This window comes from Vibrio sp. D431a (assembly GCF_030248655.1).
Lineage (GTDB): Bacteria > Pseudomonadota > Gammaproteobacteria > Enterobacterales > Vibrionaceae > Vibrio > Vibrio alginolyticus.
Window position 1 is genome coordinate 1 of sequence record NZ_JAHGAP010000064.1, and the last position, 48,225, is coordinate 48,225.

Sequence of the window (48,225 nt, forward strand, 5' to 3'; positions counted from 1 at the left end):
GTTATGTTATAACATTTTTCTACCCCAAATGAGCTGAAATCAATTTCGAAGTGGATAATAGATTCGTCGCGAACGCTACCATCTTGGTCGTAGAGTATTGGTTACCGAAACCATTAACTCATGTTAGTGAAAGGAAATTCCTGAACCCTATAGTGCTTCTTTCACCAATCTTCTGTTTGGCCCATTATTTCTAACATCCAGACGCGAAATAGCATAAGATACACGGCCTTTACTAGCACTGAGCCACTCATCGTAATGATAGATAAAACACAGCAAGCGACATTTGCCGATCTTGGCCTGATTCCAACATTAGTCGAGCGACTAGAAGCGTTGGAATACAGCCAACCGACGCCCATTCAATCCCGTTCTATTCCTGATATCCTTGAAGGGAAAGATATTATTGGTGGTGCCAATACGGGGTCTGGTAAAACCGCTGCTTTTTCGCTGCCAATCTTGCAAAAAATTGTTCAGCAAGACGAATCAAACAATCGCCGTGGCAACTTCGTTTCCCACCTGATTTTAGTACCAACTCGTGAGTTGGCATCACAGGTGGCATATAACGTCAAATCTTACTCATACCATCTCAGAGATAAGATCAAAACGGTTGCCGTATTTGGTGGTGTATCGGTGAACCCACAAATGCTGGCGCTTCGTGGTGGCTGTGACATCATTGTTGCAACGCCGGGTCGATTACTTGATCTGGTATCCAGTAACGCGATTAAGTTGGACCAAGTAAAAACGCTTGTTCTTGACGAAGCCGACCGAATGTTGAGCCTCGGATTTACCGAAGAACTGAATAAGATTCTTGCGTTACTGCCAGAGAAGAAACAGACGCTGTTATTTTCTGCAACTTTCCCTGATAAAGTCACGACGCTGGCTCAGCAGTTGCTCCGCGCCCCTGTTGAAGTTCAGTTGCAGAGCGCAGAAGCCAGCACTTTGGTGCAGCGCGTGTTTAGCGTAAATAAAGGTGAGAAGACGGCGGTACTCGCGCACTTAATCAAACAGCATCAGTGGCGACAGACTCTGATTTTTGTGAACGCTAAGAATGCCTGTAACCATTTAGCTCAAAAGTTGTCAAAACGCGGTATTACCGCTGAAGTTTTCCATGGTGATAAAGGGCAGGGCGCTCGTACTCGTGTCCTTGACGGTTTTAAGTCTGGCGAGATTCAAGTTCTTATTGCCACCGATATCGCAGCACGCGGCCTTGATATTGAAAAACTTCCAGTGGTGATTAACTTCGATCTTCCGCGTAGCCCTGCTGATTATATGCATCGAATCGGTCGTAGTGGTCGTGCTGGTGAAGTAGGTTTAGGATTATCTCTTATCGATTACGACGACTACCACCATTTCAAAGTGATAGAAAAGAAAAATAAGTTCCAACTTGAACGCGAGCAGGTAGTCGGTTTTGAAGTGGAAGACGATCAGAGTGAAGCCTACTTTTTACCAATGAAGCCGCGAGCGAAGCCGGCAGGTACGGGTAAAAAGAAGAAAAAGCGTAATCAATAGAAAACGTAAACTACATGTGAGTTTACTTACGGGAGTTGTTAGAGAAAGGGAATGCTCACTAGCTTGAGTCTTCGCTTCTAGCCATTCCTTTAAAGAACAATAGAGCCCTGCTGGAGCTACCAGTAGGGCTCTATTGCTTTTCAAGATAGTGTTATTGGCGACGAGCAGGGCGTCCGCGAGGTGAACGCTTTTTAAATGCAGACGCTGCTTTGGCTTGTGACTTAAGAATAGAGTCAACGGTTAGCGGCATTGGCTCTTTAGGTTCAAGGCCATGAGGGAAGGTACGAGCTCTTGGTGGTAAGTTGTATTCTTCTTCGCTCGCGCGTGGCATGCGCTTAAAGCGATAAAGGTAAAAGTTTTCTAATTTTTCTCTCGCCCATTCGGTTTTCTTTAAATACTTCACGCTACTTGCAATCGAAGGCTTAGTGTTAAAGCAATTAAAACGCATTGCTGTATCTAGAATGTCCCAGCCGTAAAAATCCACTAACTCTTGCAACATAGTCTCTAGCTTTAATCCGTGCAGTGGATTGTTCTGTTGCAGCTCGATTCTCTCTTCGTCAGTCATCATTTTTAAGGGCCTTACTCATTAAAGGGCGGAGTTTAACAAAGTATACAATGCAGAGATATCTATAGTTACTTTGCGATGGATGCGAGCACAGTGATCTCTACCTTGAAAGTATAAATCGGAATTGGCCGTTCTACTTGGCTCTCTGCTCAAAAATGACTCATAAAAGTTCAAGCGTCCTAGTTCGATGTTAAATTATTGTGTAATAAGTGAGATTTTTGTTGTTCTTTTACTAATGTCTAATATTCCTACCCATAGCAACACATGCTTAATAAGCTCAAAATCAAAATTGGTTCATGCCGCTTTCTTAGTATGGCCTAGAAGTTTGATGTGGGTGTTGTCTCGTATTGGTCGAAGGCCTGTCTACCAAGCGAAACTCTAGTTGACGTAGTTCAACGTTGAAACATAAAAGGATGACTCAATGTCTGACAAAAGTAAGACTTTTTACAGGGATGTGCGCAAAAAACCGCATGAATTTGAAAACCGAGAAGACTTTCTAAATCATGATTTAACCGTCATGAGTTTCCGTCGCTGGGGAATTCATTTGCCCTCACGTGATTACAGTATTGAAATCGAAGACTGGGTACCGGCATTAGCAGCAACCATTGGTAAAGTGGTTATGGTCACTGCCATGGTTTCCGCTTTTTCTGCTCAGTTTGGTTTATCTCCGGAATTCATTGCAGAAAACGTGCGTTACGAATTACTTATCGCTGGAGCCCTGTTCGTCATCCTGTTTTCTGCCATCCTAAACCCGAATGCAAACTTAGCGGGAACCCATGGCCCAATGATACCGCTGATTCCTATGATTGCAGCTGCAGGAGGGCACCCTCTCGCGCTAGGTTTGATGGTATGTGTTTTTGGGTTAATTCTCGCCTTAACCAAAGGTGGCTCTAAACTCATGACTCTTACTGGTATCGGGGTTCGAGGAGGGTTGTTGATCTACCTTGGTGCCGTTGGGTTGCTCGGGCAAATTAATAAGACGGAAGCGTGGGCTGCAAGTACGGACCAAGGTTACATTTCGTTTGTGGTCATAGGCCTAACCGTTATGGTTTACGCTTACTTAGCCAAGATCAATAAACGTTGGCTCGCTATCCCATTGTGCTCTGCACTCGCGGGTATTGTTGCTTATTTGATGGGCGCTGAGTTTGCTTTTACCACAGAACCGGGCCTACCTAATTTCAGTCCATTCTACTGGTGGGGGGAAGATACAGGCTGGCAGCTAGGCTGGCCAACCCTAGAGCACTTTATTGCCGTGACTCCATTTGCTCTACTGGCAGTCGCTATGTGGTCCCCTGATTATCTCGGCCATCGTGTGTTTCAAGAACTTAACTACCCAAAAGAAGCGAAAGGTGTACTCATGGATGTCGACGACACGATGGTCGGAGCATCTGTTCGTCAGGGGGTTGGTTCACTCTTAGGGGGCGGAAACCTAGCTTCTTCTTGGGGAACGTACATGATTCCTGCCGCAATTGCCAAGCGTCCTATTCCAGGTGGCGCTCTGTTGACGGGTTTCATGTGTATTGCGGCGGCGGTAATTGGCTACCCAATGGATCTAGCAATGTGGGAACCTGTTCTGCGCGTTGCTTTGATTGTGGGTGTATTCTTACCACTCCTTGAAGCGGGTATGCAGATGATCCATAAGCATAAAGATTCACTCAGTGCAGGTATCTGTATTTTTGCCTGTGCATTCGTTAATCCAGTCTTCGGTTGGGCAATCACGATGCTGTTGGATAACCTCGGGCTTATCGGCGACCATGAGCGTGCTAACGAACTATCGCGCAAAGATAAATATCTGATTCCTGGCACTGCGTTTATCGTATGTGCAGGCTCCCTTGCTATTGTTGGTCAGCTTCCAGGCATTCCAGCTCTTATCGGTTAATCGAATTATGCTCTAAAGGTATAGTGAGAGCAGTGAGTAAAGGGACTTGCTTCTTAAAATAGTAGACAAAAACAAAAAGCTACCTAGTACCAGGTAGCTTTTTGCATGTAGGGTTAGGCTACGGAGTTAGGCTATATGAGTGATTCAATGCCGTATTTTGCGCCGTAGTGTTCAACGACAAAATCAATGTCTTTGTCACCACGGCCTGATAAGTTGATCAAAATCGAGCCGGTTTCTCCTTGCTGTGCGAGTTTAATTGCGTAAGCGACAGCGTGTGAGGATTCAATAGCAGGGATTATTCCCTCTTCACGAGACAGCTCAAAGAAGGCATCAATCGCTTCGTCATCACTGATTGAGCCGTAATTGACACGGCCAATGTCTTTTAAGTAACTATGCTGAGGCCCAACCGATGGGTAATCCAAGCCACTTGCTACAGAGTACACTTCCTGAGGTTCGCCTTGCGCATCTTTAAGCATGTAAGACTTAAATCCGTGCATGATACCTGGCTCACCGAGTGTGAGTGTTGCAGCATGCTCGCCAACCTTTTGCAAAGAGCGGCCCGCAGGTTCAACGCCGTGAATGGCGACTTGTTCATTCTCTAAGAAAGCAGTAAATAGCCCCATCGCGTTAGAACCACCTCCAACGCATGCGACGAGATTATTGGGTAACTTGCCGGTCATTTCTTTGAATTGAACTCGTGCTTCGTTACCGATAATTGATTGGAAATCTCTCACCATTTTAGGGAATGGGTGAGGGCCAACGACAGAGCCTATCGCATAAAGTTGTGTATCAGGATCTTTCAGATAAGCTTCGAATGCAGAATCTACCGCTTCTTTGAGGGTTTTGCGCCCATGAGTGGCAGGAATGACATTAGCACCAAGGATTCTCATGCGGACGACATTCGGATGCTCTTTGGCGATATCAACTTCACCCATGTAAATGTCGCATTTCAAGCCAACCAATGCCGCGGCTGTAGCAAGCGCAACACCGTGTTGCCCTGCGCCAGTTTCTGCAATTAGTTTCTTCTTACCCATCTTTTTAGCGAGAATGGCTTCCCCTAAGCAGTGGTTAATTTTATGTGCGCCTGTATGGTTTAAGTCTTCGCGCTTTAGGTAGATGTCTGCTCCGTATTTTTTAGACAAGTTTTCCGCATGGAAGATTGGGCTAGGTCGTCCAACAAAGTGCTTATACAGGCGAGCGAGTTCCGCTTTAAATTCAGGATCTTTGCTGCATTCCTCATAAGCTGCGTTGATGTCATGCATGATTTGTTCAAGCTCAGGTGGAACAAAACTACCACCGTATTCACCAAAGTATCCTTCTTCGTTGGGCATAGTGAGATCAAACGAGTTTTTCATTATTTACATCCTAGTTAGCGAAAGTATTGATACTTTTATACCCAAAATTTAGAAGTGGTTGTGTGATCAGTTGCTTAAATCAGAGTTCGCGATCTAGTGCACTAGTTAAAAAGTACAGCTTGTGTAGGGGATAATAGTTGTGATGTAGAATCAGGTGGTTTGAATAGGTGCAAAAAAGCCTCGAGAGATCCTAGGCTGTCATAAGAACCTCTCGAGGCAAACAGAGTGCTGGAAATACACTCTGCGATGGTGTCTGGAAACAAAAATTAGATTCGTTTCCTTTGTCAGATATTAGGGTTTTAGAATGAGTCGATGTCAGCGAAATGTCACAAGTTAATTGCGGTATTAAAAGCTTATTTTTTATTTTTGATTAATGGATTAGAAAGTAACCTAAAACAGACTAACCTACCGTGTGTTCTGCATCTTTTAAATTGAACATGATCTTTCTTTGTTTCGAATCGACGTTTTTAACCAATACGTGCACTTTAGTCCCTAAAGTAAACGTGGTGCTCTGGCTAGAAATTTTTTGTTTGACTGCATCAAATTCGAACTCACCATTTTGGAAACTTGATAAAGGAATGAGACCTTCGATTCGGTTTTCCTCTAACTCAACAAATGCTCCGAAGTGTGTGAATCCAGACGCTGTCCCTATAAAGTGTTGTCCGATAAATGGCTTCATGTAATGGCATTTCAGTGCAAACTCAATCTCTCAGCTAGGGATAATGTGCTCGTAATTATTAGAATTTATTGATTGAGCAGATATATTTAATTTCATTTTTTCTCTTATATTCGCCAATCGCTTTTATTTTATAAACTTTATTTTTATGAGCAAAGCATGAGGCGAAGTGATTCAGATATGAATGAGATTAATTTAGTTCCAAACTGGAATTGCAAGGTAGGCGGTGTGATTACCTAAAGATGTATACCAAAGTGACTTTATTGAAAGTGATTAATGATGGTGTGGGAGAGGTAAGTGATTTGGGTATATAAACTTAGATAGAGAATAGTAAGGGCAGTAATAAGTGGAAGGGGATTGTGGCACCAACAACATTGATGCCACACAAAGAATTACAGTGCAGTTACTTCAGCTGCTTGTAAACCTTTGTTACCTTGTTCAACAACGAACGATACTTTTTGGCCCTCAGTAAGAGTTTTGAAGCCTTCAGAAACAATAGAACGGAAGTGAACGAATACGTCATCACCGCCATTGTCTTGAGAAATAAAACCAAAACCTTTAGTTTCGTTGAACCATTTTACTGAACCAGTTAATTTATTAGACATAGATACCTCTATATTTGATTGTTTTAAATATTGAATTTTTAGCTAATATCAAGTGCTACTATATGATTTTAGAGATAACTATTTTGTCGCAGGAACGTAAACGAGGAATTCGATGTGGAACTGAGAGAAACTTTGATCTTTAATTACATTAATAGCTCTTTCCGTAAGAGCTGATGTGCAGTATACCGACAAAATTAATAAAGGCTAGCCTTTTCTTTTTTATTTTTTGAGTACACCAAGCGCATTGCTTTCAAAGCATACGCTTGGTGTATAAGACGGCGTGATGTTATAGGTGGCGTCGAGCGCTTAGTGTTTTCTGGTTGGGCCGTTACGAACGATGTCTTTACCATTGTCATATACGTGCTGCGAAACCCAGCGACCGAGGAGCAATTGGTGCTTTTCTCCTAATACGGCAACAAATGGACGGCCATCGGTATTAGAGGTGGCTAGCGCAACGCCAGTGACACCTTCAAGACCCAGAGCGCCGCTTTCTACTAAATGCAGAAATGCCTCTAACTCTTCAATCGTTTCGATTACATGGTTATCAATATTCATTGTATTCAATCTCTTCGAATTGCATTGCGGTCGCGTACTCTACCTAAGTTAAGCGTGGAAACCAAGCTTCTACGTGCGTCATGTAATGAGAGAACCTTGCCCTGCCACTAATCATCAATAAGTTAGTCTCGATAGTCCGGAACTTGCCTAGATTCAATGAGGCAGAAAACACTCTCTGGTTAGACATGAGTCACATAATGTTGTCTGGTTTATCTCATCAATACTTTTGCTATTGGATGGGGTGAAGGGGAGTGCAATAATTTGTGAAACTCTTTTCCTAAAGGCTGTTATGAAGAAAGTCCTGATTACCGGTTTTGAACCTTTTGGTGGTGACGCCATTAACCCCGCCTTAGAAGCGGTCAAGCAATTAGAGGCCGCGGCCATAAAAGGAGGTGTGATAGTTACTTGCCCAGTCCCCGTAGTTCGATATGACTCGGTGAAAGTCGTTATTGAAGCAATAGAAGCGCACCAGCCAGACTGTGTGATTACTGTAGGGCAAGCGGCCGGGCGTAGCGCGATAACCCCAGAGCGTGTCGCAATCAATGTCGATGATTTTCGTATTCCAGATAACGCTGGTCATCAACCGATTGATGAACCCGTGGTGGCTGATGGTCCTGATGCTTACTTCTCGACACTACCGATGAAGCGTGTTGTGCAAACATTGCAAACGCAGGGTATACCTAGCCAGATTTCCAACAGTGCTGGAACATTTGTATGTAACCACCTTTTTTATGGCATCCAACATTACTTGAAAGACAATCCGATTCGTCACGGGTTTGTTCATATTCCATTATTGCCAGAACAAGCAGCAGATGGCAGTCAGCCTTCTATGTCTCTGGAGATGATAGTCGAAGGGCTAAGGCTGGTGGCGCAAGTTTGTATTGCCAATGAAAACGACATATTGGTCAGCGGCGGGTCGATTTGCTAGTAAGTGTTTTAAAATCCAGTAAGTATATGAAAGATAATAATAAGCTCGTCGTTTGATGTTGTAGTAAATGTTAGCTTTGTCAAATTTCACAAGTAGCGAAAGGAGTAGCATTGAATAGTCAGGTTGGATGTTGTTCAAACTGGCACTCCCCTAATACAGGAGGTATTAGGGGCTACCCTTACGAAAGGCGAGTTATCATGAAAAGCAACAAAAGTAAGTCTATCGCACTTATCTCTGTCGTTGTTTTCGCATTGGCTATCGCTGCGCTTAAATTCGAAAACACACTCGGAGTTCTTCCCATTGTAGTCGCTATTATCGCGTTTTTTACTTGCGTTATTTATACCAGTAGATACCTGTCTGATATGAAGCGTTCGGAGTTGATAAGTCAACCCAAACAAGCTCGAAAAATGTGTTCCAACGCATCACGCAATGAGCTTGATGCGTGCGATAAAAAGCGTTGAAGCGAGTCACATTCTCCGTATACTTTGCTGGAGCATTAATGCACTAACGTGTCGGAGATAAGCATGTCAAATCGAGTACCAACCAACATACTGACCGGATTTTTGGGTGTCGGTAAAACGACCACGATTTTAAATCTACTGAAGAACAAACCGGAAAACGAAAACTGGGCGGTTTTGGTCAATGAATTTGGTGAGATTGGCATCGACGGTGCATTGATGACCGACCAAGGTGCGCTGATTAAAGAAGTGCCGGGTGGCTGTATGTGTTGTACGGCGGGCGTGCCAATGTCGGTCGGTATTACCGCGTTACTGCGCCAAAAACCGGACCGTTTATTGATTGAGCCGACAGGCCTTGGTCATCCAAAACAGGTTATCGCGACGCTTACCTCACAGCAGTATGAACCTTACGTTGATCTAAAAGCGACGATCGCTCTGGTTGATCCGCGTAACTTAAGTGATGAAAAATACCTTTCTAACCAAAATTTCGTGGACCAGTTAGACAGCGCAGATGTGGTTATAGGCAGTAAGGTTGACCTTTGTACCAGTCACGACATTGATGTGTTTAATGACTGGGTGACGGACCAATCTCCCTCAAAAGTATTCAGTAAGCTTATTCATGATGGTGAGTTACCGATAGAAGTCTTGGATATCGAACGGGTTTACGGCAGCGCTTCTTCCCATATCGAGTCACATCATCATGACCATGCTCACCAAGAGCCTCAATTCCAGTTGCCGCCAGGTGAAGCCTTTGTGCGTAAAGAGAACAAAGGGCAAGGGTATTTTAGTTGCGGGTGGTTGTTTGGGGCAGAGTACACGTTTGATTTTGATAAACTCTTCTCAATGCTTTCGGACTTAACGGCTGAACGTGTTAAAGCGGTGGTCAACACGGATCAGGGGTGTTACGCGTTTAATGTTGCCAACCGAGTCGTGTCGGTGAATGAAATCAGCTTAGAAGGGTTTGAATCACGATTAGAAGTGATAGATTCTCAGCTGTTGCCATGGGATGAACTTGAGCAAATTCTCCTTCAGTTGTCTGGCATCAAGCGTTAAATCGAACAAATGTTAAACGGAAACGGTGAGCCAGCAATCTGTCTGTGTTCGCCGTTTTTGCTTTTGTAGCGTTTCAATGAGAAAAGTGAGATAAATCACTCAAATTCGGGTATAGTGCACGGCTAAATTTTTAAAGCTATTTTTAGTGGTTTGTTTAAGGAATACGCTCAATGTCATTTTCATCTCAAGGTTTTGCGCCAGAAGTGGTTAAAGCACTGGCAGAATGCGGTTATGAAAAGTTAACGCCAATTCAACAGAAGGCGATTCCAATGGCTCGCAAAGGCCATGATATTTTCGCTACAGCACAAACAGGTACTGGTAAAACGGCTGCGTTTTCTCTGCCTATGATTCAGCAGTTGTTAGACAGTAACCGTAGCGCTTCTCGTAAGACTGCTCGTGCACTTATCTTGGCTCCAACTCGCGAGCTTGCTGAACAAATTGCTGACAACATCAAAGCTTACACGAAGTACACCAATCTGTCGGTGGCGGCGATTTTCGGTGGCCGTAAAATGTCTTCTCAGGTTGCGGCACTGGAAAATGGTGTTGATATCCTTGTGGCTACACCTGGTCGATTGGAAGAACACATCGAACAAGGTAATGTCTCGGTGGCACACTTAGAGTTTTTGGTGTTTGATGAAGCAGACCGTATCTTGGATATGGGCTTTATTCATGCAGTTCGTAAGATCATGCTAGATGTGGATACTGATCCGCAAATTATGATGTTTTCTGCAACGACTTCGAGCCAACTAAATCTGCTAGCAAAAGATATCCTGCGTAAGCCTAAGCGTATTGAAGTTGAGCGAGCGAATACGACAGCACAGACAGTTGCTCACGTGTTATATCCAGTTGATCAAGAGCGAAAAACGGAACTGCTTTCGGAACTGATTGGTCGTAAGAACTGGAAACAAGTGTTGGTATTTGTGAACTACAAAGAGACCGCAAACGACGTTGTAAAAGAGCTGAAACTTGATGGTATCAAAGCGGTGGTTTGTCATGGTGACCGTGCTCAAAGCGCTCGTCGTCGTGCGCTAGAAGAGTTTAAGTCCGGTAAAGCACGTGTCATGGTGGCTACCGATGTCGCTGCTCGAGGTCTAGATATTGAAGATTTACCTCACGTTGTGAACTATGACATGCCTTTCCTAGCGGAAGATTACGTTCACCGAATTGGTCGTACAGGCCGTGCAGGTAAACAAGGTCATGCCGTTTCATTTGTAAATCGAGATGAAGAACTCACGGTTGTTCAGGTTGAAAATCTAATCCAGCAGCGAATTCGCCGTATTGAGCTTGCTGGCTATGAACCAAAACAGCGTGAATCTTACATTGAAAAGCTGCACTCAAAACCAGCATTCAAGAATCGTCAAGGTCGTCGTAATAACCCGAACCAGTCGGCAACAGACCAAGGGTCGGCAGAGCGTCGTCTTGCTATGGTGAAGCGCCTGAAAGCGCGTCGTGGCGCAAAGTAAATTACACAGTCTGTGTGAAAAGAGCCCCTCAATTGAGGGGCTTTTTTTGTTTTGTCGTTTCGCGTTAATTTAGGCCAAGCATATTTGGCTCACCACGATAAATAATGCGATCGTTTCCTCGGTGAATACCAAACGTAACTGTAACAGGTGGATTTTCCTCTTCACTTGTCGTGTTATCCCAATCGTATTTCAGCCAAGGGATGCGATTACCTGAGCCGTCTAAATCCAGGTGGAATTGTATTTGCTCGCGTGCTGAGTCAATTTGGCTTGCAACGATATCGGTCATTCTGCCAATACTCATCGTTCCAACGCCAGAAAGCAGGGCGTTGTTTGCTAGCGCATGAGACCAAATTGGCGTGCTGAAGTAATATTCACCACTCGCCGTTGTTGAGCTGTCATCGAAGTTAGTCGTAAATCGACCGTTTTGCCAAATTTCCACATCAAGTGGCACTTTGATCACCATGCCTTGGTTGCCACCTACATCTTGAAAGTTCAAACGACCGAATCGAATGTCTGGTTGTTTTGTGAGCACTTCGCTATCGTCGAAGAAGTTTACCTCATCAACGGCTTTAGTCGTGACTAAACCTATTTGGCTGCTGTCACTGTTAGTCCCTTTATTAAATGGGCCATCAGGGTATTGTTTATCTGTCGTGTTCTTTTTCCAACATGGGCTATTGTTACAAGTCGCATTGGTCGAGGGCTTCTCGATCACAAACGTTCCAACACTCGCGCTACCCAGTAGTTTCCAGTCTACCTTCTTAGGCTTAGGCGGCAAAAACCGATCGGAGTATGAGCTTAGCTCGCCTAAGTCGAAATGTTGTTGAAGGTTAGATGAAAAGTGGACGTAGTTCTTCACGTTTTCCTTATTCGCATTGAGTGCGACAACATCGTAAGTGACTTTCTCAAAAGGTTGATTCATGTAAGCAAAAGTTTGGCCATGTGGGTAGTGCCATTCTTGGTCTTGCACTTGAAAATATTTTGGGTAAAAACGACCGATGTAACGATAGCTTTCGTTAACAGTCATACCTAGATATTTACTTTCTAGGTTTGCTTTTACTCTCAAGCTCCCGACTTCTTCCCAATATAATCCATTAAAGACGAATTGATCATTCTTGGCTGAATTATGCGCCTGAGCCAGTGAGTCACTACTTTTTAGCAATTTTGAGGTTTGGTTCGCTGTCTCTGATGGCGTATGTTGCTCACTCGACAAGACAACCGATGCTGCTGGAGCGTCATCAAGCATAAAATTACGGGTGATAGAGGCATCACAATAACGTGCTGATTCAACAGAACCACTTACAGAGCCGTCAGTTTGCCAAATGATCGGCTTCACTGTTAGAGAGAAAAGTTCTCCGGCGGCAATAAACCCATCTCCTTGTTCAGAGGTGCCAGAAGGCAAAGCACGTTGGTTGTCACAGATAGCGAATGTCCATGGTCGCGAGTGCACATTAAATGTCCCTTTCACTTCCACTTTGCCTTCTTCAGGGCACTCTTCAAATCCCTCACATTCAAAATGATCGGACAATGTCACTTCAAATATGCCGGACTCGTTCGTGACAAGACCATGTTCAGACAAGCCGTCTTTAAATTCCGCTGAATAGCTAAAGTTTCCTTCACTTCCTCCTAATGGTTGAACCAATGGATGAAAAACCTTAGGAGTACCATTGTAGTTGCTTGCGACTACAGGTTCGCCGGTGGAAGCACAAGCAAGCAATCGCGTATGCACGTTTTCTGGTTTACCTGCAATAACGCGTATTTCATTTAAAGTGGCGCTTTTCGTCTTTGAGTAGGCCTCAAACATAAATGGCGTAAACATAAAGCTAACCGTTTGATGCTTGCTGGTGTCTTCTGCCATAGTGAAAGTCAGCGTGTAGTTAGTACCTAACGCGATGGTATCAATATCGTTCGGGACCATTCGAACAACGAGCTCACCATTGTCGTCAGACATAAATTGGTTTGCTTTTAATGTCTGCTGACCTTTGATCACCTCTAAAGTGAACAAGTCAGGGTGTGATAGGGCTGCACTGACTTCTGCGCTTACAACTTCTCCATTATTGGTTGTCATTGCTGTAAATTGCGGAAGATCGTCGCCGCACATCAGTGCCATGTCGTCCGATGGTGTGACGCTGAGGTCGAAGTCGTTCTCTGATGGAGGCGTAATTTTACATTCAGGGATATAAGAAGGAATAGGGCAAGTTGTTGGTGTTTGATTTGCGTAACTACAATTGGGTTCATCAATGCCACAATAGTGGTTGAAATTTGAACTTGATTCTAGGGTGGCTGTCACACTACCACAAATAGAAGTATTGGAGTTATTAATTGAAAAATGCATTGCCGAAATAGCTTGCTTATTCGCATATATTTTGGTCGTGCCAAAACCTGTATCTACAGTATGTCCCTGAGATGTCAAAGAACCAAAAACTGTCGTATTATTAAGATTTATCCCCGATAGAGCATTAATGTTGCCCACAACTATTGGTGTATTAGAAAGCGACGATTCCAGTTGATTAATTTCTACTTTTGTTCCTTTTGATTTGATATCACCGCAGAACATACCAGATTCGATGTACACGTCACTTTGAGCAATGATGTTGCCATTAAGGACGTTGTGCTCTCCGTAAAACTCGACAGAACGGCCATTTCCACCAACACCATTGGTTTCTATATCTCCTTCGATTTCACTATCAGTTATTTTTATAGAACCTAAAGCAGAGACATTACCTAGTACGTAGCTATTACCATTAATTTTTAACCAAGTTCCTTTAGCTTTGATGTTTATAGGGCTTTCCTTTGAGCCTATGACATTCTGCCCACGGAGTGTTATGGAACCATGAGCGGTTAAAGACGATGAGCTTTGACTACTATTTATAATTTGATCGCCTTTCGGGAGAACAATATTTGTAGTGCAATCGTAAGTAGAACCCGTTACATGAATGGTTCCGTTTTTACAAAAGGCAACATTAGTGTTTGACTTGATATCTGCTAAGTCATAAGTGGTGGCGTGTGAGGTTAGCGGTAAAAAAAGAACCGCAGTGAAAATACTGCAAAGACGCATCATCAAATGTCCTAATGAGTGGAACAAGATGGCATCAAGCGAGCGTGAGCAAATGCTCACTGAAATTGGAATAGCTGCGGTACTTTTTGTTTTGAAGCCGCTTAGTTATTGAACTTTGGTTATTTTTTATTTCGTATGTCATACCAAAGTTTAGCGGCCTTATTACAACGTAAGTGTCAGGTTAGTTCAAGAGGTAAGTGTGATGTGTGTCGATTTATATGTGTAACTATTTGTTAGTTAAGGATAATAAGTAAGCATGTTGGTTCAGAATCAGGAAGGACGCGATCCTGATTCTGAATGTTTATAACGCTAGGCAGCGTGAACGATGAGTGGGGCCATCTGATATAACTCTTCGAGTATGGCTTTCGTTTGTCTCGAATACACCAGACAATCTCGATCGCCAACGAGCTGAATTGCTCGCACTTTACCTGCAACCAAACATTGCCTAATCGTGCGTAGAACCATTTGGATATCAATTTCTGACGCGCCATCAAGGCTGTTTTTGGTTTTTAGAGATCCAAGGTCGATACTAATGATTATTTGGTCGCAGTGGTCTAGGTAATTGCCGATCTGTTGCTTAACATTATTGCGATGACGAAAAGAAAACTCTTTATCGGTTACCCAGTCACAACCTTGATCCTCCGCGTATTCCCACGTTTCTTGCTTTGTATCTTGTTCGCTAACACCAGCAAAAAATAATCGCACGTTTTGATAGCGAGAAAGAGCAAAATGAAATGCCGAGCCTAAACGTGGTTCAAGTGTTGGTTTCAAGTTCATGTCATGTCCAATATTTACCACACCCACTTCGTCTCGATAGGACACGACCACAGGTAACATGGACAAGATTGCCTCGGTACAGTTAGTTACTAAAACAGGAATTGAGTGGCGAGAAAGCGAAAGGCTTAATGCTTCCTGAAACTCGCCATTTTCCAGCTTGTCGTGGTTGAAGTGACCAAAGTTTTCAGCGGTTTCATGATCATGCTGTTGGTATAGCCAATCGCTAGCATTTTCCAAACTTTGATCAGCTAATTCAAACGCACCCTTCGACATAGGAGGCAAATACTCACACACTGTCATAAAAGAAAAAGGGTAATGCTGCGGCTGTTTCACTGTGTGATGGAGTTTATAGCGTTTGAAAAAGCTTAACATGATGAATTACCTTTCTGGTGGTAGTGCCCTTGCCGCTTGCAGTACATGTAAAATAATGCGCTGCTTATCCTTTTCGACTCGGTGGGCCGGAGCCATCACCGAGACTGCGCCAATCAGTTTGCTTCCTTTCATTACCGGTGCGCTAATACCTGAAACACCAGGGTCAATCTCAGAAGTACTGACGGCATATCCGTGTTTACGGATGGTTGTGAGCTCTTTTTCCCACTCGTCGCGTCGGTGATCTTGATTAAAGTATCTCAAGATTTTCTCGCATCGACTTTGAGGCATAAAAGCGAGCATCACTTTAGATGAGGCACCGCGCAGCAGAGGTTGACTTTGACCCTGGACGAAGCTGCAACGCAGCGCCTGCATACTTTCTTTCTGTCTGACACAAAGCGCACGATAACCCGCTGGTACCATATAAGCGGCCATTTCCCCGGTTTGTTGTACCAACCTAGCCAGTATGGTTTCGACCATGTCGAGCCCATGTTGCGCGGTCTCATAGCTGTGCATGAGTAATAATGCCGCCGGACCAACGACAAATGTCTTGTCGTGAACGCTTTCTTCGATCAAGTTCCACTCTTTAAGCAGTTTTAAGTGTCGGTAAAGGCTGCTTAAAGGAACGTTCAATTGCTCGCTTAGCGTTTTCGCAGAAACTGGGAACGGACTAACTGCAACTTGCATTAACAACTGCAGTGATTTTTCGTTTACCTGGTTAGCATTAGCTTTGTTTGTCGTCATGAGAGTGTTGTAACGTGTTGTAGGAGTTACGACAAATATAATTCTTAATCACTGAGAAAAGAAAAATAATTTTAATGGGTAATTCTTACATGATGAGAAACAGACAGGTAAAGACTTTCGCAAGTACCGATAGACATAACATGGTGTCGAATTAAAGTCTCAGGTTTGAGGCGCTTGATACTAAATTGGAACAGGAGTGATTAAGACATTGTTTAGTTTGCGGTATTACTCAGCGTTTCGCATACTGAGTTAATCCAAACAAATAATGTTAAAAACGTGAGTTGCTAGCGGGTATCGGAATCGAGGTACCATCTCAGTAAATCGGTTTTATAAAAGGTTACTTTTATATGCTGAATAAGGCGATTTTTAAAAAAGCCATCATTTTTCTTCTGCCTATTCCTTTGGTTATTGGAGAGGTTTTGTATTTAGCTCGTGAAAGCGTGCAAAACAACCTCAATCATTTATTAGAAAAAAATGTGCAAATTGCAGATGAAATTTTATTCCAAATAGAGACAGAAAACCGCACGGCGCTGCTACACCCTGAACGATGTGAAGAGCTCCAGCAAAGCTTAATGTTTGAACGAGATATTGAAGAAATGCTCATTGTGAAAGAGGGAGTCATTACTTGTTCTTCGAAATTGGGAAGTATCTCTAAACCGTTAGCTGAGCACATCACCTTTCCCAAGGGACAAACGCTAGCGCTTGGTAGTGTTGATAGCTTGTACGATCAGTTTTTGCTAGTGGTAACGGAAGGAGAGTGCGGTTATCAAGCCGTAACGATTATCGATCATGACTACTTTAATGCGACAATAGGGTTTAACAACGATTTACGCCTAAAACGTTCTGCGCTGTTTATCCATGAGCAAGTTTCACCTGAAGGAGCATTAAGAGCGGGAAGTAATCCTATCGGTATCAAATCGTCGCAAATGTTTGAGTATGAAGCTTTGAGCGAAGCCAGCGATCTTTTCGTCAAACAGAGAACACTTTCCTATTTTTTGTACTCAATTCCAATTATTTTCGTGATCTACCTTTGCTTGTATGCGTTGAATAAGTTTATTGATCCTCATCGCAATTTGATACTGGATCTTAAAAGAGCGATAAAAAGAGGAGAGTTGACCCTGTATTACCAACCGCAAGTTAACGTTGATACCGGCCAGTTATTCGGGTTTGAAGCGCTAGTGCGATGGGAGCATCAAAGTAAGGGGTTCATTTCTCCGGATGAGTTTGTCCCTGCGGCAGAGCAAAGTGGATTGGTTTTTTTACTTACTGATTTCGTTCTGGATAAAGCGGCAGAGGACTTCAGTAAATTAGGCTTTGATCAGCCTGTCCACCTTGGTATTAACGTGCCGCCTGGTTATTTAGTCGGACCAAACGCGATCAGAAAAATTCAATTGCTCGACAGACAGTTGAGCCGAAACAAAGTCTCATTAGGGGTAGAGATAACGGAGCGTCAGCTCATTGATTCAGAGGCGAGAAAATGCATTGCAGCGCTGCGAGTGCATGGTATTGATGTGCTGATCGATGATTTTGGAACTGGCCAAACCTCGTTAGCATTTCTACAGCACATGCGCATAGATTACTTAAAAATCGATAAGTGCTTTGTCGAAACCATTGGTATTCCTAGCCTTAGTGCTTCTGTCTTAAAAGCGATGGTTCACTTCGCGGAAGAATTACAAGTACAATTGATCGCTGAAGGCGTGGAAACCATAGCGCAAGCTGAACACTTAAAGCAGATGGGAGTGAGATATCATCAGGGATACCTGTACTCCAAACCATTACCTTATGAGCAGCTTGCGCAGCGAAGTCATTATGATTGGTAGACGTTAGCTCTATAACACTGAGCATTTTCATCAAACACAAACTCTAACTCATTTTTGATGCTATCTAAGCGGTCTTCTTGGTAGTGAGACACATACAATAGTTGGCTTAAATTCTCTCTAGCGATGAGTTCAAGTGTGTTCTTAACTAACCGTCTACCCAAAAAATCTAACCCTTGATACGGCTCGTCCAAAATCAATAATGTGGGTTGTTTCACGATGGCTCTTGCAATCAGTAATAGTCGCTGCTGACCGTACTCTAATTGCTTGAATGAGGTTTTTTTGTACTGGCTCATATGTAAGATATCGAGCCACTCGTTTGCAATATTCATCTCTTTGCGAGTTGGCTGGTTATACAACCCAATCGAATCGTAAAATCCTGACAAAATGACTTCTAATGCGCTGCAATTGACTCGATATTGGAGGTGTAGCGCTGAAGACACCATGCCGATATGCTGCTTAATTTCCCAGATTGTCTCGCCAGTACCACGCTTTTTACCAAAAATATCAATGTCATTGCTGTAGCATTGCGGATGATCGCCAAAGATCAATCCAAGTAAGGTACTCTTTCCACAACCATTTGGGCCTTTGACCTGCCAATGTTGGCCCTTGTCTATGCGCCAGTTCAAGTCAGTAAAAATCTTCTTATCGGTGTATTCGACAGCCCCATTCTTTAGTTCAAATATTGGGTTGTTGAATGGCGTCGAGTGCTGATGCTGACGTATCAAGCTCATCATTTCTTCACTCTGTTGCTTTGACTGAGATTTAATTTGTCCAATGATTGGATGATTATCCCAACTGGACTTATCCATTGTACTATCAAGCTTTCCTGCACTGAAAAGCGCGATGCTATTGATCCACTCAGGCATGTCAGATTCGCGAGAGAAGGTGACCAGTAGCTGTACGGTTTGAGAAAGCGAGTGTAAATAGCGAGCGAGAGCAGCTCGGTGCTCAATATCTAAGCCAGTAAATGGATTATCGAGTAATACTAAGTCAGGTTGTGTGGCTAAAGCTCGGGCGAGCATTACTCTTTTGGTTTCTCCGGTAGAGAGAACGCGGAAGCCACTATCTTTAAGATGACTTAGGTCGAGATCATTAATTAGCTGTTCAGTTAAGTTAGTGTCTTGGCTCTGCTCTAGGATTAATGAATAAACAGTGCTTCCTTGGTCGATACGATCAAGAAAATCCGTATCATCCTTTTTTAATTCTCTTTCCAGTAATCGCTGTTGCTCTGATAACGACACTTGCGCAACGGACAGCCCATTTAGCTCAATTTCCCCACTATCTGGTGACATTTCATCACAAATAAGGTCTCCAAACAGAGAGCCAATATCTCCATCCGCGCTGAATATCCCCCAAGACTGCTGAGTGTTAATTTTCCAATCGTCAATAAACAAGTGTGTCGTGTTTCTCTTAGCTGCAAGCTGACGAAAGTGAATAGTCATTGTGTTTGTCTTCCTTGTTTTCGCTTTAGTGGATTACTTATAACAATTTACGAACTCAGTACGGAAGGGCTTTTGTGTATTAATTTTGAACAGTGCTCAGTCTTGTACATATTAACGAAGCCTTGTATTAGAGGATAAAAATGCGACTAGAGTCATTAAGTAACAAGTAAGCTTGTCAATAATTTTGTTTTATTTTTGAATCAACCTATCATTATGCATGTAAATGTTATGCTGACAAATTCATATTTGCCGTTTGTTAATTGATCAATGTAAGGACACATGTTTATGAGTGAAACGGAATACGATTACCCCTCGAGTTACAGCCTAGTTTCCATTACCGATACCTCCAGTTACATCAAATATGCCAGTGAAAACTTTAATGAAGTAGCGGGGTTTGATGAAGGGGAGCTTATCGGTAAACCCCACAATGTTGTGCGTCATCCTGATATGCCAAAACAGGCTTTTAAAGATTTATGGACTCACCTGAAAACTGGCAAACACTGGATGGGAATGGTCAAAAATCGACGTAAAAACGGCGGCTATTATTGGGTTGACGCGTTTGCTTCTCCTATAAAATCTAATGGTGAAGTTGTGGAATACCAATCAGTGAGATTTAAACCTGAGCGTATACACATCCAGCGAGCGGAAAAAGCGTATTCGAAGCTTCGAAATAATCGTAAGCCGTGGAAAATGTATCTTCCTCGTACACGTTTGTGGATGAGATCGGCCTTCTTCCTTTTAATTTCAAACCTTCTTGGCTTACTCATTCTACAAATGAATCAATCACCAGTGATAGCGTTTGGCGTTGTTGCGTTACTTTCCGTTTTCTCAATTTATGTATTAACAAGGCCAGTTGAGAAGCTTGCTAGACAGGCTAGGCAAGACTTCAACAATCCGCTAATGGAGTATATTTATTGCGGAAAAATTAACGATCTGGCTGAAATTGAGCTGGGTATGAAGATGCGTAAGCAATTTGCAGATGCGCTATTAGGGCGAGTCGGGGTGTCTGTAAAAGACTCTTGCGAAGAAACGCGTGCAAGTGCCAACAGTGCTGCGACTAATAGCCAGCAAGTGACGGAAAACTTGAGTGCACAGAAAGTAGAGATCGACTCGGTCGCTACAGCGGTCAACGAGATGCAAGCCTCTTCATCTGAGATATCAAATAATGCTCAAGCGACGGCCGATGCTACGCTAGAAGCGCAGAACACGATGACAGATAGCCGTAGCGTTATCGATAATGTTAACCACTCGGTACTAGAGCTGGTGGATGAGCTCGGCGAAATCTCTAAAGTGGTCATGCGTTTGAACCAACAAACCGAGCAAATAGGAACCGTTGTTGAAGTGATCAATGATATTGCTGAACAAACCAACTTATTAGCGTTGAATGCAGCAATTGAAGCGGCGAGGGCAGGCGAGCAAGGGAGAGGGTTTGCAGTCGTTGCGGATGAAGTGAGAACCCTTGCTAAAAGAACACAGGAATCGACAACAGAAATTAAAGCGGCCATTGAAGGAATTCAAAAGGGCAGCAAATCAGCGGTTTCTGCGCTAGAGAAAGGCAATGAAATGTCGACTGGAACGGTAACATTATTAGGCACGGCTTTAGAAAGCATCCAACAGCTACAATCTCTCGTTCAGGATGTAGTCGAGCGAAATCAACAAATTGCGGTAGCGATAGAGGAACAGGTTTACGTAACGGATGAGATTAACGAAAACATCCAGTCGCTTAACCTAAAGTACAGTGAATCGTATGATCTGATGATAGAAACGAATCAGATGAACTCTAAAGTGCAAAGTTGTACCAATGACCTGTCTGAAATGATTAAGAAGTTTGCTTAAACTTTAGAAAATCGAAGTTAAAAGCCCGCTAAACATTAGCGGGCTTTTAACTGGAATATAGTGAAGTGCCGGATTCGTTTACGAGCGAGGATTTCTAAATCTCGTTTTTTAAGAGCTAAAACGACGAAAGCTCGCAATAAATGCGAGCTCTCTAAATAAGTGGCGGAGAGATAGGGATTTGAAAGCTATGTCCGCAAGATTAAAATGCTTATTTTACAGTGACTTATGCTTATGGTTCAAAAGCCGAATTTGCCATATGTCTGGTACAGATAAAAACATGTTTTTTTCTATAAATCAACTAAAACGCTTCTCTTACCCATTTTGCCACTAAACGATCAATGAATACTGGTGATGAGCTCTCTGTGGGTTTGAGCCAATGGTTTTTCTCGTCACTTGGAAGCACTTGAGCGGCCATTATAATGGCCCTCTTATCCCACTCACCAAAACTATAAAGAGAATCCTTCTTATCTCTAACCCAAGACAAGTTTTTAGTAGAAATGGCCGCCTGAGCTTGATTACAGATGTTATTACCATTCATAACAAAGCTGTTCAGTTCTGGTACTTTCAAAAGGTTAACGTTATTCGATATGTACCACTCATACCACGTGCGGACTAACTCTCTTTGCATAACATCCATTTGACTAACAGCGACTAGGTTGTCTTTCCATTCGGTAACGAAGTCGTTGTCTGATACAGCGCTCAGGTACAAACATACATCGTTAACTATTGGAGCAAAGAATTCGAAATTTTCAAAAATAATCAGAGCTAATTCTTTGATCTTGAAAGTTTTAGCTTTACGAACTAATGCTCTGGACAAGCCTAAATCTAAATACTTTCTTTCAAGCACCCTATCAGCAAGAATAGTGATCTGCTCAGAAGCGATAATTTTTTCATCGTCAATTGGAATTTCTACCTCTTCAGATTCCCCCGAATATGGATTAAAAATCTCAAGAGTTTCAAACAGCTCCACTCGCTCCAACTCGTAGTGGTTGTGTAATATCTCAGATACATACTTGTCAGACTCAATTATCTTGGTCTTTTCTGTTGATAACGTAAGCCTATGAACCTTATACAAATATAGTGTAAGCTCTTCCAACACAGTAAGCAGGGTTTCTTTTGAATTTGAAAACACCCTGAAGTCATCAACATATCGAGTATGGTAAACTCCCTTATTGATTAAAAAGCTATCTATATCCATCATCACGGCTTCTGCCATGACTATGCTTGCGGCTGGGCCAACTGGAACGCCTTGAGATGTTTTACCGTTTATATTGGATATAAATCTTTCTATATCATCAGCCAAAGGTTTAAGTGCAGCATCTGCGTACTCTATAGCATTGTTTAGTCTGTGGAGATAAATCTGGTTGTAGAAGTCAGTTATATCGGTCGCCAAAACATATTTATAATTGTCAGCCAAGTGCTCAGATTGATTTGTGAACTCCCCAAACCCATTACCACTTGAGAAAAAGCTCCCATCTTTAACGCTAAATCGATATGAACATGCGACATGCTGAGCAGTGGGAATTCTCGCCTGTTCGACTTGTGTAGCTATCGAATACCCTAATGCTGTGTACACTAGTGTATCAATAGGGTCTAGTTGTTGAACTACGCGAAAGCCTCCACGGGGCTTTAAGGAAACAGAAGTTTTTGGGTTGGTCACCCAAAACTTGTTTATATTTTTTGAAAGAAGCTCTTTTTTTACATCTTCCCAGGAGTGCCACAACGCGCCAAACTCCATTGCTCTAGGGAAAAAGTCGGAGTCATAAAATTTCTCTATATGCTCACGAGCAAATTCCAATGAATCCTCCGTCAGTTTAGTCATGCTTACTTGCTCCATCCATTATATAAATACTCCTATTAGGCGAGCTTAGTCTTCAAGCCAGTCTAGTGGTACAAGCTTGATTCCATCACGCCATTGTTCAACAAGGTGGCCATTTGAGATTGTTTTGACCAAAGTTGAAGGGGCATGATCGAGTACAATTACTTGAAGATTTGTACCTGTTTTATCTATTGCACTACTAAATACTTCGAATATTTTTTTTACTTGTACAATATCTTCATCTTGTTCAATCAAAGCTAATTCATCAGCATCACGCTCCTCATCGGAGTTCGCTTGGTGTTTTAGTTTACTTGGGAAGTACACCTGACTTGGTTGGTCATAAATTATGTAGTTCGGCACAGGTGAGTCCTCTAGCGAAGAAAAGTGTTGGTGTAACGCTAAAGTCATCGCTACATGATAGGACAACCAGTTCGCTCCACTTCCAATTTCCCAAAGATAGTCCTCTCGGCCATTGTGATTAACTTTTATTGTGAGCTCTTTTTCATGCAAAGAAATGGGAGCATCTGGATTTTCTGTGTCTAGTTGAGGAAGCCACTCAGTCGCGAGTTTATTGACTTTTGCAAGTTGTAGTTTTGTCTTACGGTCAAATTCTCGAGGGTCAATTTTGAGCCGCAATGCATTGAGCTCTCCTTTCAGACGCTTGTATTCTTTAGAAAGCTCGCTTTCATCTTCAGACTCACCCATCAAATTCAGTGATTTTTCAACTTGACCGACAAACTTACCTACAGAAAATGAGTCGTAGCCTAACTTTCGTTTATCACCTCGTAAAATCTTTAGTTGCGCATTCACATCCTTCATTTCTGAGGTCAATCTTGATAGTTCTTCTTCTAGATAAACTTTCTCCCTACTCAAGGCACCTTGAACACGCTCTGGCACTTTCAGTTCGGGTTCAATACTTGAAAAAGCATTGGCGAGAGGCTCTAGCACCAACGTTCTTATTTCATTAGGTTCAGAAAACAAAGATGGATGCATCTCACCTTGATTGAGAAGCCATTTACTAATGGATAAGCGCTCTCTTTTTAAGCGCGAAGCGTTTGAGTGACGATTGGCTACGTCATTCATTGAGTTGATATTGTTCAACCGACTTTTTACTCTGGCTAAGTCGTTTGAGATACCTCGTGAACGCTTGCTCATTAAGGCTTCCTGTTGTGAGGAAAACTTTATGTTTGCTGCGTTAGTAGAATAATCAATTTCTTTGTTGGCAACGTTTTTTAGTTGTTTTAATAGTTGCTCTGGCTTGAGTTTATATACATCTTTATCTGTACTAATTAGCCCTAGCTCAATAGCTCTTATTACATATGCTTGAGCACTAGATAACCAGTCCTGATTTTGGCGCTTGAGCTTCGAGTACCTTCTTTCAACCTTTCGAAAGTTCTCTTCTAAGTTTCTTATTCTGTGCTGGTTTTCGATATCGACGTTACTCAACGCACCGAGCACATAAGGAAGCACAGTAACTAACTTGCTTTTATGCTCAAAAGAATCTGTTTTGTAGAACAATGCATTTGGGTTAGCAACGATATTCTGAGGTTGATAGTTAAAGGCAGCTAAATCTCTTGTACTCGTTCTCTTTTTATCTAACCTGCCAGTATCGTAGAAATCAAAACTAATGTTTGATACACCACTAATCTCGTTAAGCCTAGTTTTCACAGTGTCGATATTTACGTTATGCTTTTCGATAACTGATGGTAGTTCAATGTCATCTGCCTCAACAAAGAAAGCATTTGATGTTGATTGTTGACTGCCAGGGTCTCTTCTTGCAATAAGCAGTCTCGATCTCGCCGTTTTAATCTGCACCCCATACCATGAAGTTGTATCACGAATTGTGTTAACTGGTATTGAGCACTTAGATGACCCTAAGCAATAGTCAATGATGGGTATTAGCGAAGACTTACCTGATTTTGAGGAACCAGTGATAAGGTTGACCTTATTTAACGCAAACTCTATAACACGTGGTTTATGATTGGTCTTTCTTGGCCAAAGAATTACCTTTTCAATTTGAAAAAACATCTAAAAAATCACCTTTAGTTCTCTAGTTAAGTCTTGAGCTGTCATTCCTGAAAACCAGACACCGAGTTTCTTCGAGCAACTGACAAGCTCTTTCATCGCATCCGTGAGTTCGCTATTGGGTAGGGGTTTTATCGAAAGATTTGGTGTAATTAGACCTGTAGAACTATCAATGAGTAGTAATCCCGAGTCAAAAGCTACAATAAGAGCATCTAAGGTTTTGGCTTTTTGAATACCTACTCGATTATGAATGGATAATGGAATATCTGCCGCAATAGCTTTCGAGCTTGAAAACTTAGCTAAGTATGATTGCAGAGAGCCTTTTGAACTAGCAAGTACACTTCTAGTATCCCCATACAAAATAAATGGAAAGAGGCAGAACAATTTGCTTGGATGAATAGGTTCTTTTGTTTTCTGATAGTGGGCTAAGGCGTTGACCCAAAGCATATAGCTACACATTGCAGGATTATTTATCTCCCACGCTTCTCTTTCTAGAGCACTTTGGGGTCTAAGCATCAGTATCTCCAAGTTCCGTATCAAACTGAGGATGCCAGCCAATAGTGAGGTCATCAGCCATTGTATGCAGAGTTCCGTGAGCAAAAAAATCGTCTACTTTTTTATACTCAAGATCGTAGCGATTTACGCTATCCAGACACTCGTAATATAACCTTTCTCCAATTTCTGTTTTAGGGTGACCCTTACAGTCAATATGAATTTTCTGTCTCTGGATACGCCAGTGGCGACTGAGTGATCTTTGATATGTCTTATAACTCGAATCTTGAACTTCACCATTTAGAGTCCATTCGACCACCGCATCTTTTGCTTCTAAATTAGCTATCACAGCTTCCTCTAATTCAACACTGTCAACGTCGATCAGGTTCAGTTGTTTTATATAATTGGGTTCCGAACTCAGAGTGCTTCTTACGTCTGCGCTATCGCTAGTCCTAGTACAAAAATAAGTCAGGATAGTTTTCTGCCTATATCTACTTTCGATTGCCCCTAGCCTTTCACCGAAAGCTTTAGCACAAATAACAGTTTGCTCCTTACGCTCTGCTGCTAAGGTCAAAACATCACTTGTCCAGCCGATAATTTCAAACATTATTTCGTCTATGTACTCTTCTATTGCTCCTAACCGATTCAAAGTGTACGAAGCTCGTAAATCATATGGTGCAGAACCCGAACCATGGCTGTAGGCGAGGTTAATGATTAGTGCGCAGGCATGTTGCTTCGAAGCTGCAAAGTTATTCACATAAGGCTCAATTGAAGAGGATGGGGTGTGGACTATTGATAAAATTTGATCGAATGCTATGGCTGCTTCATCTTTAGTTTTAGCGTTCAACAGCAACTCAAGCACATCACTTGTACACTTCTTATTCGTGAACAAAAGAAAAGTCGTTTTTTCTGCATCAACCACATCATTTTTGATAAGGTCAATCCAATTGGATATTGTTTTCCACAAATCTTTACTTTGGTTGCTAACGATATTTCTTTTAGTAGTTGAAACTTTGTCTTGCTCAAGAGTGGAAGTTGTGCCGTTATGCTCTTCCAGGTCATCAAGTATCTCAAACCCTACACAACTGCCATTTTTTGTCTCTATAAGCCGTTGCACGAGCCGATACTCTTGCGTTTTATAGCCGAGCCAAGAAGAAATAGCACTAGTATTATTCTTTTTCATTCAACCTCTTATGTAGCCAACACACTAGTAGCACTATACTAATTGAGGTCTTTTGGGACAAAAATCAACCAAAACATAAAAGTGCATATGATTTTAATGCGTCTCGTCACATATTTGGCTGACAATATAACTATAAGTGCTGGAAAAACTCTAACCGAACTTTACAAGCCGATCCTCTAACACATTTGCGTATTATCATGTTAGAGCAACCTGTTAGATCAAGCCTCATTCTAGTTTGGAAACTGATGATTACCCGCTAACGAATCCGCGTTAGCATTACAATCATCTTAACTAATCTCTGAATCACGTTTCCTTTCTGGCGCATGTAATGCGTCCTGATAGGCAGTTAGCTTTGCTCTTGCCTCAGCTAACTGATCTTTTGCTTCATCATACCCAACCGCAAGCTCAGCAAGGCGTGATTGAAGGCTTTCGTTTTCGTTTATCGCGAACTTCAGTTTCACTGTTACAGCTGTATGATCGTTTTGTAGCGCTGAAAGCTGTCCATTCAGGTCTTGGTGTGTGCCTTGAAGCGTCTCGTATTTCTCTGCCGCTGCGCTCAAGTTATTCGTAAGATGAAGGTTGTGCTGTAGTAACTCAGAATTACTTTGTTTTGACTCAGCCAGCTCACATTCTAGTTCTTCAATTTTCTCCTCAAGCTGTTCTTTTTCCTCAACTTGCTTCTTAAGGCGTTCTTCAATATCAGAATAGTCAGCTTCAGCTTGCTCCTTGGCTCGATACGTTAGGTTATATTTTGCGTCGAGATCTCTGACACGAATAGCCATTATGGTTTCATAGTGCTCGTGCGCTTTGTTGTTCAAAGCGCTTGTCATCTCTCGCATTACTTTGCAAAGATCCTCTTCCCGTTTAGCTAAAAGCTCTTGTAGTTCAGCAGGAAGGTCATACGACAGAAAGGCAAGAGTCGCTTCATCGTCTTTTGTATCTGGCGCTTTTCGCACTTCGACGGAGATATGCCCGTCTTGTATCAACCGATCTAAATCCGCTTGAATAGTAGAAATTCTTCCTCTCCCAAGCGCTTCCTTGATGTACCAGCCAGAGGGCTTCTTTCCTTTGCTGATCAATTGAGTCGCAATGTTGATGACATCGTCATCCGTATATGATCTTGGTCTAGCCATTGTCTTACCTATGTTTTAGTTATTATGTTTAGGTTAGTTAGTTAACTTACTAACTTACTAACTTACTAACTTACTTATCCAGTGAAGCTTCCGCTCCAATATTAATGTTGGCTTCCTTTATGGTCTTGATTTCCTTAGAAACGCCTTGTGCTACTGAAGGAGGAAGCTCAAGTGCAGCACTAAAAGCGGAATCAAGATACTCAGCTTGCTTTATAGCCATCTTTTTGTCGCGAGCATTGATAGCAAGTAGCACTTTCTTGAACACACTTACCAACCTCGGAACGATAGCGTCGGTTAGCTCTAGAGCCAGTTGGGATAACCGTGATTGTTGATCTTTAAGCTCTGTTATCTCAGTGGTTACTGTGTCTTTTTCAATTTGAAGCTCACTAAGGTTGACCTGCGCCTGAGCTACGTCATCGAGTAACTTGTCAAAGTTATCTTTTAACGAATGAGTGTTTTCTACTAGCTCATTGTACTGCTGCTCTGCTGAATGAACCTTTGCTTGAACCAACTCAAGTTGGTGCGTGTAGTAGTTATGGCTTCGAGCAGACTTAGGCAGGTTCGATTCCTTATCTATCTTCTTGCGCAGCGCCGATTTTTGCTCTGTTTCGGGAGCAAATTCAGCTTTCAAACTCTTGCTCTTAAATAGTTGCTCATTGGCAAAATCAAGCATCATACGTTGATGGTAATGACCAAACTTTTGACTGAGCTTCCTGGTAAGCTTGCCATTCTCTGGAAGCGACTTTTCACTAGGGTAGTTTTCACGGATATACTCGTTGACGACGTTAATCTGAGTTTTCCTCAAGTCATATTCACCAGTTTGGTTGTTCCTACCCGAGATAAAGTAGTGAGTATGTGCTCCAGTATTGACATCAACACTTCGCTCATCGTCATGTCCAATGATTGCCTGAATGTCGTAAGCAGGATAATGGTGCTTCAAAAACTCACGCGTAAATAAAATGTATTCTTCAAGCGTTATGGTGTCGCTGCCAACGTTCCATTGATGTGGAACTTTAAAGATGCCTTCTTGCATGAATACGTTGTTCGCTGCTGGTCGATGCTGCAACTGGTTATAAGCGTTCAGATACGTTTCTAGCATCTTGATACGTTGCTTTTTCCGCTGCATTTTCAGCTTTTTAAATTGCTCGATACGTGAATAGGGCACATGCCCTTTGGCGTTTAAGACTGCTTGCAAAAACTCCGCAGCCTCTGTATTTCCTTTTGTTGTTTCACTCTTAATGGCGTTGTTCATTTTGAGGCGATACTGCCGCTGCTGAGTTTGCAATTTCGATTGATTGCGAACTTTGGGTTGTGGTGCCAACTGATACAACAGCTCTAAACGTTCATCTTTAGGCAGCGATTGCAAGGGTAAAACCTTCGAATCGAGCCAAATTAAGTTGGTATCTACCAGCTCCTCATTCCATTCTAACCGCTTAGACACATTAACAGCGGTGGGTGGTGCAATACGCAATGAGTGAGCTAGAGAGTGTTCGCATTTAACTCGATCAACTGGTTTTGATGTGAAGTTAAAGCGTCGATGAAAGAATCGAATTTCCTTCATACTCACCCCCGAAGGGGTGAGTATGGTAGAGAGTCAAGAGAGCCATCTCTTGCCCGCAGTTCACGTTCATCTTTTTGGAACAAAAAGTGTGACGGGAGCGCAGCGGGTTGCTTAGTCATCTCACTTTTTAAGTGAATGACTTTGGCACCAATGGTGCCATTCTTGGCAGTGAAACTGCCAAGGCTGACACCACAAATGCCAATCGTTGAGGAAGCTATCATGACTGGCTCCCAACAAGCATTTTGACCGCAGCGAGAAGCTCAGGTTTAGTTTGTAGCACTTGAATCAAAGCTACGAACTCAGATGAAATTTCTGTCACAGGCACGGACTCAGAGACTTCCATATCAAACGTACTAGACAGGTTCCTTGCCGAGGCACTTGCGTAGTCGGGGGAGTCTACAGCTATCCATTTGCCATAATGTTTGTCTATCATTGCCGTATCGCTATGGCCCATCTGACGCGCAATCCACTCTTTAGAAATACCTGCCGTCAGGTTTTGACTCGCAAAAGTATGTCGAAGTTGACTTGCGCCACGGTGCTCCACTCCAGCCTTTTCTAGAAATGGCTTGAAAAAGGTTTTATTAAACTGCGCTGCGTGAATGAAAGGGGCATCAGTTTGACTGTTGTAAAAGACAAACTGTAAGTGTTCTTTGATACGACTTTTGTTATCACTTTGCAGCACCGAGATTTCACGAGTCGCCTTGTCACCTGTCAGCTTAAGCTGTTTTAGCAACACTTGAATAGCCAACTCATTGAGCTCGACTTTCCTTATTGACTCTTCAGTTTTTGGAGTCTTGTAATCACTGAGCACCTTGGCCCGACGAACAAACATTTCCTTGCGTTTAAAGTCGATATCTTCCCAAGTTAGTGCAATCAGTTCACTAATCCGAACACCAATAAGCACATTCAACATGAGCGCATGCTTGCCATGTAGACACCCATGAGTACTGTGAAGGCTGTTCAGTTCCGCTTTAGAGAAAGGTTTGGGTTCAACTTTGCACGCTTTAAAGTTCTTGACGTCTAACATTGGGCTAACACCAATAGCACCATCACTGGCAGCGTGCTTGAAAGTACCTCGCAATACGGTCATGAACTCATTGATTGTTTTGTTCGCATAACGCTCGTGGAGGTCGTCAAATAAATCTAGAATGTCGCTATGACAAATGTCGGAGATTAATGTCTCACCGAAGTAGCGCTTCAAGGCGCTCGCTTTGCACTTGTTGTTAACAAGAGTTGATGGAGCAACTCTGAATTTTCGGCTTTTGATGAATTTATCTGCGTAATCTTTAAATTTTTTGGGGTTCCTGTTTTCCATTTTCTCAACTTAGGCAGCTATGGCTGCTCTTCTATTTGAGAGCATCATATCTAGGCAAAATCAGGAAGTCCAAACTGAAAATGCTAATATTATTAGTTACTTATTATAAAATCAGAGCACTTTCGTTCTTAATCAATCAGTTAAGAGTTAGCATTTTTTTTCAAAAAAAATGGAAGGCGGTACTGCCTTCCAGTGGTTGAACTTCAAGAGGTGTAACGGCTGATCTCTTTGAGGGTAAACCGACCGATTAAACTTTTCTTGCTGCTTTACTGACATGTTCTGCAAACTTCTCAGCCTCTTGTACTGAGTAGTATTTACGCTTTCGTCGATGCTTCATTTTGCTATCTCCTCGCTCAATTTTTGTTTGGCTATTGAGTTCTACAGACGATGACTTTCTAACGAACTCATCAGGTTGATTTTTTGTTTCACTCATGTCTTTGCTTCAGTTAGATAGCAGCGCTTTCAAAAGCGCTTTCAAAAGCGCTGCGAATACGGGTGATTAAAGTTCTGCTCATAAGTAACTCCATCGGATTACCATGAGTGAGCAACGACATTGATTTTGTAAATCTGTCGCTGCAACAATGGCTATTTAATTCACTTCTGGGATTAAACTAAGTAGAAAATTGCTAGGATTGCCATGAGTAAGCAAACGGACTCCTCGTGTTAATTGATGATGCAAACTGCCTACTGAGTTCTTCACGGCATCATTCACTGCATAAGTCAGCGTAACGTCATCACACAGCTCTTTATTTTGTTGATTTACCAAACCCGTTTCAAACAGGTATTGCATTATCAGCAGATACAGCTCATCGACGTAATCGTTCCTGGTTGGTATGTGGTTCTTATAAGCAAACTCCTCATACTCTTCTTCAACGATATTCCACAAACTGTAGAGCGAGAAATTAATCGCTTGAAGCTCAGAAAACCAACTAATATCGTCACCAATACCTGATTCTCCTTTTTTTTCAAAACGGCACTCGTTTTCATAGTGATCAACAATACTCTGCGTCATTATCTCTGCAAGTCGATAATGCTCATGTACAAACAAGAGCAAAAGATGACAGTCACGCAATTGATGAAGTTCGTTATAAAGGGAAGAGTACTGACTATTCAGTTTAGGTGCATGCCGATAAGCATCAATTAGAACCTCGTTACATGAAAGTGACATGATCTTATAGCTCTGTTCATCAAAAGCAGAATAACGCTCTTTGACACTGCTGGGAGTGTAAAGGCGCTTATTATCTAGTCCCGTCCATGAGTTGGGAACGATCATGTTATCTCGTGAAGGAAGATGCCATTTTAAAAGATAATGACCTGTGGATGCTTTTGTTTCGTTTTCATCCGTTACTAAAACAAATTCGATACCGAGTGCACTTTGAAAGCTCATAGATATTAAAGATGGCTCTAAATCTAACAGAGCTGGTTTGATAGTGCTTGCGACTAACTCGATCAACTGCTCTTCCGATAAGCTGTAATCGCAGAAAGCCCTGGTGACACGTTGCCAAATGGTGTTTTGAAAGCGAGCCTCTAAAACGGAGTCACTTTCTTGCTTCCAATCCACCAATACATCTTTATTTCGACTTAACCTTTGGTGGACTTCATTAGGGCTGAGATTAAACAAAATGTACGCAAGCATATTATCCCTCTGACGAAAAGGAATACTTAGCTCTAGATTGCGTCTTAGATGTTCATTGAAAGCGTTGGTTAACTTAGTGTAAGTCGATTTGTTGCGTAAACGCATAGCTGTCTCTCCGACATGCAATAGCAAGCTGCGGCTGGCGTTTACAAAAGCTTACTAATGCACTGGGTTTCAGCACAAAGACTTTAAATTAAGTTAAATTGAGTACGGACAGAGGTAGGTATCGCCAGCGACCAGTGTATGTCATCCGCACTCATTGTAATCGGTTCTAAATTTTCAATGCAAGAGATTTAGAACCGATTAAGCGTAAATGCATTAACAGCATGCACCAGCTTCTCTGCTGGAAGTTGCTTGCCGTAGTGTCCGTAGGTCATGCTGGTATTTTTATGCCCTACGATTTGAGCTACCACATGTTCTTCAATATTAGCTTGCTTTAGTTCATCGACGAATGTGTGTCGGAAAGAGTACGCAGTGGGGCGACTACCTGCTTTAAACCCACAAGCAGTCAGAACGTCACCCATGCTGTCTCTGAAATCCTTTGACCAATCGGAATCCTTACCCCGAGGGGTAAAATCAAAGAGCTGCATTTGTTTTTTATCTTGCCGAGATTTCACATATTCGAGAAAGCCCATTTTTATTAACCCTTTATGGATGGGAACTTTCCGTTTAGAAGATGCATTTTTCAGGTGTTGCTGCTCTCCGTTGTCGGTAAAAGAGATGGTTGGTATCGGGCCATCTATGTGGATATCAGCTACTCGAAGTTGGCAAGCTTCCGAAGGACGGCAGCCATGCAACATCATGACTTTAGTGGCCCATTGGAAGGATGAATCCTGCTCTTGAAAAGCACGACTGGCAAGCAGGCGTGTTAGCTCCTTTTCGCCCCAGCGTAGGCGCTGGGAATGAGACGAGGTGTTTTGGGAGGGTAGCTTTACATGTGCAAATGGGTTGTTGGCTATCAGCTCTTGCACGACACACCAATTCATGAATTGTTTGATGGCCGCGAGATAGTCCCTTAAAGTCTTATGGCTTAATCCTCGACCTAAGAGCTTATCTCGATAAGCCATAGCAACGCTACTGGTGATACTCGTTCCTTCCTGTTGCTCTACAAACTTTAAGAAGTCTCCATTACGCTGCTTTAACTGCTTAAGAGTGAGGTTAGTGACTTTTTCTAGGCGCTTAGATTCAATAAAACGATTAAGAGCATCATTATTGATGGATGGTATCTGTTTATTTGGCTTGGGCTCATACGTTTCCGAGAGCAGACGACATGTTGAGTCTCCATCACCTGTTTGTTTATTAAAAGAGACTCTAAGCTTGTTAATCTCAGCATTAAGCTTTTGCTTAAAATCTGGAAAGGGTAAAAACTTTGTCTGTGCTAACTCGAAAAGCTCGAAGATTACTTTTGTCTGGTCAAGATTGCGTTTGTAAGCCATACGGCGATCACGCGTGGCTAGGGATAAGCGAATTTCCTTAGGAAAACCGTTTTTTTGAAGGGAAGTCGGGATTGCAACGCGTGTGTAGTACACGCTATTAGGTTGTCGAAACAAATACATCTGTATCATCCTCTTGTATTTGTCGACTTTTGAGTTATAAAAACGAAAAAACCGCTGTAAAAACAGCGGTTTAATCTTTAAAAGTGGCGGAGAGATAGGGATTTGAACCCTAGATACGCTATTAACGTATGCCGGTTTTCAAGACCGGTGCTTTCAACCACTCAGCCATCTCTCCGTTGTGGGCGGTATAATAAGGAGCATAGTCCGACTTGTAAAGTGCTGAATTATAATAGAAGTACTGTTTGCTTGTTTTATGATCACTGATGTGATGTTGGACAGTTTGAAAACGGAGTGAAAAAGGGACAAAAAGTACCAATTTATAGAGTTTTTACTTTATATCGGCGCACGTCAATAAAATGGTGTTTTATTGTTATCTTGCTGATATATAAGACATAACATGCTTTTAGGGTACATGTGTTCGCCCGAAAGTATTTGCAAGACTTTGTGAACTAATTCAAAATTAACTGGTATAGCCAGTTGTGCTTAGAATTCTTAAGGGTGTTTATGAAGGTCACAAATCTATTTAAAGACAAAGTTGATGCGATTTCTGCTCATCAATCCGAGTTTATGAATTGGATGTCTCCAACGTTACGCGATTATTGGAGTGACTTTTTGGGGAAAGCTCAAAATAGCTTTCTTTTCTCAAAAGTTCGTGATCACCAGCAGCCAGCCGTCAACGAAGAAGTTGCACCTCAACCTGCACCGATCGTAATGGCACCTGAGGCTCAAAAGCTTTATGACGAGTTAAGTGAAAAAATTGGCGAAGTTATTCACACTGGTGATTGGGTTCATGTGTCTCAAGAACGTATTAACCAATTTGGTGCGGTAACGGAAGACATGCAATGGATTCATACTGATCCAGAGCGTGCTTCAACTGAATCTCCATTTAAGACAACTATCGCTCATGGCTTTTTAACATTAGCATTGCTGCCTAAACTGACGGATTCAGTCGATCCAGACAAGCCAATGTTCCCAACAGCTAAAATGGTAGTTAACTTGGGTTTAAACCAAGTCCGTTTCCCTTACCCTGTCAAAGCAGGCAATAATGTTCGTGCAGTCAGCACGTTAACAAAAGTAACGCCAATCAAAAAAGGTTTGGAGATTGAGCGCGAAATTAAAGTGGAAATTGAAGGTATTCGTCGACCTGGTGCGGTTGTGGTCTCTGTAATTCAACTGCATTTCTAATTCCGAAACCGGATAGAACACGACATAGTAAAAGAGAGCATCAGGGTGCTCTCTTTTTCATTTTTACTGATTAAAGTTTTTTACTGGCGTATAACCGTAATCTGCAATCGCTTTTTGTCCCTGCTCTGAACGAAGGAAAGCGATAAAACCTTTACCTGCATCGCTAATCTTATCTACTTTGTATAGCACTAGGAATGGTCGCGCCAACTTGTACTTATGATTGCTAATGTTTGTCGAGGTTGGGTCAATACCATCTAACTGAATCGCCTTGATCGAGCGATCTACTGACCCTACAGAGATAAAACCAATGGCGCGAGTGTTATGGTTAACAATGGTTTTTACCATGCTGTTGCTGTTTACAACCAAGTTGTTTGGGCTGATATCCGAGACAAGGCGATCATTAACGATTTTGGTCAGTCCCAGCAAGCTTTCGAAGCTGTAACGTGAACCTGAAGACGCTTCTCTAGTAACCACCGCGATAGGCTGATCTGCGCCCCCGACCTCTTTCCAATTCTTAATTTTACCTTTGTAAATATCAAATAGTTGTTGCTGAGAAAGGTTTTCTACAGAGTTGGTACGGTTTACAACAACAGCGAGGCCATCATAAGCGATAGGGTATACATTGAGATCTTCACCTTTTTCGCTTTCAGTCAGATAGCGAGAGCTCATGCCTATTTCGGCTACTCCTTTATTGACCATAGTGATACCAGCACTCGAACCAATGCCCTGAACAGCAACGTAATCGTCTGGGTGTGTTTTGTTGTATTCCTCAGCAAGTACATCCATCACACGAGCAACCGACGTTGAACCTGAGATGTTGATTTCTTTTGCAATGGTAGGGAGGGAGACTGCTATGGCCAATAACGTCGCCACAGTAAAACGTAACATATTAAACTCCATATACGGGATAAAGCAGAGTTTATGATATTGCGTTCAGGTTACACTTTTGTGAACTGTTAGCGCTAAACAAAGGAATTGTTTCTAGTCAAGAGGTGATGGAGCTAGCGTTTCCAAGTGGATTGAGATGATAATCTGGGCAAATGATAATATAGCTATCTTATACTTGAGTTAGGTAGATAACTACCATCGGTGATGATGTAAAGGTTATATACTAGGATCGACAGCTCTAACTATCATCCATCGGGAGAACGTTGATGTCAGTGTCCCAAATGGCGACAAGTCGTTTATACAAATCAGTTCAATCGCTCTGCTCTGCGCGTAATGCTAACTTGCCTGTCGAACAGGGCAAGTGCCTCTATGAGCTAGTAGAAAATGGCGTTGAGCTTCATCGGGCGCATTTTCTCCTCGACTCCCAGCATAGCGAGTATACTTCTCCCGTCGCGAAGATCATGTTTGATGAGGAAAACCAACTTTGGTATTTCTATGTTCCCACATATCACAACGAGCTGTTAAGGTGGGTGCCTTATAAGCCACTTCCATTTAGCCGAATGCTTGAGGACTTACTCAACGAGTTGGAGCGCGATCCTCAAGCGTGTTTTTGGGAATAGGGCGAGCCCAACGGATGCGAATGCCGACATGATTTATACTTTAGGCCTAACAACTTGGTTTCTAAAGTCTTTGGGGGTCATGTTATAAACGGATTTAAATGCTGTACTGAAATGCGCTGCACTTTTAAAACCAGACTCAAACGCTATTTCTGTTATTGATTTTTCTGACTTGCGCAGTTGGGTTGCTGCGAAGTTTATCCGTTTCACCTTTAATATCTGAGAAAACGAAAGATCATCTGCGGCGAGGCGACGTTTTAAGGTTGCGATGGACATGCTCATATGAGCCGCTAAGCCTTCTAGCGTGATGTCTTTTTCAATATTACCCTCAATGTACTTAATGGCTTTTTGAGAGTCGCTCAGGCTACTTGCATCATCTATGATAGATAGGATGTTTGGCTCTACCTCAACCATCAACGACAGCAATGCCATTGCGATATGGCTTTGTGTGTAGTCTGGAGCATTGCGACTCGCTAACTTAACCAACATGTCCTTCAATTGTGCTACTTCGCTACTGGATTGCGTTGAAAAAGGATAGAAGCGCCTTTCTTCCGTTTTGGAACGTAGCATCGGGTGCGCTTTCTTAAAGTCACAGAATATATTTGGATTGAAGACTAAAGCCAGTGCTTTAAAGCCTCCGTCACTAGAGACGGCTTCTGCACTGCTCAGATCTGCGGAGTTATAGAGTGTGAAATCTCCGGCTTTAAGTTCAAATTGCTCGCCATTAGGTTGATGAACTAATAGGGCACCTTCTTCAACAATATATAACCCATTATGTGTTGCAGTGTAACGCTCACTTTTGCGCGCAGTGAAGTGATTAAAGCGAATGATCTCAATGTTCGGCATACTCTTTCTTATCGTTTTACATAACAAATAAAAAAGGCGCTCAATAGAGCGCCTTTTGACTTCATTCGGTATTATTCACTTACAGTCTGTTCTGTTTGTGCTGCTGGTTGTTCAGCGAATACCTGGGTTGGCTTTGCAACTAAACTGCGGTTTTCTTGGTTTACGTCCGTAAGGACAATTTCCAATGTATCCCCAAGTTTGTATACGACCTCTTTATCGATAGAGATGGTACCGTTGTCGCCATTGCACTCAATTCTTTCTTTATTATCAAGAATTAGTGCACCAGGAATAAAGGCTGCTGCGCCATTTTCGAGAAGTCGGACACGTGCGCCTGCACGATTAATATCGAAAATCTCACCTGTGAAACAAGTTTTCTTGCTCGGCTCATCAGCAAGCGTGCGTGCATATAGCCAATCTGAGACATTTCGCTCAGCGATTTTATGATGTTTACGATGTAGAGCTAGCTCTTCGCCTACTTGGTCATCTGGTTTTTGTACGGGTTCTTTACCAAGGATGACGGCCTTCAACATACGGTGGTTGATCATATCACCGTATTTACGAATTGGTGATGTCCAAGTTGCATAGATGTCTAAACCCATTGCGTAATGAGGCAGAGGCTGATTACCCACCTCACTGTATGCTTGGAACTTACGAATGCGGTTATCTAGATAAGACGTTTCTTGAGCTGCCAACCAGCGGCGCAACGCAGCAAAGCCTTCTAGCGTAGCAATAGACTCCGCTGTGAACTCCAACTGGCCTTCTGGATTGACAAGTTGAACCACTTCTTCAATCTTCTCGTTCTTGATACCTGCATGCGTATTGAAGACACCTGTTTCAAATTTATCGCGTAATGTACGACCTGCACAGATGTTTGCGGTAATCATGGATTCTTCAACAAGACGGTTTGCACTGCGGCGCATGTCTGCGTGGATAGCGATTACATCGTTATCTTCACTGAGCTCAAAACGGTAGTCAGGACGATCAGGGAAGACCACTGCGTTTTTCTCACGCCATTCAGCGCGAGCAAGAGAGAACTCATAAAGATCACGAACGATGGTCGCGATCTCTTCAGATGGCGTCCATGCTTCAGAGCTGCCGTTTTCTAACCAATCAGACACGTGATCGTATGCTAGGCGTGCATGTGATTTGATGTTTGCTGCGAAGAATTTAATATCGTCGCCAATCACACCATCTTTACTTACCGTTACGGTACAGCAAATAGCAGGGCGGGTTTCACCTTCAATCAGAGAGCATAGGTTGTCCGCTAAATCACGAGGTAACATCGGGATGTTACGACCTGGTAGGTAGATAGTGTAGCCACGTTCGCGAGCCACCTTATCCATATCGTCTTCAGGTGTGATGTACGCTGTTGGGTCTGCGATTGCGATAGTCAGCTCGAAATCGCCAGATTCTGTCTTCTTCGCGTACAGCGCATCGTCCATATCTTTGGTTGATTCACCATCGATAGTCACGAAAGGAACGTGAGTCATGTCTACACGTTCTAGATCCGCGTCGTCTTTCAGTTCCCAGTTCTCGATACCTGCTGGCTCAGAGTTTGGTAGATCATTTTGAGCAAGCGTTACCCACCAAGGAGCAATCTTGTCGTTTGAATCGGTAATCTTCTCTGAAATTTCTACAAAGAAAGAGTTATCGCCTTTAAGCGGGTGGCGAATAAGATGCGCGACAACCCAGTCACCTTCAGCAAATTCATCAGGTTTTAGACCTTTCTTTAATTTCGCTTTAAGAGAAAGCTTTTTCAGCTGTGGGTGATCTGGCGCTACGTTTAGCTTGCCTTTGAACATTTTTACTCGGCCAATAAAGCGAGTTACGGCTTGTTCTAGCAGCTCTTGTGGTTCTGCGACTTCGCGTTCGTTTTCAGTGCGGATGATGGCAACCACTTTGTCGCCGTGCATGCACTTTTTCATGTACGCTGGTGGGATGAAGAAGCTGGTTTTACTGTCCACTTCCAGGAAGCCAAAGCCTTTATCAGTTGCTTTGATTGAGCCTTCTTTTTTAGGCAGGTTTTCTTGGATTTGCTGCTTAAGCTGAGCGAGTAGTGGGTTATCTTGAAACATCTTTTCTTAAATTACCTATGGAGTTGGGCACACTATAATCATTGCGAGCTATTATTACTACCTGTGGAGCGTAATTTCGCCGTGAATTTTGCCAATTTAACCACGAGAAATTGGCTTAAATATTGATGAAATTCTCATCTGTGAGTTACACGAATCTACGGGGAATGGTAGGGCTGGTGGAAAAATATGCTAAAAATACCATTGTTGAGAATAAATTGTGATGTAATTCAATTTTTTCTGGATTTTTTTATGCTTTTAAGGAATAATCCGCCTCCCTTAGTCGTCCCTAATGGCTTATCGCGGTTGTGTACTGTGCTGTGTTCCCGTCTGAATGGAATCAGTATCTGGATGGATCAGTATCGAATTGGAAGAGCATATGGGACTGTTTTTTTGTTTAATTAAGTAGGATCCCAATGCAAGATTCTGTTATTCAATTCAGTGATTTATCTCTGAATGATTCTATCCTTTCTGCTCTAGACGGAATGGGTTTCGTGTCACCAACTCCAATTCAGGCTGCGGCAATCCCACACCTATTGGAAGGTGCTGACGCGCTGGGTAAAGCTCAAACAGGTACAGGTAAAACAGCAGCGTTCTCTCTGCCTCTTCTCAACAAACTCGATCTAAACCAACGCAAACCGCAAGCGATTGTACTTGCTCCGACTCGTGAGCTGGCAATTCAGGTTGCAGCGGAAATGAAAAACCTTGGTAAAAATATCAAAGGTTTGAAAGTTCTAGAGATTTACGGTGGCGCATCTATTGTCGACCAAATGCGTGCTCTTAAAAGTGGCGCTCATGTAGTTGTCGGTACTCCAGGCCGTGTTCAAGATCTTATCAATCGCGAACGTCTACACCTAGACGAAGTTAGTACTTTCGTTCTTGATGAAGCAGACGAAATGCTAAACATGGGTTTCGTAGATGACGTAACTGCGATCATGGAGCACGCTCCAGAGTCAGCACAACGCGTTCTGTTTTCTGCAACTATGCCTCCAATGCTGAAGAAGATCGTTGAACGCTTCCTTCGTGACCCTGTAACGGTTGACGTTGCTGGTAAAAACCACACTGTAGACAAAGTTCAACAACAGTTCTGGGTAGTGAAAGGTGTAGAGAAAGATGAAGCGATGTCTCGTCTTCTTGAAACTGAAGAAACTGACGCGTCAATCGTATTCGTACGTACTCGTCAAGATACTGAGCGTCTGGCTGACTGGCTATCTGCACGTGGCTTCAAAGCAGCTGCACTGCACGGTGACATTCCTCAGTCTCTACGTGAACGTACTGTTGATCACATCAAACAAGGTGTTATTGACATCCTAGTTGCAACTGATGTTGTAGCTCGTGGTCTTGACGTTCCACGTATTACGCACGTATTTAACTACGACATCCCATTTGATGTTGAGTCATACATCCACCGTATCGGTCGTACTGGCCGTGCTGGACGTAAGGGTAAAGCGATCCTTCTAGTTCGCACTAACCAAATTCGTATGCTTCGCACTATCGAGCGTGTAACTAAGTCATCTATGGAAGAAATCCAACTTCCTCTACGTGACCAAGTTGCTGAAGCTCGTCTAGCTAAGCTAGGCGCTGAGCTTGAAGCAGAGAAAGAGCACAAAGCACTAGACAAATTTGCTGAGCTGGTAGAGAAACTACAAACTTCTCTAGACATCGACCCAGCAACACTTGCTGCTATGCTTCTTAAGCGTCAGCAAGGCAAACGTCCTCTGTTCTACATTGGCGAAGACCCAATGGTTGAAGCAATTGAGCGTGACAAGCAACGTCGTAAAGAGCGCCGTGAAGGTGGTCGCGACGGCGGTCGTAACTTCAACAACCAAGACTGGGATACTTACCAGCTTCAAGTTGGTCGTGAGCAAGGCGTTCAAGTTAAAGACATCGTTGGCGCTCTAGCAAACGAACTAGGTCTAGGTAAAGGTTCTATCGGTGCGATCAAGCTAGCTCAAGGTCACACATTCGTACAGCTACCTAAAGCAATGACTTCAGACGCGGCGAACAAGCTAAGCAAACTACGTATCCGTCAACAAGATGTTGGTGCTGTAGTATGTGATTTCGATGATTTCCGCGAGTCTCGTGGTGGTCGCCGTGACGGTGGTCGTCGCGATGGTGGTCGTCGTGATGGCGGTGGTTACCGTGGCAACCGCGAAGGCGGCAATCGTGGTGGTGATCGTCGTGAAGGCGGTCGTCGCGAAGGTGGTTTCCGTGGTAACCGTGACGGCAACCGCGATGGTAATCGTGAAGGTGGCGAACGTCGTTTCGATCGCAACCGTGGTGGTGATCACCGTGGTGCACATCGTGGTGAACGTGGTCACGGTCGTGGCCGTCGTACAGACGCATAATCACGAGTGATTAAAGCGACGGTTTAAGTTGCTACAAAAAGAATTGAAAGCCGAGCAAAGCGCTCGGCTTTTTTATGCGCGTCTAATACGGTTTTGCTTTTCATCGTGTTTGTTTACCCAACTTATTACTTCGTCTAAGGGCAGGGCAGAACAAGTAACCCTGAATGATGTCACAGCCTCGACTTCTCAAAAAATGCAGTGTGTCCATGTCTTGAACGCCTTCTGCTACGACCGAATACCCTAATCCATGTGCTAGCGCAATCGTGTTCTCAACGATAGAGCGGGAGCCTTCAGTGCGGCTTGCTGTGAAAAGAAATTAACCAGCTTACCTTGAAACGTATTATCAATCTTTCGACGTTTTTGAGGTTATCTCATAATTTGAATCAGTCATTGGCCTTCAGGTTGTGTCATGTCTTCGATAGACTCAAAGTAGTATTTACGATAAGGGAACCCAGTAAGAGCGTCATGGACGGCATTGCGCTTCTCTCTTTCAGCAACAGTATGAAGCTTTAATATCGAATCGTTGCTCCACTTAATCACCAGCACGACAAAGATACTGCCGCCAAAAAGTATAAGAGAAACCCCCGTTTCTAAGAGAGAAGTAATAGGTTTTTGCATGATAGCGTGCAAAAAAACGGCATAAGCAAAAATGAAACAGCTGATTAACAATAATAGGAAAGTCCACCCGGTTACGTCAGTTTTCGAGCTGATGTTTTTTGTCATCTGCCATCCCCAGCAGAGCAAAATCAAACCTAAGATCGCTAATAGAAATGCAATAGTGGGCACATTATTACCCCGATTTATTGATTGGTTTGTTATTTTTGTTCACCCAATAAACAACGTAGCTTATATATCTGACTTTGTACAAATTGACCTATTCATAAATTATGTTTAACAAGTGATATTTTTTAGTCTTCAAATAAAATCAAAACTTGCTACAGATCAACAAAATTTGTTCAATCAAATCGCTTTTACTAAAAGATTGTTGAAAGATTAAAAAATTATTGAATAATAGAGGGGCAAACAAGAAGTACGCAGCGCACAAGCGCTATTACAACCTCTGCTCTACAACAGGATAACTATTTCATGTCTAATTCGTTTGTACTGGTGATCAACTCTGGTAGCTCTTCATTAAAATTTGCTGTTATTGATTCTGAAACCGGTGAAGCTTTGGTATCAGGTATTGGTGAGTGTTTTGGCCTACCTGAAGCTGAAATCAGTTGGAAATATCAGGGAGAAAAAACCGTTGAAGCAATTCCAGCTGGCGGTAACCATCATCAGTACGCTGTTGAGCGAGTGGTAAAACTACTCGAAACTCTAGGTTTGAGCTCAAAATTTGTCGCTGTAGGCCATCGCATTGTCGCAGGCGGTGAAACCTTTAAAGGAACTGTGAAAGTTGATGAAACAGTTATTCAAGAAGTAGAGCGCCTTGCTGAACTTGCACCACTTCATAACAAAGCGAACGCTGAAGGCATGAGAGCGGCAATGGCGGCGTTCCCTTCACTGCCTCAATTTGCTGTATTTGACACTGCTTTCCACCAAACAATGCCAGCCAAAGCCTTTATGTACGCACTTCCTTACGAGCTTTACGAAGAGCATAAAGTGCGTCGTTACGGTGCTCACGGTACAAGCCACTACTACGTAAGCCGTGAAGCAGCGAAAATGCTAGATAAGCCGGTTGAAGAAAGCAGCTTTATCACTGTGCACTTAGGTAACGGTGCATCAGTGAGTGCGGTTAAAAATGGCGAATGTGTTGATACAAGTATGGGTTTGACGCCGTTAGCTGGCCTAATGATGGGCACTCGCTGTGGTGACCTCGACCCAAGTGTTATCGAGTTCCTTTTCCGTAAAGGCTGGGAAAAAGACGAAGTGTTCGAGATGATGAACAAGAAGTCAGGTTTCTTAGGTGTATCTGGTGTGACAAGTGATGCTCGTGGCGTACTAGAAGCAATGGAAGCGGGGAATTCACGTGCGAAGTTGGCATTTGAGATCTTCACTTACCGCGTTGCGAAATACATTACATCCTACCTCGCGGCTCTGGATTCATTAGACGGCATCATCTTCACTGGTGGTATTGGTGAAAACTCACTACCAATTCGTCGTGAAATCTTGAAAAACCTAAAACTGTTAGGTTTTGTTGAAGATGAGAAAGGTAACGAAGATGCAAGATTTGGTAACGCAGGTGTTATTGCAGCATCTGAGTTGTTAGGTGCCAAAGCTCTTGTTATTCCTACTAACGAGGAATTTGTGATAGCTAAACAATCGGTTGAGCTATTGTAATATATAACGAAAACAGAAAGTTAAAAGCGAGCCTCGTGCTCGCTTTTTTATTTAAAGCAATTTGGTAATTACTCTTTGAGTTTCAGAGCTTCGCGCTTTTCGATTAAAAAATCCATCAAGACGCGGATTTTTTTCGGCATATGCTCTCGTGAAGGCATATATAAATAAAACCCTGGAAACTCTTTGCACCAAGGTGTCAGAACTCGGGTCAATCTTCCCTCATCTATGTGCTTTTCCACCCATAAATCAATATGCTTCACTAAACCCACACCCTGTATTGCAGCTTGTAACATACTATAGTCATCATTAAAAATAGCATTACCTTTAGGCTCGAAAACGAGGGTGCGCTTTGCAACATCTGGAGAGGTTAGCGACCAATGATCAATTGTTCCGCTAGAGGTAAAACGATAAGAAAGGCAATTGTGATCTTCTAAATCCTCAGGAGTTTGAGGTAGTCCATTTTGCCTAAAGTATTCAGGAGAGCTCACTATTGCCGTTGTTAACGGCGGAGTAATAGGGATCGCAACCATATGTTCATCTAAGCTTAATCCTAAGCGAATGCCAGCGTCAACGCCTTCTGCGACGATGTTAGAAAACCCATCATCCATGATTAGCTCTAGGCGTATTTTAGGATAACGAGAGAGGAACTCACCTAGATAGGGCTCAATAAGCAGCCGAGCAGCGGTTCTTGATACACTGATACGGATTAATCCCGAAGGCTCAAGATGAGAGTCGTTCAATTCGTTAACGACCTGCTCAATGTTCACCAATGAAGGTTGCAAAATATCAAGCAGACGTTGGCCTTCTTCCGTCAGCGACATACTTCTGGTGGTTCGATTAATTAACCGAACTTGTAGCTGTTGTTCTAACGCTTTTAGGTGTTGTGATAAGGCAGCACGGGTTACCCCCATTTCTAAGGCTGCTTTAGTGAAACTGCGATGGCGAGCAATATGTGCAAACCACGTCAGTGATGAAATTAAAGAAGGTTCTATTCTCATTTGTTAAGTATAACTAAACAGTCATGTAGATAAAACGATATTTATCCGAAACAGTGTGTTGACTAATATTACATCGAAGCTTAGGTCAGCCTGAGATGAACAGTTAACCTCTAATGGAGAATGTCGCTATGTCTAAAGTCACTTTCAAAAATCTCAATGGTCAAGGTATTGAGATTTCAGCGGTTATCAACTTCCCTACAGATTTTGATGCAAGTAAACAATATGCGGCGGTTGTTGTTTCACACCCAGGTGGTGGCGTAAAAGAGCAAACCGCAGGCCTATATGCGAGTAAACTTGCAAAAAGCGGCATAATTGCCATTGCGTTTGACCGTTCGTATCAAGGTGAAAGTACAGGTGAGCCTCGCCAAATGGAAAACCCTTACACGAGTACTGAAGACGTGAGCGCAGTCGTCGACTATCTGACAACGTTAGAGTACGTCGATAACGATAAAATTGGCGCAATGGGGATTTGTGCTGGTGCGGGCTATAGTGCAAATGCAGCGATCAATGATCGTCGAATCAAAGCACTGGGTATGGTTAGTGCCGTAAACATTGGCCAAATGTTCCGTAATGGTTGGGATAATTCGGTTAACGATGCTGACGCTGTTGGTTACTTAGAATTTGGTTCGAATGCTCGCACAACCGACACGAATGGTACAGAATTCGCGACTATTCCTCTAGCTCCGATGCGTGAAGAAGATGCCTCAAATGCAGAGCTACGCGAAGCTTGGGAGTATTACCACACACCACGTTGTGAACATCCAAATGCGCCGGGTTTTGCTCTAACTCGTAACTTAAACCAGATCATTACTTACGATGCGTACCACAAAGCGGAAGCATTCCTAACTCAGCCAATTCTTGCTGTCGTTGGTAGTGACGCAGGCAGCAAATGGATGAGTGATGACCTGATAGAACGTGCAGCGAGTTCAGATAAAACCTTGTATGCCATTGATGGTGCAAACCATATGTCGCTTTATGATGTTGCCGAATACGTCGATGACGCAGTATCCCAACTCGCATCTTTCTTCCAACGCACTCTTTAATATTCCCGATGAAAGGCTCAATTGCTTCGAGCCTTTCTGCTCTCAAGGCTTTTTACTCTTAAGGTATTGATTATGAATATGCAAAAAATCACTTTTAGAAATGCTGATATGGCTTGGGATATGTCTGCATTAATTTTATTTCCAGAAGGCTTCAATGAATCGAAACGCTACCCAACAATGATAAGCGTTCATCCTTTTGGTAGTTGTAAAGAACAAACATCCAGCGCTGTCTATGGTAAAGCCCTTGCTGAGTTAGGTTACGTCGTGATCGCATTTGACGCGAGCTTCCAAGGAGAATCGGGAGGATTGCCTCGCTACGTAGAAGACCCAAGTCAACGTGTTGAAGATATCAGTCGCGTTATCGACTATGCAGTAACTTTACCATATGTCGATGAGAATAGAATTGGTGGACTCGGTATCTGCGGCGGTGGTGGTTACATGATCAATTCAGCCCTAACCGAAAAGCGCTTGAAAGCTGTCGTAGGTATTACGCCTGTTAACTTAGGCCGCTTGTTCCGTGAAGGCTTTAGTATGTACGACCCTATCGCCAATCTTGAAGCTATGGCTGCACAGAGAACAGCCGAAGCTCGCGGCTCAGAGCTGAAAATCGATGAACTTCTTCCTCCAAATATTGAATTTGCAAAAGAAAATGGATTAACAGAACGAGACGTGTTCGAAGCTACTGAATACTACAAAACATCACGTGGACAAACCGAAGGTGGTGCAACTCGTATGCTGTTTTCACATGCACAGAAAACACTGAGCTGGGATGCCTTTGCATTTGCCGAAACGTTATTGACTCAGCCTGTTATGGCCGTGGTAGGGCAAAAAGTCGGGGCGTTTGGTGCTTATCGTGATGGGCAGGAAATTTATGGCCGCTCTGTTCAATCAAAAGACCGACAGCTGGTTAATTTGGAAAATTGGTCTCACTATGAACTGTATGACCATCCAGAAGCAGTCGGCATTGCAATGGACAAGGTTTCTGCATTCCTTGAAACACACTTAAAATAATCTAATAAGTTAGAAGCGTTTTGTAGAGTTGCAAAGCGCTTATTTTTAACAGCGTAAGATGTAGTTCGAAGCGAGTAGGTCGGTAAATCTTCGTGCGAATAACCTCATCTACAGGCTATTGACTAAATACCACTGCCAAATACTGTTTAAGACAATGTAGACTGAGACCTAATTAAAGGCGTTAGATAGGAAGGCAGTTTAATTCATGCGCAAATCAGATAAGAAGGTCGAGAATCTAATTAGAGAAGTGTTGACCGAAGTTTGTGAAGATACGCTAAAAGGCTACGATGGCTTTCTTTGGGTGACTCATACCGTCAAATTCTCTTCTTTTCCACAAAGTTTAGAAATAGTCTGCGTATTCGAAACGAAGCAAGATCGAGCTAACTTTTTTGAAGGAGAGGGCCGCCAGCATGTTTCCACAACTATTCAAAAGGCATTTAATAAGGCAGGAGTGCAACTAAAGAACGCCAGTAAGCAAATCAGTTACGATACAAAACAAAAGTGTTAGTGCGGGCAGCAATGGTCCGTAATAAAATGGTGCTTGGCTACCTTGCTATAAAAATGCAAAGGGCACTGGATGGGCAATGAAGCTTCAGCTCACTTAGATATACATCGGTGTAACTATGAGTTATGGAGTTATGGAGTTATGGAGTTATGGAGTTATGGATTGTGAATACGGTTGGTTTTCTAATGTTGCCTTAAGAGGCCATGATTAGTCGTTTACAATGAGTAAAGTACAAACTTCTGCATGGTGGATATCCGCAGAAAATTATTGAAAAGAAAGGCTCTAGCTGGAGCGGTCTATCATTTTCTTTGGGTTACCTCGACTATGAATAGCTTAATTGCTATGTTTCGCAAAATATATGGAGAATCTTCTGCTCGTTATCTTCAGATGCCGTGCAGAAGAATGTGTTTGCCGGCTGAGGGAAAAATGAAAACCAAAATAATAATGTCTTTTCTACTCGCTACATTATGTGTCAGTGTCAGCGCCAGTACGAATGAGCCGAAATACCATTCTGCGCTAACAGTCAAAACGGGATTCAGTGAAGACAGAGACAAGCCTGTGGAAGTCTATTATTGGTATCCCACAACGAACGAAAAAAACAACTTCTCGTTTGGTAGGGGGAACAT

39 protein-coding genes, 1 tRNA gene and 3 pseudogenes are annotated in these 48,225 nt (G+C 42.8%); 16 read left to right on the forward strand and 27 right to left on the reverse strand.

The genetic code is table 11. The annotated features are described in order from the left end of the window. Nucleotides 1-255 precede the first annotated feature (255 nt). A complete protein-coding gene (locus tag KJB35_RS27430; RefSeq protein ID WP_025768983.1) occupies nt 256-1,506 on the forward strand; it encodes a DEAD/DEAH box helicase in 1,251 nt (416 codons plus the stop codon). Between the two features lie 151 nt (nt 1,507-1,657). Here the strand turns inward: KJB35_RS27430 and KJB35_RS27435 are convergent, their stop codons facing one another. After that, entirely contained in the window at nt 1,658-2,074 is a 417-nt protein-coding gene (locus KJB35_RS27435; protein ID WP_005375544.1) for a VF530 family DNA-binding protein, read from the reverse strand. 418 nt (nt 2,075-2,492) lie between these two features. Here KJB35_RS27435 and KJB35_RS27440 point away from each other — a divergent pair, with 418 nt between their 5' ends. Then, nucleotides 2,493-3,950, forward strand: a complete 1,458-nt coding sequence (locus KJB35_RS27440) for a DUF3360 domain-containing protein (protein WP_025768982.1) — start codon at nt 2,493-2,495, stop codon at nt 3,948-3,950. A 131-nt stretch (nt 3,951-4,081) separates the two neighbouring features. Here the strand turns inward: KJB35_RS27440 and trpB are convergent, their stop codons facing one another. The 4 genes and pseudogenes from trpB to KJB35_RS27460 form a co-directional block, all read right to left on the reverse strand. Next, nucleotides 4,082-5,305, reverse strand: coding sequence for a tryptophan synthase subunit beta (gene trpB / locus KJB35_RS27445; RefSeq protein ID WP_213907614.1), 1,224 nt, complete (start codon nt 5,303-5,305; stop codon nt 4,082-4,084). 400 nt (nt 5,306-5,705) lie between these two features. Beyond that, a pseudogene (locus KJB35_RS27450) lies at nt 5,706-6,014 on the reverse strand (S1 RNA-binding domain-containing protein); the annotation flags it as partial. 359 nt (nt 6,015-6,373) lie between these two features. Continuing rightward, on the reverse strand, nt 6,374-6,586 hold the full coding sequence (locus KJB35_RS27455) for a cold-shock protein (protein WP_005375644.1): 213 nt from the start codon (nt 6,584-6,586) through the stop codon (nt 6,374-6,376). 306 nt (nt 6,587-6,892) lie between these two features. After that, entirely contained in the window at nt 6,893-7,141 is a 249-nt protein-coding gene (locus KJB35_RS27460; RefSeq protein WP_005375646.1) for a hypothetical protein, read from the reverse strand. A 289-nt stretch (nt 7,142-7,430) separates the two neighbouring features. Here KJB35_RS27460 and pcp point away from each other — a divergent pair, with 289 nt between their 5' ends. The 4 genes from pcp to KJB35_RS27480 all read left to right on the forward strand — a co-directional run bounded on the left by pcp (nt 7,431) and on the right by KJB35_RS27480 (nt 11,043). Next, nucleotides 7,431-8,069, forward strand: coding sequence for a pyroglutamyl-peptidase I (pcp, locus tag KJB35_RS27465; RefSeq protein ID WP_213907615.1), 639 nt, complete (start codon nt 7,431-7,433; stop codon nt 8,067-8,069). Between the two features lie 197 nt (nt 8,070-8,266). Next, a complete protein-coding gene (locus KJB35_RS27470; protein WP_005375648.1) occupies nt 8,267-8,530 on the forward strand; it encodes a hypothetical protein in 264 nt (87 codons plus the stop codon). A gap of 63 nt (nt 8,531-8,593) precedes the next feature. Then, on the forward strand, nt 8,594-9,580 hold the full coding sequence (locus tag KJB35_RS27475) for a GTP-binding protein (RefSeq protein ID WP_172563871.1): 987 nt from the start codon (nt 8,594-8,596) through the stop codon (nt 9,578-9,580). A 170-nt stretch (nt 9,581-9,750) separates the two neighbouring features. After that, nucleotides 9,751-11,043 (forward strand): DEAD/DEAH box helicase, encoded by a 1,293-nt coding sequence (locus KJB35_RS27480; RefSeq protein ID WP_053350644.1) that lies wholly within the window; start codon nt 9,751-9,753, stop codon nt 11,041-11,043. A gap of 64 nt (nt 11,044-11,107) precedes the next feature. Here KJB35_RS27480 and KJB35_RS27485 read toward each other — a convergent pair whose 3' ends face one another. From KJB35_RS27485 to KJB35_RS27495, 3 genes are all read right to left on the reverse strand, one after another. Continuing rightward, complete coding sequence (locus tag KJB35_RS27485; RefSeq protein WP_285357780.1) at nt 11,108-14,101, reverse strand: DUF6701 domain-containing protein; 2,994 nt, start codon at nt 14,099-14,101, stop codon at nt 11,108-11,110. A gap of 306 nt (nt 14,102-14,407) precedes the next feature. Then, entirely contained in the window at nt 14,408-15,247 is an 840-nt protein-coding gene (locus KJB35_RS27490) for an arginase family protein (RefSeq protein WP_025768977.1), read from the reverse strand. A gap of 6 nt (nt 15,248-15,253) precedes the next feature. Then, nucleotides 15,254-15,988: an IclR family transcriptional regulator gene (locus KJB35_RS27495; protein WP_005386192.1), complete on the reverse strand. Its 735-nt coding sequence runs from the start codon at nt 15,986-15,988 to the stop codon at nt 15,254-15,256. 347 nt (nt 15,989-16,335) lie between these two features. Here KJB35_RS27495 and KJB35_RS27500 point away from each other — a divergent pair, with 347 nt between their 5' ends. Beyond that, a complete protein-coding gene (locus KJB35_RS27500; protein ID WP_285357778.1) occupies nt 16,336-17,808 on the forward strand; it encodes an EAL domain-containing protein in 1,473 nt (490 codons plus the stop codon). Here the strand turns inward: KJB35_RS27500 and modF are convergent. Next, on the reverse strand, nt 17,796-19,250 hold the full coding sequence (gene modF / locus KJB35_RS27505) for a molybdate ABC transporter ATP-binding protein ModF (RefSeq protein ID WP_285357776.1): 1,455 nt from the start codon (nt 19,248-19,250) through the stop codon (nt 17,796-17,798). The two genes, KJB35_RS27500 and modF, sit on opposite strands and share 13 nt — an antisense overlap. A 285-nt stretch (nt 19,251-19,535) precedes the next feature. Between modF and KJB35_RS27510 the strand changes: the two genes are divergently transcribed. Continuing rightward, nucleotides 19,536-21,086: a PAS domain-containing methyl-accepting chemotaxis protein gene (locus tag KJB35_RS27510; RefSeq protein WP_285357774.1), complete on the forward strand. Its 1,551-nt coding sequence runs from the start codon at nt 19,536-19,538 to the stop codon at nt 21,084-21,086. 298 nt (nt 21,087-21,384) lie between these two features. On the opposite strand, the gene KJB35_RS27515 is transcribed toward KJB35_RS27510, so the two are convergent. The 12 genes from KJB35_RS27515 to KJB35_RS27570 all read right to left on the reverse strand — a co-directional run bounded on the left by KJB35_RS27515 (nt 21,385) and on the right by KJB35_RS27570 (nt 33,981). Then, nucleotides 21,385-22,908: a reverse transcriptase domain-containing protein gene (locus KJB35_RS27515; RefSeq protein WP_213911051.1), complete on the reverse strand. Its 1,524-nt coding sequence runs from the start codon at nt 22,906-22,908 to the stop codon at nt 21,385-21,387. 45 nt (nt 22,909-22,953) lie between these two features. Then, entirely contained in the window at nt 22,954-24,933 is a 1,980-nt protein-coding gene (locus tag KJB35_RS27520; RefSeq protein WP_238842993.1) for a DUF3732 domain-containing protein, read from the reverse strand. Further along, a complete protein-coding gene (locus tag KJB35_RS27525) occupies nt 24,934-25,446 on the reverse strand; it encodes a three component ABC system middle component (protein ID WP_213911053.1) in 513 nt (170 codons plus the stop codon). It lies immediately after the preceding gene. After that, nucleotides 25,439-26,605, reverse strand: a complete 1,167-nt coding sequence (locus KJB35_RS27530; RefSeq protein ID WP_238842992.1) for an ABC-three component system protein — start codon at nt 26,603-26,605, stop codon at nt 25,439-25,441. The genes KJB35_RS27525 and KJB35_RS27530 overlap by 8 nt, the downstream gene beginning before the upstream one ends. 287 nt (nt 26,606-26,892) lie before the next feature. Beyond that, on the reverse strand, nt 26,893-27,738 hold the full coding sequence (locus KJB35_RS27535; RefSeq protein ID WP_238842991.1) for a hypothetical protein: 846 nt from the start codon (nt 27,736-27,738) through the stop codon (nt 26,893-26,895). Nucleotides 27,739-27,808: 70 nt separating this feature from the next. Continuing rightward, on the reverse strand, nt 27,809-29,299 hold the full coding sequence (locus tag KJB35_RS27540; RefSeq protein ID WP_238842990.1) for a hypothetical protein: 1,491 nt from the start codon (nt 29,297-29,299) through the stop codon (nt 27,809-27,811). Nucleotides 29,300-29,301: 2 nt separating this feature from the next. Next, entirely contained in the window at nt 29,302-29,520 is a 219-nt protein-coding gene (locus tag KJB35_RS27545) for a hypothetical protein (RefSeq protein ID WP_061066154.1), read from the reverse strand. Further along, nucleotides 29,517-30,614, reverse strand: a complete 1,098-nt coding sequence (locus KJB35_RS27550; protein ID WP_061066153.1) for a site-specific integrase — start codon at nt 30,612-30,614, stop codon at nt 29,517-29,519. Before KJB35_RS27550 ends, KJB35_RS27545 begins: the two co-directional genes overlap by 4 nt. Before the next feature lie 247 nt (nt 30,615-30,861). Continuing rightward, complete coding sequence (locus KJB35_RS27555) at nt 30,862-31,047, reverse strand: hypothetical protein (RefSeq protein ID WP_054866597.1); 186 nt, start codon at nt 31,045-31,047, stop codon at nt 30,862-30,864. Between the two features lie 156 nt (nt 31,048-31,203). Then, complete coding sequence (locus tag KJB35_RS27560; RefSeq protein WP_171305591.1) at nt 31,204-32,355, reverse strand: hypothetical protein; 1,152 nt, start codon at nt 32,353-32,355, stop codon at nt 31,204-31,206. Between the two features lie 188 nt (nt 32,356-32,543). Continuing rightward, nucleotides 32,544-33,806 carry a tyrosine-type recombinase/integrase gene (locus KJB35_RS27565; RefSeq protein ID WP_171757873.1) on the reverse strand — a complete coding sequence of 421 codons (1,263 nt, stop codon included), beginning with the start codon at nt 33,804-33,806 and terminating at the stop codon, nt 32,544-32,546. Nucleotides 33,807-33,890: 84 nt separating this feature from the next. Further along, a tRNA-Ser gene (locus KJB35_RS27570) sits at nt 33,891-33,981 on the reverse strand. 329 nt (nt 33,982-34,310) lie between these two features. Here KJB35_RS27570 and KJB35_RS27575 point away from each other — a divergent pair. After that, nucleotides 34,311-34,991, forward strand: coding sequence for a MaoC family dehydratase (locus KJB35_RS27575; protein WP_005375670.1), 681 nt, complete (start codon nt 34,311-34,313; stop codon nt 34,989-34,991). Nucleotides 34,992-35,054: 63 nt separating this feature from the next. Here KJB35_RS27575 and KJB35_RS27580 read toward each other — a convergent pair whose 3' ends face one another. Continuing rightward, nucleotides 35,055-35,879: a phosphate ABC transporter substrate-binding protein gene (locus KJB35_RS27580; RefSeq protein WP_017635752.1), complete on the reverse strand. Its 825-nt coding sequence runs from the start codon at nt 35,877-35,879 to the stop codon at nt 35,055-35,057. A 266-nt stretch (nt 35,880-36,145) separates the two neighbouring features. On the opposite strand from KJB35_RS27580, the gene KJB35_RS27585 reads away from it, so the two are divergent. Continuing rightward, entirely contained in the window at nt 36,146-36,499 is a 354-nt protein-coding gene (locus KJB35_RS27585) for a DUF3024 domain-containing protein (protein WP_017821084.1), read from the forward strand. Nucleotides 36,500-36,532: 33 nt separating this feature from the next. Here KJB35_RS27585 and KJB35_RS27590 read toward each other — a convergent pair whose 3' ends face one another. Further along, complete coding sequence (locus KJB35_RS27590; protein WP_017635750.1) at nt 36,533-37,342, reverse strand: helix-turn-helix transcriptional regulator; 810 nt, start codon at nt 37,340-37,342, stop codon at nt 36,533-36,535. 71 nt (nt 37,343-37,413) lie between these two features. Next, on the reverse strand, nt 37,414-39,417 hold the full coding sequence (gene rnb, locus KJB35_RS27595; protein ID WP_238842982.1) for an exoribonuclease II: 2,004 nt from the start codon (nt 39,415-39,417) through the stop codon (nt 37,414-37,416). A gap of 413 nt (nt 39,418-39,830) precedes the next feature. On the opposite strand from rnb, the gene KJB35_RS27600 reads away from it, so the two are divergent. After that, nucleotides 39,831-41,762: a DEAD/DEAH box helicase gene (locus KJB35_RS27600; RefSeq protein ID WP_005375680.1), complete on the forward strand. Its 1,932-nt coding sequence runs from the start codon at nt 39,831-39,833 to the stop codon at nt 41,760-41,762. A 72-nt stretch (nt 41,763-41,834) separates the two neighbouring features. Here KJB35_RS27600 and KJB35_RS28475 read toward each other — a convergent pair. Both KJB35_RS28475 and KJB35_RS28480 read right to left on the reverse strand, forming a co-directional pair. Further along, nucleotides 41,835-42,078 (reverse strand): annotated as a pseudogene (locus KJB35_RS28475) (EAL domain-containing protein); the annotation flags it as partial. A gap of 71 nt (nt 42,079-42,149) precedes the next feature. After that, nucleotides 42,150-42,485, reverse strand: a complete 336-nt coding sequence (locus tag KJB35_RS28480; RefSeq protein WP_238842981.1) for a GGDEF domain-containing protein — start codon at nt 42,483-42,485, stop codon at nt 42,150-42,152. Between the two features lie 363 nt (nt 42,486-42,848). Here KJB35_RS28480 and KJB35_RS27615 point away from each other — a divergent pair, with 363 nt between their 5' ends. Continuing rightward, nucleotides 42,849-44,042, forward strand: coding sequence for an acetate/propionate family kinase (locus KJB35_RS27615; RefSeq protein ID WP_053350660.1), 1,194 nt, complete (start codon nt 42,849-42,851; stop codon nt 44,040-44,042). A gap of 68 nt (nt 44,043-44,110) precedes the next feature. On the opposite strand, the gene KJB35_RS27620 is transcribed toward KJB35_RS27615, so the two are convergent. After that, on the reverse strand, nt 44,111-45,040 hold the full coding sequence (locus KJB35_RS27620; protein WP_238842980.1) for a LysR family transcriptional regulator: 930 nt from the start codon (nt 45,038-45,040) through the stop codon (nt 44,111-44,113). 128 nt (nt 45,041-45,168) lie between these two features. On the opposite strand from KJB35_RS27620, the gene KJB35_RS27625 reads away from it, so the two are divergent. The 4 genes and pseudogenes from KJB35_RS27625 to KJB35_RS27640 form a co-directional block, all read left to right on the forward strand. Beyond that, complete coding sequence (locus KJB35_RS27625; RefSeq protein ID WP_017821078.1) at nt 45,169-46,083, forward strand: alpha/beta hydrolase; 915 nt, start codon at nt 45,169-45,171, stop codon at nt 46,081-46,083. A gap of 72 nt (nt 46,084-46,155) precedes the next feature. Next, complete coding sequence (locus KJB35_RS27630) at nt 46,156-47,094, forward strand: alpha/beta hydrolase (RefSeq protein ID WP_005375705.1); 939 nt, start codon at nt 46,156-46,158, stop codon at nt 47,092-47,094. 205 nt (nt 47,095-47,299) lie between these two features. After that, nucleotides 47,300-47,602: a Fis family transcriptional regulator gene (locus KJB35_RS27635; protein WP_132936368.1), complete on the forward strand. Its 303-nt coding sequence runs from the start codon at nt 47,300-47,302 to the stop codon at nt 47,600-47,602. A 441-nt stretch (nt 47,603-48,043) separates the two neighbouring features. After that, nucleotides 48,044-48,225, forward strand: a pseudogene (locus KJB35_RS27640) (hypothetical protein); the annotation flags it as partial.

What these genes read in the sequence shown, in the direction of transcription:
- KJB35_RS27525 (WP_213911053.1), bottom strand. Translation starts at nt 25,446, where the DNA reads ATGCTTAGACCCCAAAGTGCTCTAGAAAGAGAAGCGTGGGAGATAAAT.
- KJB35_RS27430 (WP_025768983.1), top strand. Translation starts at nt 256, where the DNA reads ATGATAGATAAAACACAGCAAGCGACATTTGCCGATCTTGGCCTGATT.
- KJB35_RS27435 (WP_005375544.1), bottom strand. Translation starts at nt 2,074, where the DNA reads ATGATGACTGACGAAGAGAGAATCGAGCTGCAACAGAACAATCCACTG.
- KJB35_RS27575 (WP_005375670.1), top strand. Translation starts at nt 34,311, where the DNA reads ATGAAGGTCACAAATCTATTTAAAGACAAAGTTGATGCGATTTCTGCT.
- KJB35_RS27630 (WP_005375705.1), top strand. Translation starts at nt 46,156, where the DNA reads ATGAATATGCAAAAAATCACTTTTAGAAATGCTGATATGGCTTGGGAT.
- KJB35_RS27500 (WP_285357778.1), top strand. Translation starts at nt 16,336, where the DNA reads ATGCTGAATAAGGCGATTTTTAAAAAAGCCATCATTTTTCTTCTGCCT.
- KJB35_RS27590 (WP_017635750.1), bottom strand. Translation starts at nt 37,342, where the DNA reads ATGCCGAACATTGAGATCATTCGCTTTAATCACTTCACTGCGCGCAAA.
- KJB35_RS27545 (WP_061066154.1), bottom strand. Translation starts at nt 29,520, where the DNA reads ATGATAGCTTCCTCAACGATTGGCATTTGTGGTGTCAGCCTTGGCAGT.
- KJB35_RS27550 (WP_061066153.1), bottom strand. Translation starts at nt 30,614, where the DNA reads ATGGAAAACAGGAACCCCAAAAAATTTAAAGATTACGCAGATAAATTC.
- KJB35_RS27530 (WP_238842992.1), bottom strand. Translation starts at nt 26,605, where the DNA reads ATGAAAAAGAATAATACTAGTGCTATTTCTTCTTGGCTCGGCTATAAA.
- pcp (WP_213907615.1), top strand. Translation starts at nt 7,431, where the DNA reads ATGAAGAAAGTCCTGATTACCGGTTTTGAACCTTTTGGTGGTGACGCC.
- KJB35_RS28480 (WP_238842981.1), bottom strand. Translation starts at nt 42,485, where the DNA reads ATGACAAAAAACATCAGCTCGAAAACTGACGTAACCGGGTGGACTTTC.
- KJB35_RS27490 (WP_025768977.1), bottom strand. Translation starts at nt 15,247, where the DNA reads ATGTTAAGCTTTTTCAAACGCTATAAACTCCATCACACAGTGAAACAG.
- trpB (WP_213907614.1), bottom strand. Translation starts at nt 5,305, where the DNA reads ATGAAAAACTCGTTTGATCTCACTATGCCCAACGAAGAAGGATACTTT.
- KJB35_RS27540 (WP_238842990.1), bottom strand. Translation starts at nt 29,299, where the DNA reads ATGAAGGAAATTCGATTCTTTCATCGACGCTTTAACTTCACATCAAAA.
- KJB35_RS27455 (WP_005375644.1), bottom strand. Translation starts at nt 6,586, where the DNA reads ATGTCTAATAAATTAACTGGTTCAGTAAAATGGTTCAACGAAACTAAA.
- KJB35_RS27625 (WP_017821078.1), top strand. Translation starts at nt 45,169, where the DNA reads ATGTCTAAAGTCACTTTCAAAAATCTCAATGGTCAAGGTATTGAGATT.
- KJB35_RS27635 (WP_132936368.1), top strand. Translation starts at nt 47,300, where the DNA reads ATGCGCAAATCAGATAAGAAGGTCGAGAATCTAATTAGAGAAGTGTTG.
- KJB35_RS27475 (WP_172563871.1), top strand. Translation starts at nt 8,594, where the DNA reads ATGTCAAATCGAGTACCAACCAACATACTGACCGGATTTTTGGGTGTC.
- KJB35_RS27470 (WP_005375648.1), top strand. Translation starts at nt 8,267, where the DNA reads ATGAAAAGCAACAAAAGTAAGTCTATCGCACTTATCTCTGTCGTTGTT.
- KJB35_RS27565 (WP_171757873.1), bottom strand. Translation starts at nt 33,806, where the DNA reads ATGTATTTGTTTCGACAACCTAATAGCGTGTACTACACACGCGTTGCA.
- KJB35_RS27480 (WP_053350644.1), top strand. Translation starts at nt 9,751, where the DNA reads ATGTCATTTTCATCTCAAGGTTTTGCGCCAGAAGTGGTTAAAGCACTG.
- KJB35_RS27600 (WP_005375680.1), top strand. Translation starts at nt 39,831, where the DNA reads ATGCAAGATTCTGTTATTCAATTCAGTGATTTATCTCTGAATGATTCT.
- KJB35_RS27510 (WP_285357774.1), top strand. Translation starts at nt 19,536, where the DNA reads ATGAGTGAAACGGAATACGATTACCCCTCGAGTTACAGCCTAGTTTCC.
- KJB35_RS27615 (WP_053350660.1), top strand. Translation starts at nt 42,849, where the DNA reads ATGTCTAATTCGTTTGTACTGGTGATCAACTCTGGTAGCTCTTCATTA.
- KJB35_RS27555 (WP_054866597.1), bottom strand. Translation starts at nt 31,047, where the DNA reads ATGAGTGAAACAAAAAATCAACCTGATGAGTTCGTTAGAAAGTCATCG.
- KJB35_RS27585 (WP_017821084.1), top strand. Translation starts at nt 36,146, where the DNA reads ATGTCAGTGTCCCAAATGGCGACAAGTCGTTTATACAAATCAGTTCAA.
- KJB35_RS27580 (WP_017635752.1), bottom strand. Translation starts at nt 35,879, where the DNA reads ATGTTACGTTTTACTGTGGCGACGTTATTGGCCATAGCAGTCTCCCTC.
- KJB35_RS27535 (WP_238842991.1), bottom strand. Translation starts at nt 27,738, where the DNA reads ATGGCTAGACCAAGATCATATACGGATGACGATGTCATCAACATTGCG.
- modF (WP_285357776.1), bottom strand. Translation starts at nt 19,250, where the DNA reads ATGACTATTCACTTTCGTCAGCTTGCAGCTAAGAGAAACACGACACAC.
- KJB35_RS27485 (WP_285357780.1), bottom strand. Translation starts at nt 14,101, where the DNA reads ATGATGCGTCTTTGCAGTATTTTCACTGCGGTTCTTTTTTTACCGCTA.
- rnb (WP_238842982.1), bottom strand. Translation starts at nt 39,417, where the DNA reads ATGTTTCAAGATAACCCACTACTCGCTCAGCTTAAGCAGCAAATCCAA.
- KJB35_RS27495 (WP_005386192.1), bottom strand. Translation starts at nt 15,988, where the DNA reads ATGACGACAAACAAAGCTAATGCTAACCAGGTAAACGAAAAATCACTG.
- KJB35_RS27460 (WP_005375646.1), bottom strand. Translation starts at nt 7,141, where the DNA reads ATGAATATTGATAACCATGTAATCGAAACGATTGAAGAGTTAGAGGCA.
- KJB35_RS27515 (WP_213911051.1), bottom strand. Translation starts at nt 22,908, where the DNA reads ATGACTAAACTGACGGAGGATTCATTGGAATTTGCTCGTGAGCATATA.
- KJB35_RS27520 (WP_238842993.1), bottom strand. Translation starts at nt 24,933, where the DNA reads ATGTTTTTTCAAATTGAAAAGGTAATTCTTTGGCCAAGAAAGACCAAT.
- KJB35_RS27560 (WP_171305591.1), bottom strand. Translation starts at nt 32,355, where the DNA reads ATGCGTTTACGCAACAAATCGACTTACACTAAGTTAACCAACGCTTTC.
- KJB35_RS27620 (WP_238842980.1), bottom strand. Translation starts at nt 45,040, where the DNA reads ATGAGAATAGAACCTTCTTTAATTTCATCACTGACGTGGTTTGCACAT.
- KJB35_RS27440 (WP_025768982.1), top strand. Translation starts at nt 2,493, where the DNA reads ATGTCTGACAAAAGTAAGACTTTTTACAGGGATGTGCGCAAAAAACCG.